52 protein-coding genes and 1 pseudogene (1 of these 53 cut by a window edge) are annotated in these 57,671 nt (G+C 38.3%); 38 read left to right on the plus strand and 15 right to left on the minus strand.

Annotated features, from left to right (window positions below; all coding sequences use genetic code 11):
• Positions 1-25: 25 nt before the first annotated feature.
• Entirely contained in the window at positions 26-694 is a 669-nt protein-coding gene (gene lipB / locus B4U84_RS25110; protein WP_131120903.1) for a lipoyl(octanoyl) transferase LipB, read from the minus strand.
• Between the two features lie 568 nt (positions 695-1,262).
• Here lipB and hpf point away from each other — a divergent pair.
• From hpf to B4U84_RS25125, 3 genes are all read left to right on the plus strand, one after another.
• Positions 1,263-1,922 carry a ribosome hibernation-promoting factor, HPF/YfiA family gene (gene hpf, locus B4U84_RS25115; protein WP_131120904.1) on the plus strand — a complete coding sequence of 220 codons (660 nt, stop codon included), beginning with the start codon at positions 1,263-1,265 and terminating at the stop codon, positions 1,920-1,922.
• Positions 1,923-2,115: 193 nt separating this feature from the next.
• A complete protein-coding gene (locus B4U84_RS25120; protein ID WP_131120905.1) occupies positions 2,116-2,409 on the plus strand; it encodes a hypothetical protein in 294 nt (97 codons plus the stop codon).
• A 5-nt stretch (positions 2,410-2,414) separates the two neighbouring features.
• The gene (locus B4U84_RS25125) at positions 2,415-2,813 is read left to right on the plus strand and encodes a type II toxin-antitoxin system VapC family toxin (protein ID WP_017312059.1); all 399 of its coding nucleotides are present in this window, start codon (positions 2,415-2,417) and stop codon (positions 2,811-2,813) included.
• Positions 2,814-2,971: 158 nt separating this feature from the next.
• Here the strand turns inward: B4U84_RS25125 and B4U84_RS25130 are convergent, their stop codons facing one another.
• The 3 genes from B4U84_RS25130 to B4U84_RS25140 all read right to left on the minus strand — a co-directional run bounded on the left by B4U84_RS25130 (position 2,972) and on the right by B4U84_RS25140 (position 6,269).
• Positions 2,972-4,624, minus strand: coding sequence for a DUF1565 domain-containing protein (locus tag B4U84_RS25130; protein WP_131120906.1), 1,653 nt, complete (start codon positions 4,622-4,624; stop codon positions 2,972-2,974).
• A gap of 111 nt (positions 4,625-4,735) precedes the next feature.
• The gene (locus B4U84_RS25135; protein ID WP_131120907.1) at positions 4,736-5,332 is read right to left on the minus strand and encodes an OmpA family protein; all 597 of its coding nucleotides are present in this window, start codon (positions 5,330-5,332) and stop codon (positions 4,736-4,738) included.
• Positions 5,333-5,471: 139 nt separating this feature from the next.
• Positions 5,472-6,269 carry an ion transporter gene (locus tag B4U84_RS25140; RefSeq protein ID WP_131120908.1) on the minus strand — a complete coding sequence of 266 codons (798 nt, stop codon included), beginning with the start codon at positions 6,267-6,269 and terminating at the stop codon, positions 5,472-5,474.
• A 146-nt stretch (positions 6,270-6,415) separates the two neighbouring features.
• Between B4U84_RS25140 and B4U84_RS25145 the strand changes: the two genes are divergently transcribed.
• Positions 6,416-6,841: a nucleoside deaminase gene (locus tag B4U84_RS25145; protein WP_131120909.1), complete on the plus strand. Its 426-nt coding sequence runs from the start codon at positions 6,416-6,418 to the stop codon at positions 6,839-6,841.
• 357 nt (positions 6,842-7,198) lie between these two features.
• Positions 7,199-8,071, plus strand: coding sequence for a HEAT repeat domain-containing protein (locus tag B4U84_RS25150; RefSeq protein WP_131121057.1), 873 nt, complete (start codon positions 7,199-7,201; stop codon positions 8,069-8,071).
• 13 nt (positions 8,072-8,084) lie between these two features.
• Here the strand turns inward: B4U84_RS25150 and B4U84_RS25155 are convergent, their stop codons facing one another.
• A complete protein-coding gene (locus tag B4U84_RS25155; RefSeq protein WP_017312053.1) occupies positions 8,085-8,738 on the minus strand; it encodes a response regulator in 654 nt (217 codons plus the stop codon).
• A complete protein-coding gene (locus tag B4U84_RS25160; RefSeq protein ID WP_131120910.1) occupies positions 8,738-9,955 on the minus strand; it encodes a sensor histidine kinase in 1,218 nt (405 codons plus the stop codon). Before B4U84_RS25160 ends, B4U84_RS25155 begins: the two co-directional genes overlap by 1 nt.
• Before the next feature lie 245 nt (positions 9,956-10,200).
• Here B4U84_RS25160 and B4U84_RS25165 point away from each other — a divergent pair, with 245 nt between their 5' ends.
• The gene (locus tag B4U84_RS25165) at positions 10,201-10,641 is read left to right on the plus strand and encodes a Spy/CpxP family protein refolding chaperone (protein ID WP_131120911.1); all 441 of its coding nucleotides are present in this window, start codon (positions 10,201-10,203) and stop codon (positions 10,639-10,641) included.
• Positions 10,642-10,876: 235 nt separating this feature from the next.
• On the opposite strand, the gene B4U84_RS25170 is transcribed toward B4U84_RS25165, so the two are convergent.
• On the minus strand, positions 10,877-11,884 hold the full coding sequence (locus tag B4U84_RS25170; protein ID WP_131120912.1) for a hypothetical protein: 1,008 nt from the start codon (positions 11,882-11,884) through the stop codon (positions 10,877-10,879).
• Between the two features lie 292 nt (positions 11,885-12,176).
• Here B4U84_RS25170 and B4U84_RS25175 point away from each other — a divergent pair, with 292 nt between their 5' ends.
• Positions 12,177-12,851 (plus strand): rhomboid family intramembrane serine protease, encoded by a 675-nt coding sequence (locus B4U84_RS25175; RefSeq protein ID WP_131121058.1) that lies wholly within the window; start codon positions 12,177-12,179, stop codon positions 12,849-12,851.
• A 270-nt stretch (positions 12,852-13,121) separates the two neighbouring features.
• Here the strand turns inward: B4U84_RS25175 and B4U84_RS25180 are convergent, their stop codons facing one another.
• Together B4U84_RS25180 and B4U84_RS25185 are read right to left on the minus strand one after the other, a co-directional pair.
• Positions 13,122-13,640: a low molecular weight protein-tyrosine-phosphatase gene (locus B4U84_RS25180; RefSeq protein WP_207390989.1), complete on the minus strand. Its 519-nt coding sequence runs from the start codon at positions 13,638-13,640 to the stop codon at positions 13,122-13,124.
• Between the two features lie 64 nt (positions 13,641-13,704).
• Entirely contained in the window at positions 13,705-14,052 is a 348-nt protein-coding gene (locus B4U84_RS25185) for a YbaB/EbfC family nucleoid-associated protein (protein WP_017312047.1), read from the minus strand.
• Between the two features lie 343 nt (positions 14,053-14,395).
• On the opposite strand from B4U84_RS25185, the gene B4U84_RS25190 reads away from it, so the two are divergent.
• The 4 genes from B4U84_RS25190 (at position 14,396) to B4U84_RS25205 (ending at position 17,105) form a co-directional block, all read left to right on the plus strand.
• Positions 14,396-15,523: a peptidylprolyl isomerase gene (locus tag B4U84_RS25190; RefSeq protein ID WP_026082030.1), complete on the plus strand. Its 1,128-nt coding sequence runs from the start codon at positions 14,396-14,398 to the stop codon at positions 15,521-15,523.
• An 86-nt stretch (positions 15,524-15,609) separates the two neighbouring features.
• Positions 15,610-15,951: a 2Fe-2S iron-sulfur cluster-binding protein gene (locus B4U84_RS25195; RefSeq protein ID WP_017312045.1), complete on the plus strand. Its 342-nt coding sequence runs from the start codon at positions 15,610-15,612 to the stop codon at positions 15,949-15,951.
• Positions 15,952-16,359: 408 nt separating this feature from the next.
• The gene (locus tag B4U84_RS25200; RefSeq protein ID WP_017312044.1) at positions 16,360-16,761 is read left to right on the plus strand and encodes a phage holin family protein; all 402 of its coding nucleotides are present in this window, start codon (positions 16,360-16,362) and stop codon (positions 16,759-16,761) included.
• A gap of 161 nt (positions 16,762-16,922) precedes the next feature.
• Entirely contained in the window at positions 16,923-17,105 is a 183-nt protein-coding gene (locus B4U84_RS25205) for a YqaE/Pmp3 family membrane protein (RefSeq protein ID WP_017312043.1), read from the plus strand.
• 192 nt (positions 17,106-17,297) lie between these two features.
• On the opposite strand, the pseudogene B4U84_RS25210 reads toward B4U84_RS25205, so the two are convergent.
• The 5 genes and pseudogenes from B4U84_RS25210 to B4U84_RS25220 all read right to left on the minus strand — a co-directional run.
• Positions 17,298-17,756 (minus strand): annotated as a pseudogene (locus B4U84_RS25210) (transposase); the annotation flags it as partial.
• A gap of 71 nt (positions 17,757-17,827) precedes the next feature.
• Positions 17,828-18,112, minus strand: a complete 285-nt coding sequence (locus B4U84_RS32165; RefSeq protein ID WP_510650811.1) for a transposase — start codon at positions 18,110-18,112, stop codon at positions 17,828-17,830.
• Positions 17,997-18,380: a hypothetical protein gene (locus B4U84_RS31265; RefSeq protein ID WP_196797805.1), complete on the minus strand. Its 384-nt coding sequence runs from the start codon at positions 18,378-18,380 to the stop codon at positions 17,997-17,999. The genes B4U84_RS32165 and B4U84_RS31265 overlap by 116 nt, the downstream gene beginning before the upstream one ends.
• An 11-nt stretch (positions 18,381-18,391) precedes the next feature.
• Positions 18,392-18,886, minus strand: a complete 495-nt coding sequence (locus tag B4U84_RS31270) for a helix-turn-helix domain-containing protein (RefSeq protein ID WP_207390990.1) — start codon at positions 18,884-18,886, stop codon at positions 18,392-18,394.
• Positions 18,887-19,097: 211 nt separating this feature from the next.
• On the minus strand, positions 19,098-19,886 hold the full coding sequence (locus B4U84_RS25220) for a hypothetical protein (RefSeq protein ID WP_017312042.1): 789 nt from the start codon (positions 19,884-19,886) through the stop codon (positions 19,098-19,100).
• 135 nt (positions 19,887-20,021) lie between these two features.
• Here B4U84_RS25220 and petJ point away from each other — a divergent pair, with 135 nt between their 5' ends.
• Both petJ and B4U84_RS25230 read left to right on the plus strand, forming a co-directional pair.
• Positions 20,022-20,363: a cytochrome c6 PetJ gene (gene petJ / locus B4U84_RS25225; protein ID WP_017312041.1), complete on the plus strand. Its 342-nt coding sequence runs from the start codon at positions 20,022-20,024 to the stop codon at positions 20,361-20,363.
• 84 nt (positions 20,364-20,447) lie between these two features.
• Positions 20,448-21,467 (plus strand): aldo/keto reductase, encoded by a 1,020-nt coding sequence (locus B4U84_RS25230; protein ID WP_131120913.1) that lies wholly within the window; start codon positions 20,448-20,450, stop codon positions 21,465-21,467.
• A gap of 208 nt (positions 21,468-21,675) precedes the next feature.
• On the opposite strand, the gene B4U84_RS25235 is transcribed toward B4U84_RS25230, so the two are convergent.
• Complete coding sequence (locus B4U84_RS25235) at positions 21,676-23,841, minus strand: GumC family protein (protein WP_017312038.1); 2,166 nt, start codon at positions 23,839-23,841, stop codon at positions 21,676-21,678.
• Between the two features lie 2,165 nt (positions 23,842-26,006).
• Between B4U84_RS25235 and B4U84_RS25240 the strand changes: the two genes are divergently transcribed.
• The 25 genes from B4U84_RS25240 to B4U84_RS25360 all read left to right on the plus strand — a co-directional run.
• Positions 26,007-27,329, plus strand: coding sequence for a glycosyltransferase family 4 protein (locus tag B4U84_RS25240; RefSeq protein WP_131120914.1), 1,323 nt, complete (start codon positions 26,007-26,009; stop codon positions 27,327-27,329).
• A 555-nt stretch (positions 27,330-27,884) separates the two neighbouring features.
• Positions 27,885-28,727 (plus strand): ABC transporter permease, encoded by an 843-nt coding sequence (locus B4U84_RS25245; RefSeq protein WP_017312035.1) that lies wholly within the window; start codon positions 27,885-27,887, stop codon positions 28,725-28,727.
• A gap of 15 nt (positions 28,728-28,742) precedes the next feature.
• Complete coding sequence (locus B4U84_RS25250; protein WP_131120915.1) at positions 28,743-30,029, plus strand: ABC transporter ATP-binding protein; 1,287 nt, start codon at positions 28,743-28,745, stop codon at positions 30,027-30,029.
• 24 nt (positions 30,030-30,053) lie between these two features.
• Positions 30,054-30,566 (plus strand): acyltransferase, encoded by a 513-nt coding sequence (locus B4U84_RS25255; protein ID WP_131120916.1) that lies wholly within the window; start codon positions 30,054-30,056, stop codon positions 30,564-30,566.
• Positions 30,567-30,698: 132 nt separating this feature from the next.
• Entirely contained in the window at positions 30,699-31,742 is a 1,044-nt protein-coding gene (locus tag B4U84_RS25260; RefSeq protein ID WP_017312032.1) for a Gfo/Idh/MocA family protein, read from the plus strand.
• Positions 31,739-32,848, plus strand: a complete 1,110-nt coding sequence (locus B4U84_RS25265) for a DegT/DnrJ/EryC1/StrS family aminotransferase (protein ID WP_131120917.1) — start codon at positions 31,739-31,741, stop codon at positions 32,846-32,848. Before B4U84_RS25260 ends, B4U84_RS25265 begins: the two co-directional genes overlap by 4 nt.
• Positions 32,848-33,858 (plus strand): hypothetical protein, encoded by a 1,011-nt coding sequence (locus B4U84_RS25270; RefSeq protein ID WP_131120918.1) that lies wholly within the window; start codon positions 32,848-32,850, stop codon positions 33,856-33,858. Before B4U84_RS25265 ends, B4U84_RS25270 begins: the two co-directional genes overlap by 1 nt.
• 511 nt (positions 33,859-34,369) lie before the next feature.
• On the plus strand, positions 34,370-35,353 hold the full coding sequence (locus B4U84_RS25275) for a methionyl-tRNA formyltransferase (RefSeq protein WP_131120919.1): 984 nt from the start codon (positions 34,370-34,372) through the stop codon (positions 35,351-35,353).
• A 193-nt stretch (positions 35,354-35,546) separates the two neighbouring features.
• Positions 35,547-38,582, plus strand: a complete 3,036-nt coding sequence (locus tag B4U84_RS25280) for a N,N-dimethylformamidase beta subunit family domain-containing protein (protein WP_131120920.1) — start codon at positions 35,547-35,549, stop codon at positions 38,580-38,582.
• A 121-nt stretch (positions 38,583-38,703) separates the two neighbouring features.
• On the plus strand, positions 38,704-39,666 hold the full coding sequence (locus tag B4U84_RS25285) for a hypothetical protein (RefSeq protein WP_131120921.1): 963 nt from the start codon (positions 38,704-38,706) through the stop codon (positions 39,664-39,666).
• 130 nt (positions 39,667-39,796) lie between these two features.
• Complete coding sequence (locus tag B4U84_RS25290; RefSeq protein ID WP_131120922.1) at positions 39,797-40,771, plus strand: NAD-dependent epimerase/dehydratase family protein; 975 nt, start codon at positions 39,797-39,799, stop codon at positions 40,769-40,771.
• Positions 40,764-41,975, plus strand: coding sequence for a DegT/DnrJ/EryC1/StrS family aminotransferase (locus B4U84_RS25295; RefSeq protein ID WP_131120923.1), 1,212 nt, complete (start codon positions 40,764-40,766; stop codon positions 41,973-41,975). The genes B4U84_RS25290 and B4U84_RS25295 overlap by 8 nt, the downstream gene beginning before the upstream one ends.
• 229 nt (positions 41,976-42,204) lie before the next feature.
• Positions 42,205-43,866 carry a glycosyltransferase gene (locus B4U84_RS25300; protein WP_131120924.1) on the plus strand — a complete coding sequence of 554 codons (1,662 nt, stop codon included), beginning with the start codon at positions 42,205-42,207 and terminating at the stop codon, positions 43,864-43,866.
• A 2-nt stretch (positions 43,867-43,868) separates the two neighbouring features.
• Positions 43,869-44,765, plus strand: coding sequence for a glycosyltransferase family 2 protein (locus B4U84_RS25305; RefSeq protein ID WP_131120925.1), 897 nt, complete (start codon positions 43,869-43,871; stop codon positions 44,763-44,765).
• A 202-nt stretch (positions 44,766-44,967) separates the two neighbouring features.
• Complete coding sequence (locus B4U84_RS25310) at positions 44,968-46,665, plus strand: glycosyltransferase (RefSeq protein WP_131120926.1); 1,698 nt, start codon at positions 44,968-44,970, stop codon at positions 46,663-46,665.
• A gap of 29 nt (positions 46,666-46,694) precedes the next feature.
• On the plus strand, positions 46,695-47,915 hold the full coding sequence (locus B4U84_RS25315; RefSeq protein ID WP_131120927.1) for a glycosyltransferase family 4 protein: 1,221 nt from the start codon (positions 46,695-46,697) through the stop codon (positions 47,913-47,915).
• A gap of 121 nt (positions 47,916-48,036) precedes the next feature.
• On the plus strand, positions 48,037-49,110 hold the full coding sequence (locus B4U84_RS25320; RefSeq protein WP_131120928.1) for an NAD-dependent epimerase/dehydratase family protein: 1,074 nt from the start codon (positions 48,037-48,039) through the stop codon (positions 49,108-49,110).
• 75 nt (positions 49,111-49,185) lie between these two features.
• The gene (locus tag B4U84_RS25325; protein WP_131120929.1) at positions 49,186-50,202 is read left to right on the plus strand and encodes a glycosyltransferase; all 1,017 of its coding nucleotides are present in this window, start codon (positions 49,186-49,188) and stop codon (positions 50,200-50,202) included.
• 73 nt (positions 50,203-50,275) lie between these two features.
• Positions 50,276-50,995, plus strand: a complete 720-nt coding sequence (locus B4U84_RS25330; RefSeq protein ID WP_017312017.1) for a hypothetical protein — start codon at positions 50,276-50,278, stop codon at positions 50,993-50,995.
• Between the two features lie 205 nt (positions 50,996-51,200).
• Complete coding sequence (locus B4U84_RS25335) at positions 51,201-52,391, plus strand: glycosyltransferase family 4 protein (RefSeq protein WP_131120930.1); 1,191 nt, start codon at positions 51,201-51,203, stop codon at positions 52,389-52,391.
• On the plus strand, positions 52,388-53,401 hold the full coding sequence (locus B4U84_RS25340; RefSeq protein WP_131120931.1) for a CgeB family protein: 1,014 nt from the start codon (positions 52,388-52,390) through the stop codon (positions 53,399-53,401). Before B4U84_RS25335 ends, B4U84_RS25340 begins: the two co-directional genes overlap by 4 nt.
• A 44-nt stretch (positions 53,402-53,445) precedes the next feature.
• Positions 53,446-54,594 carry a glycosyltransferase family 4 protein gene (locus B4U84_RS25345; RefSeq protein ID WP_131120932.1) on the plus strand — a complete coding sequence of 383 codons (1,149 nt, stop codon included), beginning with the start codon at positions 53,446-53,448 and terminating at the stop codon, positions 54,592-54,594.
• 50 nt (positions 54,595-54,644) lie between these two features.
• Positions 54,645-55,814, plus strand: a complete 1,170-nt coding sequence (locus B4U84_RS25350; RefSeq protein WP_131120933.1) for a glycosyltransferase — start codon at positions 54,645-54,647, stop codon at positions 55,812-55,814.
• 20 nt (positions 55,815-55,834) lie between these two features.
• Positions 55,835-56,695 carry an FkbM family methyltransferase gene (locus B4U84_RS25355; protein ID WP_131120934.1) on the plus strand — a complete coding sequence of 287 codons (861 nt, stop codon included), beginning with the start codon at positions 55,835-55,837 and terminating at the stop codon, positions 56,693-56,695.
• Between the two features lie 98 nt (positions 56,696-56,793).
• On the plus strand, positions 56,794-57,671 hold the 5' portion of the coding sequence (locus B4U84_RS25360; RefSeq protein WP_131120935.1) for a DUF8712 domain-containing protein. It continues 496 nt past the right edge of the window; 878 of the gene's 1,374 nt are visible here — the first part of the coding sequence; its start codon is at positions 56,794-56,796; the stop codon falls past the right edge of the window.

A 57,671-nucleotide genomic window follows, 5' to 3' on the forward strand; every position in this document is an offset into this window, starting at 1 on the left:
TCCCCAATCCCCGATCCCCTATCCCCTATCCCCAATAACTAAATTCGACATCAAATACTTCAGCAAAAGACTGTGCTATGGTGACGCGCACTTGCTGGCAAGTTATGTCAGGTATCCAATCGGCTAAACTAGCTACAGGCTTATCAGCTATCCCGCAAGGTACAATTTTCTCGAAGCCTGTCATGTCAGGACAAACATTTAATGCAAAGCCATGCATAGTAATCCAACGGCTGACTTTAATACCAATCGCGGCTACTTTGCGTCCTTGAACCCAAACACCAGTGAAACCAGAAATCCGCTCTCCTACTAAACCATATATAGCTAGTGCGCGAATTAATACTTCTTCTAATTGCCGCAAATACCAATGCAAGTCTTTTCGATAACGATGCAAATTTAAAATTGGATACCCTACCAGTTGACCGGGACAATGATAAGTAACCTCTCCACCTCGCTCAACTCTGTACACCTCATACGTATTATTGTCAAGGTCAAACTTGATGAATTCTGGGGTAGCTCCTTGTCCCAAAGTGTATACAGGCGGATGTTCTAGCAGGATTAACACGTCGTCTAGGTTGGGGTTTTTGATCCGCTCTTGCAAAAGCGATCGCTGCAACTCTAAAGCATCCAGGTATGGCAATAGCCCTTGGTCATATAGTAAACAACGGTATTTGTGTGAAGGGACACTACGGTTCATACCAAAAAATAACTAATTATCAAGTTTAAATGTATATAAAGTCACAATAGCAGGTGAGAAATCTCAAGCTATGCAAAGGATCATAAAGGAAAGTAAAGGGAAGCGGTTTTGTAAAATACAAAGTGCTAGTTTGAATATATAACCTATATTTAACCTCAATGCTGTTGGGAGGAATTCTCTACAAATTACCATCACGCCAAAAGTAAAGAAAAATAAATGCACTGGCTGGTGGATTTTAACTTAATTGTTTTCCGTTGAAAAAAGGGATAAAACTAACAATAAGACGCATATTGTCTATGAAAAGCGAATGCAGCCCATGTTGGAGAAGCAAAGCTAACGATGTCTGCGTGAATGTCCATGAGCCTTTTTTACATTTGGAGCTATTGCAGAGATTCCTAAATTGATCAAGACTAGACATGAGTAAGTACTCACCTAAATTTGGCTTAGGTTAGTCGCATCAGCAGTACTTTAGGAATTTCCCAATTTCGGCGGCAGTATTAGATTTTAACCGCAATATCTTATTCTCCAAAACAAATACAAATCAAAAGCTTTGAGCGGGAGAGTTTACATGAAGCTTGTCATCCACGGCAAAAATATTGAAATCACCGATGCAATCAGAGAATATGTACATCAAAAAATTGAAAAGGCGGTGAGTCATTTTCAAAACATCACAAATGAAGTGGATGTACACTTGAGCGTAGCTCGCAATCCCCGAATTAATCCGAAGCAAGCGGCAGAAGTTACAATTTATGCCAACGGAAACGTCATCCGTGCCGAGGAGAGTAGCGAGAACTTGTACGCCAGTATAGATTTAGTAGCAGACAAAATTGCTCGTCAATTACGTAAATATAAAGAACGGCGTCATGAGAAGAAAACTCATGCCCAAACGACTATTGAAGGAGTAGTACAACAGACAGTAGTCAAAGATTTAATTGGCGATCGCGCTCCCGAATTACCTGAAGAAGTAGTTCGGACAAAGTATTTTGCCATGCCACCAATGACAGTAGCAGAAGCTTTAGAACAGCTGCAAATGGTAGGACACGATTTTTACATGTTCCACAATAGGGAAACAGGTGAAATTAACGTGATTTATGAACGCAATCACGGTGGTTATGGTGTAATTCAACCCCGCAATAGTAATGGTCATGTAAATCATACCAATGGGAAAAACGGCAAAACTGCTCATGGCAACACTGGCGTCACGGAGGCTTCGCACGCACATAAATAAAGCGATTGGTTAGTAGTTCATGGTTAGTGGTTGGTTGTTAAGCAGTTCTCCCTTCCTCACTCCAACCACACTGCAAATAATTTTATTTAATTGTAGGGTTGGCGTTTTGCCTGCCCTATTTTATTTAGTGGAAGAGATGAAACACAAATACTTGCTAAAGTAGAAAAATGAAATAAAAATTGAAGGGGAAAATATGCAAGAAATTATTAATTACAATCAAGAGCTTATTAACCGCATCTCACCAATCGTAGAAAAACTATTTCAAAGTAATAGCCTATACCTAGTAAAATTAAATAAACAGGAAATGATCGAAATATTAGTAGACCTGTTTGGTAAGTTTTCGCCAGAAGAATTTATGGCGATTACTGATCATCAGTTAACAGACAGGATAGATAGTATTTTGGTATTAGAGGCTATTTCAGGTACTTTAAATGATTTGACACCAGAACAAATTAAGATATTTGATGAAGCAGTAGAAGGCAGATAGAAAGAGTGACTTATTTACTGGATACTAATATTGTCACTTATCTTTTAAAAAGAAATGCAACTGTAGATAAGAAATTAAGGGATGTACGCACATCAGGAAAACAAGTTTTTATTAGTTGTATAACTTTTTATGAAATCAAAAGAGGGCTGTTAGCTATCAATGCAACTAAACAACTATCTGAATTTAATCGTTTTTGCCAAAACTATAAAGTTTTGTTGTTAGATGATATGGAAATTCTTGAGAAAGCATGTGAAATTCATGCGGATTTAAAAAATAAGGGTACTCCTATTCAAGAAGCAGATATATTGATAGCGGCGACGGCAATTACACGTGGTTTGATACTTGTTTCTAATGATTCTGATATGTTGAGAGTCTCAGAAATTTCTTTGGAAAACTGGCTGTAGACTAGTTTTGACACTCCCCTCGCCTTTAGGCGAGGGAATTCTTGATATTCTTCGAGAAGGCTTCGCCTACAACGAGACCACTTAAGCTAGGTTCCTTGCGTTACCTAATTCAGAGGTGGGACTCTCCTCAAGGTTTTCAACCTATTTTCTGATCAAAACTAAGCCACCACGATATAAGGCGAGTCAATCACCGCTACACGATCAGCATCAACTAACGCTTGATACACCATCGCTACGACTTCTGCGCGTGTAGCTTCGCGGGTAGGGTTGAGTTGCTTTGTTTTCGGATAGTTGACAATAATTTGTTTTTCACTAGCAACGATGACCTCATCTTTAGCATAATCAGGGATTTTTGTTTGATCATCGTAGGGTTTAATAGCTTTATTTCCACTAGCAGTTAACCCTAGTCCATTTATCAGCGAAACGATCACTTGTACACGCTGGATATTATCGTTGGGACGGAAGGTGTTATCGGGATAACCAGAGAGAAATTGTCCTTGATAAGCTTGTTGAATGACTTTATTCGCCCAAAAATCCTGTGCGACATCTTTAAATTTTACCGCTTGGCGTTTGGCGCTTGGGTTGAAAGCTTTGACTATTAACGCAGCATACTGCGCCCTTGTCATTGTCGCATCGGGTTTAAATGTGCGATCAGGAAAACCCTTAATTATTTCTAGTTCGACTAATTCCCGAATAAACGCAATTGCCCAATGATTACTAATATCAGTTATGTTGTCAGAAATTGGTGTGGGTGTTGGAGTTGGATTTGGAGTTGGATTTGGAGTTGGGTTTGGTAGTGGAGTTGGTGTCGGATCAGGGAATGGTTCGGGTTCTGGTTCCGGTGTGGGAGTTGGATTTGGGGTTGGTGGGGGATTGGGTGTTGGACTTGGTGTGGGACTGGGAGTTGGATTTGGACTTGGTGTAGGATTGGGTGTGGGAACTTGAGTATCAAGAAACTCGATTAAACCTTTGACTTTTGTTCGGTCTATTTGATTTCCTATAGATGTTAATTTGTTAGAACTGGCATTTTGGAGATCGAATTGACCATTACTACGAAAGATATTACCTCCTGGATTATTGGTGCTACCAATATCTGGAAAAGCGTTTGCAATCACCGTTAAACCATCTTGGGTATTTCTTTCGCAGAGATTATTGCGTAATATTGGACGGGCGCTACCGGAGATGACAATACCAGAACGATTTTCCGAAATTTTGTTATCTACTAGTTTAGGAGAAGCTGTATCACTAATGGCAATGCCAAAACCCGTATTAATGCATGTATTACCTTGAATCTCACCTTTAGCATTTTTGGCGATCGCAATTCCATTAGCAGCATTTTCTATAAACTGATTGTTGCGGATGACTGGATTACCTTCGCCAGTGACAAACACACCTTCTCGCTTACATTTTGTAAAAGTGCAATTTGCAACCGTAGGACTAGTAGATTCTACCCACACAGCACTACCACGGGTAGCCAAGTTAGTCACAGTGACACCCTTGAGTTCTGCACCATTATCTAGTACAAATGTGACATTCTGCCCAGCAAAAGTACGGCTGAGGTATTGACCACTACCTTCAATCAATATACTACTGCCCTTGTTAGCTTCATTACCTACTACTGAGACTCCAGTTGGAATCGACAAAGGAAATACTTCGCCACTAGCAGCATTGTAACTACCATCTGCAAGTTGAATCTGCGTACCAGAAGTAGCCTTCTTGAGTGCTTGTGTAATAGTTTTTAAAGGTGCTTGTGGTAGACCACTAGCGGTATCATTACCAAGAGCAGAATTTACGTAAAGAGTTTGAGGCATATTTATACTGTTAAAAAAGCCATTGACATCCTACCGCTTACACTTCAACTTTGTAGCAGTGGATTCCTTAAAAGTTTCTGTTGTGTTGTAGCGATCGCTATCTATCGGTTCTTAAACGTGATTTGATGTTTTCTGAATCACAATCTCAATCCGATGGTTATTTTGGCTTACTGCTGAGTTCTCAGAAGTTGCGATCGGCTGAGTTTCACCGTAGCCTTGTTTCGTCATCAAAGAAATGTCAATACCACCTTTTTCACTCAACCAACGTTGTACTGCTAACGCTTGTTGCTCTGATAATTTGAGATTCTCACCTTCACTACCAACAGAATCGGTATGTCCTAAGATTTGTAACCAAGTGTTAGGGTAGCGATCGCTTATAGCTTGACTAACTTGACTGAGGACTTTCTCTGCTTGTGGACGAATTTGATCTTTGCCAGAGTAGAATAAAATATCCGCAGGCAAGGTAATTATAGCTAACTCTTTATTTTCCTGAACACGGATTTTTGAGCATTTAATCTCTGAAAGTTTCACCTCTGGAAACACCTCATCTGGAAAATTCACACTCGGAATCTGGACTTCATAAAATAATATTTTTGAGCCTTGCTTTTTCAAATATTGTTTGGCTAACATCTGATGATTTGAGGAATAATCTTTTAACTTGGTAGGAAGACGGAGTACAAAATTATCAACAGTACCAAGCAGAAACATAGTTAACAAGTAAGTAGAAAAACTCAGGAAATACATTTTATGATTTATTTTTATTTACAAATCCACTAACTATTTACGGAAATTACGCTAAATCGACTCAAAACACTTATTTCAAAAGTTAGAAGCAGTGAATAATTGCTCACTTTATTTGAAATCCTGATGATTCATATAATTTTGTACCACAATTTTTGCAAAATATCGCATCAGCATCATGAAAAGCTAAACCGCATCCAGGACAAACAGTTTCTATCTGGTTAGCAGTTTTAACTAAACGTTTAATTAAATCACCTACTTGCCAAGGAATCAGTGCAATCCCTGTTAGAATCATTAAGACTGTCAGCAAACGCCCGAATTCTGAAGTAGGAGTTACATCGCCAAAACCCACAGTCGTCATTGTCACAACCGAAAAATAAAAAGCATCCAAAAAAGTAGTAAATACTTTCGAGTTTACAGGATGCTCAACTTGATAAATTAAGCCAGAATACACAAATATAATTGCAAACAGAGTAAATAATATCCTGGCAAAAATCACACCATCTTCGCTGCTAATTCCAAATAAATATTTTTGATCGATAAACCTAATTAATCTTAAAATTCTGAACCAGCGTAATAAACGCAGAAAACTAATATCAATTGCACCCAAAAAAGACGGCAGAATAGCTATTAAATCAATAATTGCATAAAAACTTAAAACATACTTAAGTTTATCTTCCGCGCTCCATAAACGCAGAAAATATTCCAAAGCAAAAACAACTAAAATAACATTATCTAAAATATTTAAATATAGCCTAACAACATCAGGTATCTTATAGGTTTCTGCCACAAAAAAACATGATGACAATAAAACCAGCCCAGCAATAGACAAATTAATTACTTTACCTACTGGCGTTTCCAAATCTGCTAAATAAAAAGCAGTTTTTTCCTTCGTCAACAGCATAACAATTCTTCGATTCTCTCACCTAAAAATCTCTATACTCTTCGTGTCATTTGTGGTTCGTATCAAAAACCCTATTCCCAACTCTAATTATATTGATATATACTGAATATGCATCATTTAAAACCCATAAATTATATCTTAATTATATGACTCCAGAAGATTTTATGCGTTTAGCCATAGCAGAAGCAAAGAAAGCAGATGCACCTTATGGAGCAGTAATTGTCAAAGAAGGAGAAGTAGTTGCAGTCGGTCATAACACAGTGAAACGAGATCACGATCCATCTGCTCATGCAGAAATAAATGTCATTCGTAGTTTAACAGCAAAACTTCAAAATCATTCTTTAGAAGGTTATAGCATATACACAACAGGCGAACCATGTCCAATGTGTGCTACAGCTTGTGTTTGGGCTGGCGTATCAGAAATTATTTATGGAGCTTCAATTCAAGATTTAATATCAATTAATCAAGCACAAATTGAAATATCTTGCGAAGAGATTATTGCTAAAAGTTTTAGAGAAATTAAAGTAAAAAAAGGTGTTCTCAGAGAAGAATGTGTAGAGTTATTTAAATAGTAGTTGATCGAAAAAAATGTGGTGAAGTCATAGCACGTCAGCGGCTACATCTATGTTCGATAACATAACTGATATCTTGCACCAACCCCGTATCCCGCCTCAGAATTAATTCTGAGGCTAATAGCATAAGGCTAATAGCATAAGTCCGTTAAAACGGACTCAAACATCGTCCTAGTCAGATTTATCTGACTTTAGCTATTAGCCAATAAATTTATTTATTGGCGGGATGAAAAGCTGATGCAAGATATAACATAATTTTTGCATCAAACACAAAGAATCTTGCTTCTCTGGTTTAAAACTGGAACTAAGCTTTTCAAGATTTTGTCTATTTCATTTAATAAACAAATTGCCAAAATCATGCTTGTGACTAGATATACTCACAAACAGCGCTTAAATGTCATAGTTTCCCAAATTGCGATCGCTTGCATCTGTCTTTCATCACCTCTAGTTATCATCAACGCAACTTCCGCACAATCACCAACCGCGACACAAATTAACTACCATATTCAACGTTTAAAGCATCCTCAACATCGTTCCACCGCTATAGATTATTTAGCAAAAGTGGGTAAACCTGCTGTTCCCGCCTTAATTACAGCTTTGCAAGATAGTGATCCCCAAGTTCGTACCAGTGCATTAGTCATTATCGGTAAAATCGGTGCAAATGCTGCTCAAGCAATACCCGCCTTGATGCGTGCAATAGATGACAAAGATGCGACAGTTCGTTCTCATGCAGTCCAAGCGATCGCCAAAATTGACAGAAAAGCTTATGTTCCTTACATAGTAGTTGGTTTAGACAGCAAGAATCAACAAGAACGTTACGGTGCAGTCCACATTTTACGCGCTATGGGCAAAGATGCGGCATCTGCTGTACCCGCCCTCATGAAAAAATTAGATGATCAGGATAATTGGATGCGGGTAAATGTGATTTCTGCTTTAGGTAGTATTGGAAAAGCTGCAACACCAGCAGTACCGACTTTAGTTAAACGTTTACAAGACACAGATGAAACTGTTCGCCACAGTGCAGCTTATGCTTTAGGTGATATTACTTCGAGTTGGCAAGAAAACTTGAATCAATTATCGACAAAAGAACTAGATATAACTGTCTCTAATTTAGAAACAGCTCTAAAAGTTTTGCAGAACTCCTCATTTAAATTTCGCCCAGAAGCAATTACTGCTGTTAAAAAACCTCTGGTCATTTTGAATCAAGAGAAATTGAGGCGAGCAAAATAATTATCTCATCATCCTAGTTTAAATAAGATAAAAATGAGTTGGCGAAGATTGCTGCTTGAGTGCGATCGCGTAAATTTAAGCGATTTAAAATATTAGTGACGTGATTTTTAACTGTCCCTTCAGAAATATAAAGTTTTTGGCTAATTTCTTTATTAGTCGCACCAGTAGCAATTAAGCGCAAAACCTCTTTTTCTCTGGGAGTCAATTCAGTTAAACTTGGTGGCGGAGGTGACGAGTTATGAGGTACAACTGGCGGGAACTGAGTTAAAAGTTTTTTGACTATTCCTGGTCCTAATTGGGTATATCCTTTATAAACAGCACGAATCGCAACAGCTAATTCTTCAGAAGGAGTATCTTTGAGTAAGTAACCCATGGCGCCATTTTGTAATGCTGCTGTTACATATTCATCATTATCAAAAGTCGTTAATACTAAAATTTGTATGTTGGGAAAACGCTTGTGAATTTCTCGCGTTGCTGCAACTCCATCCATAATTGGCATTCTTATATCCATTAAAATCACATCTGGATATAATTGTTCAATCAAATGAATTGCACTCTTACCGTTTTCAGCTTCTCCAACAATTTCTAAATCTGGTTCTAGTTCTAATAAAGCTTTTAATCCTTGACGAATTAAATTTTGATCATCTACCAACAAGACTTTGATCATTAGCTGTACCTCGGTAAGGGGATTTCAACTCTAATTTGGCAACCAGAACCAGGAGTACTGTTAATATTAAATTTTCCACCTAATGCTAAAGTGCGATCGCGCATACTTTGTTGTCCAAATCCTGTAGTGTTTTGTTTTAAATCAAAACCTTTACCATTATCTTCAATTATTAAGTATAGATCTGTATCTGTTGTTTGTAATTCCAGTTTTACTTCTGTAGCTTCAGCATATTTACAAATATTGGTAAATGATTCTTGAATAATTCGATAAATCGGCGTAGTCATCTCCAAAGAAATGGGATGAGATAAATTTATTTTGAGAATTGGCGAGATTCCAGTTGTACGCTGCATACTTTCTGCAAGATTAGCGATCGCCTGTTCTAATGATTGTTCTTGTAAGGGATGAGAACGCATCGTAGAAACTGATTGTCGGACATCTTGTAATGCTTTTGAGCCTAATTCTTTTGCTCTTGCTAAAAATGTTTGAGCTTTTTCTGGATTAGATTGCCATAATTTTAAAGCAGTTTCTAATTGTAAATTCAACGCCGTCAAAGAATGTCCTAAAGAATCATGAATTTCTCTAGCAATACGATTGCGCTCTTCCAAAGTTGCTTGATTTTCAATTTGCAAAGCATATTGACGTAGTTTTTGATTTGCAATAGCTAGTTTTTCTCGGCTTTCTCTTTCAGATAAAATTGTATTCATCAACATTAATACAAAAACTAAAGCTAATCCAAATAATAGAGCAACAACAAAATTATAAAATAACAATCTCTCTTGGAGAGCCGGTGAGATTTGTATTGGCGGGCGAGGGGGTTTTCTTTGTGATAAAGAAAAGATAAATAATATCAATGATAAAGTCGTAATAAATAAACGACCTTGTATTTGAAAAATAAAACAGCTACGAGTTACTAAAACTAAGTATAAAAAAGGAAAAAATCTTCCAGATGGTTTAATATTGTAAAAAGAAATGAATATAATTAAAATTATTTCTATGACTGTGTAGATTATCTTAACAATTTTATTTTTAGTAGGCAATCTCAAGCCCATTAAGCCAAAAATCAGCAAGCTCAAAATTGTTAATTCTTTAGACTGATTAGTTGAACGTTGAAAATGAGAAGGTATGAGGACAGCAGAAGCAGAAATAACTAATAAAATCCACTCCAAATAAAGTAAAAACCGAAAAGGATGATTGCTAACTTTAATTGGTTGATTCACAGAAATATACCTGGATGGAAAATAGGGTTAATAAAAAAGACAAGAGAGATTTTTTATATATTATTGGTGTTTAGTATAACTACAACTAATTGTAAACAGATTTCTGTGAGTTTACATTATATTATTTGTCACGTCACAAACATGACTTAAGTCATGGGGTATATGTGACTTTTTACTCATGTGACTATTAAATATAACTTCTTAAGATAGAGACAAACAAACACAAAAAACGCCAGAGGTTGCAAATGAAACTCCAAAAATTATTACTGATCGTTGGTGCTGTTGCTCTCAGTTTAAATACTGTCCCCTTTGCAGTTCAAGCACAAACAACCTCATCTCCTTTTGTAGTTGCACAAGTTCCTCAAGGTAAAGGCCCATTCCAAAATTTAGGTCTAACGGAGACACAAAAAGCCCAAATCGCAGAAATTCGCCAGAATACAAAGGCTAAAATGGATGCAGTTCTTACTCCACAGCAACGGGAACAACTCGCAAATGCAAAGAAAGATCGTCAAGCAAATCGTCAAGACAGACGCAATTTAAAAGCCTCCCTCAATCTTACTGAAGATCAGAAAGCTCAAATGCGACAAATCATGGAGTCCCAAAAATCTCAAATTGACGCTGTTTTGACTCCTGAACAAAGACAAAGACTACAAGAAATGCGTGCAAATAAACCCTCACGTCGTTAATTCATATTTTGCATCAACTTTTCATCCCGCCAATAAATTTATTTATTGGCGTTCTTGGCGTCTTGGCGGTTTGATAAATTAAACTTTTCGGCAATTTTTGCATAAGTCCTAAACAAAATAAATTTATTCAGGCTGATCTATTGAAACTGAACTATCAAATCAATTATTTTCTCTGGGGTAGCAATGTCTACCCCAAATAATCTTTGTTTTGGATTTTAGCAAGGGTGCAAATAAGTTAAAAATCCATCAGTGTAAAAATAGTATCTACTTCGCTCACTGGTATATTTGTATCTATATTTTGTTGTGTAGAGTGAATCCACTCGTGTTGAATTTGTTCTGGTTTACCGAAAAAATCATCCCAAGCTGGTTGTACTTTTTGTAGTAGAATTTGCCATTCATTCTCCACATCTGCTGTACGAATTGTGCGATCAACAAACTCTTCTGCGATCGCAAAAGCAACTTGACTAGGCTCACTCAGCAACTGTTTTAAGGCTATTTCACATTTACGAAGACTTTGAGCATGAGCTATCTTGAGATTGAGAAATACTTGTTCAGCAGAAGGCGAATTCGTCAACTGAGGAGTTTCAACCTCTTTCGGAGTTAATCCATCTATATGAGGACGAATGCGATAAAGTATAAATTCTCGATAGCTCAGTTTACACTCAGCCAGAATTTGAAATGCAATTTTGAGCTGACTCGGTATATTTGGAATCAGTTGATCTGGTATTTCTGTTGCTAGTACTTGGATAAATTCAGAACTTTTGCTGGCGGTGAATTTTCCTAAATCTGTCTTGTTAATTAGTATCTCTGCTATTTGAGATTTCACTCGCTCAAGCGATCGCCCCAGTTCATGATCTAGAGATAATAAATTTTGCAAAAAATGAGCGCGCACTTCATTCAAGTACTGTTCATAGACAATTTCATAGCGATTCTCAATCTCAAAACGCCTTTGTATCTCTGATATAGAAGGAATTCCTGTATCAGTTCGACAAACTTGCAAAGTTATTTCTACTTGTTTTTTTAAATCAGCATCTATATTTTGCCGCTTTTTACTTAATTCCCAAACCAGTTTCTCAAAACTATCTGTAAGTTCCTGCCACAGTTGTATAAAGTTCTGCTCGAACAACGCTATGCTTTGAGAATCTAAATTTGTCTGTTTTAGATCTTTTTGGACAGTTTTTTCTACAAGGGGAAGATGCTGATCAATTATGTCAGTGATATTTTCAGTAGTATTTGTGTTCATTTGAGAGCTTATTCGACCAATGGTTTAACGTTTAGTGAGATTTGAAAGAAAAATAACATCTTATTTCTACATAATTATACTTAAAGTATGGTTATAGAATAAACGTATTATTTTAAACTACTAATATTTACTTAGTTCCACAAATAAAAATTGAAAAAAGAAAATATAGTTAAATACTCGGTCAATACAAGCATAACATGTAATTTTTATTACTCAAATTTTAATCATGATTATTAGTTGAGTAGTTACACAAGCTATATTGCAGTTATATAGATTATTAGGAACAACACCTGTGTTTCCTCTTTACGACGAAAATCCAACGCGAATTACCCCATACATCACCTATGGGTTGATTGGGATGAACGTTCTAATTTTTCTGCATGAACTTCAACTATCAGATGAACAACTAAATCAGTTTTTGCAGTTATATGCAGTGATCCCTGAACAATTAACTACCAATTTTGCTGGCGAATGGACAACATTATTTACGTCCCAATTCCTCCATGGTGGTTGGTGGCATTTAATTTCAAATATGCTATTCCTGTTTGTTTTTGGTAACAATATCGAAGATAAACTGGGGCATTTTAAGTATTTAACTTATTATCTAACTTGTGGTGCTTTTGCTGCCCTATGTCAGTGGTTTATCAGTATGAATTCTGGGATTCCTTCATTGGGAGCAAGTGGCGCAATTTTTGGAATTTTAGGAGGCTATATTATTGCCTTTCCTCACTCAAGAGTTGTCACATTAATATTTTTAGGTATTTTTGTCACAACTGTCAGAATTCCAGCCTTATTTCTGATTGGGCTTTACTTTGTTCAAAATTTGATTTCTGGTTTTGCAAGTCTACAAACGGCAGCCAATATGGGTGTAGAAACTGGGGGAATTGCTTACTGGGCGCATATTGGCGGTTTTGTTGCTGGAGTGGTACTTTCTCCCTTCTTAGGACTGCATAGACGAGAGTATTAGGGGATGGTTAAAAGTTAACTCTTAACTTGCATCAGCTTTTCATCCCGCCAACAAATAAATTTATTGGCTAATAGCTAAAGTCAGATAAACCTGACTAGGACGATGTTTGAGTCCGTTTTAACGGACTTATTTTATTAGGCTCAGAATTAATTCTGAGGCGGGATACGGGGTTGGTGCAAGATATCAGTTAAGGGTTTAAAGGGGTGTAGGGGTGTAGATTAAAAGTAACTTTACTTTTAACCTTTGACCTTCCTTTTTCCCCTAATTTCTCTATGGGCTTTCCCTTATGGCTTCTTCATCAAAAACGTATTGCAGCAGACCTCCACAAGCGTCAAGGAGTAGTTCAATTACCTGATTGAAGCCCTCTGAACCACCATAGTAGGGATCTGGAACTTCTTTAAGGGTATGCCGAGAACAAAAGTCACACATTAAATGTACTTTGTGGTGATATTGTCCAGTTGGATCAACAGATAGGATATCGTCATAATTTTCCCGATCCATAGCTAAGATCAAATCAAAGTCTTGAAAGTCTGACTTTTGAAACTGACGAGCATGACCACGGAGTTTGATTCCTAGTTTTTGAAGCGCCGCAGCACTCATGCGTCGATCCGGTGGGCTACCGATGTGATAGTTAGATGTGCCAGCAGAGTCACAGATAATGCGATCGCCTAGTGTCTGTGTTGCAGACTCGCTCAATTCATTCTGCTCGATCAAGTAATTCATGATATTTTCTGCCGCAGGCGATCGGCAGATATTTCCCAAGCAGACAAACAAAAGTTTGTAAGGCATATAAATTATATAGTCATTTGTCCTTTGTCATTAGAATAAGACAAATGACAAACAACTATTAACTTTAGAACCCAGGAAGTTCTAACCCACTTGTCAAATCTTCCATGCGTTCCCGCATTGTTGCTGTGGATTTGTTATAAGCATCTTTCATAGCAGCAGCTACTAGATCAGAAAGTACCTCTGCACCTTCATTTAGAGCATCTGGAGAAATTTCTACCCGCTTAGGTTCTTGGTTTCCACTGACTATCACCTTCACTAAACCATTGCCAGCTTCGCCTTCAATTTCCATTTGCTCCAGTTCTTCTTGAAGGCGCTTTGCTCCTTCTTGCACCTGTTGAGCTTTCTTAAAAGCTTCAGCTAGTTCTTTCATTTTGCCTAAGCCAAAGCCAAATCCTTGTCCTTTACCTGTCATATGAGATTATCCACCTGTATTTTGATTAACAAGTCAATTTCAACAAATTCAATTATAGATGGGCTATGTCATTTACCCATTGTTACCCCCAGATATCCTATTCTCCAAATTTTGTCAATATTAGCAAGGGTGAAGGGGAAAATGCTAAGTATTAATACTTTAATTTTAGTTGATTTCGGTTCATGATTGCAAATCTAGGTAATCTCACAAGTTAGCGATCGCCTGTATCCCTGCATATTACGTATCTCTTCTTTTAAGTGTTTCCTGTACTGTGGGAAGATTATTGATGGTTAAGTCTACTCAAGTAAGTTCCCATTTCCGAATAGTTTTAGTCAAGAAATTAATGCTGCGTTTGAACCATCCCATGTTCAAGTTATTAAAATCTCAGTTGAAGAATACTCTCATTACACTTTCGTTGGTAACACTCTTTTTAGGAGTAAGTACAGCTGGGTGGACTCCCTCCAGCAGTGCTGGACTACCAGCAGGAAACGCAATCACTGACGGGAAAGCGCTTTTGCGCTATGCATTACCAATAGATAATAAGCCTGTGCGAGAATTGCAAGGCAGTTTGGAGGATATATCAAACCAGCTAAGGGCCAATCGACGTTGGGGTGCTGTTTCCAAAGACCTCAGCAAAGCATCACGGGTTCTCAATAATCCCGGCAAAATTTTGGCTAGTGTACCACAAGCAAACAAAACCCAAGCTGAAGCTTTGATTTCTGAATTGAAATCAGGTGTGAGCAATCTTGAAGAACTAAGTAAAACTAAAAACAAGGAACAAGTATTAGCACAACGAGCCGACCTGTTAAACCTCGTTGGTGACCTAGAAGATTTAATGGTGCAGGGATTCCCCTTTGAAGTTCCCAAGGAATATAGCAATTTACCACAACTCAAAGGTCGTGCCACTATCGAAATGAAAACTACAAAGGGTAATATTACTTTTGTAGTGGACGGTTACAATGCTCCTGTAACTGCTGGAAATTTAGTTGATTTAGTACAACGGGGTTTCTATGATGGTTTACCATTTACCCGTGCAGAAGAATCTTACGTTGTTCAAACTGGTGATCCACCAGGAAAAGAAGTAGGCTTTATTGACCCCAAAACTAATAAATACCGTGCTATTCCTTTAGAAATTCTTTTTGAAGGTGACAAAGAACCAACCTACGGTATTACCTCAGAACAAGCAGGACGTTACACTGATTTACCTGTATTGCCATTTTCGGCCTATGGTGCAGTAGCTATGGCTCGTCCTGAAACTGACAACAATGGCGGTTCTTCGCAATTTTTCTTCTTTCTCTATGAACCAGAACTTACCCCAGCTGGACGTAATCTTTTAGATGGTCGTTACACCGTTTTTGGTTATGTCGTTGAAGGTAAAGATGTTTTACGTGAAATCAAAGCAGGTGACAAAATTGAATCAGCAAAAGTCGTCAAGGGTGCAGAAAATTTAGTAGAGCCAAAGGAAGCATAATTACAACACTTTTCTGTGCATGTCAGGGTTCTCTAGGGTGGGCATTGCCCACCTTAAATATTAAATATGTGATATTTGAAAAGCAAATGGCAGTTTACCAAGTTCGACTTATTAATTCTGCAACTGGCTTAGATCGTGCGATCGCAGTACCAGATGATCAATATATCCTCGATATGGCTCAAGAAGCTGGTATCCGTCTACCATCTGGATGCAAACAAGGCGAATGTTCAGCCTGCGTTGCTAAAATCATTGCTGGGGAAGTAGATCAAAGCGAGCAAAAGTTTTTGCGATCGCATGAGATAGCAGCTGGTTACACTATTACTTGTGTTGCTTATCCTTTGTCTGATTGCACTTTAGAGACTCATCAAGAACAAGTCTTGTATCAAAACTCTCTATATCTTAAATTAGATGTTCCTAAACCAGAGTAATATGTTTAGAATCTCGAAAACATTTACTCTACTAAACTCAGAAAAAATATTAAATAATTCTTAAGAATTGAATTGGTAATTTTGCTTTAGTCTGGTCTGTCAAAAATTCTTTCCTGATATCTTGCACCAACCCCATATCCCGCCAATAAATTAATTCTGAGGCTAATAGTATAAGTCCGTTAAAACGGACTCAAACACTGTCCTAGTCAGATTTATCTGACTTTAGCTATTAGCCAATAAATTTATTTATTGGCGGGATGAAAAACTGATGCAAGATATGATTTTCATCTAAAACTAGCCTAATGGTAGAAGCAGAATCTACCTTGTTAGAGAGGTTAAAGAATAATACATCGCAGAAGATGGTATCAGAACATAAAAACCTCTATTTCTGCTTTTTAGGTGAAAACGATGACCGGAAACTTATTAGCTGCCCTAGTTACAGCTTTAAGCTTATTAATTGTTGATTTAGTTGTTCCTGGTGTTAATATTGCTAACTTCCCAGCGGCTTTAATTGCAGCGCTAGCAATTGGTTTAGTTAATGGTTCTGTTAAACCAGTTCTATCTTTCTTATCGTTACCACTTAATTTTTTATCATTAGGAGCATTTTCACTCGTTGTTAACGGTATCTGTTTTGCTCTCGCAGCATTTTTAGTACCTGGTTTTTCTGTACATGGACTAATAGCTTTTATTCTCGGTCCTGTTGTTCTGTCTTTTGGTAGCACCTTGATCAACAGATACTTTGCTGAGAAAAATTTGGCTTTATCCAGCAGTGATGCAGCGAAATCCAAAGCTGAATTACCTTCTAGCTAAATCTTAGTATTAAGTAGAACAAAAAAGAGCGATCCCCGCATTTCTCAAAATCGCAAATCCGAATTGAATTAATTCCTGAGAAAGATTTGAAAAATTAAGTCAATTTCGGAAAATTGTAAACACAAACAAAAAAACTTACAACTAACAGCAGTAAAAACACCATGAAATTACTTCGTTATCTCCTCGGATTTTTCCTACCTCCTGTTGGTATTTTCCTGACATATGGAGTGAGTACAACTTTAGTGATCAACATTCTTCTCACTCTTCTTGGTTGGCTTCCTGGTGCTATTCACGGTGTCTGGGCTATTGCCAAATACGAAGAAAGATTAAACACCGTATCCTAATTATTGAGAAGATATTTAGTTACTAAGCCATACTAGAAACAAGATTCCCGATTTCTCAGAGAAGTCGGGAATCTGAGCTTAATTTTATAATTAATTCTATAAATTATATAAGTAGGGTCTGCTGAAAAACTCGAGAAAAAGCCTATTAAGGATTAGTAAGTTATTCAGGCAAGGGTCGTGGATAAGTTTGTATTATGTGGCGTCAGACCAAATATAATTTTCACTAATAACAGACTGTAAAAAAGGCGCAGTTTTTAAAAATGGACATAAAAAAGCATAAAAAAGCCGTGACAGATGAGTAGACAAATTCATTACTAAAAAAGTAATAGCAATTGCAGTTTCAGAAGTATAAGAAAGCTTTGTCATCACTCTACCCAGGCTAAATCTTCGTTTAGCTTGTCCAAACTTACCCTCAATAGAATTACGAATCCTTTCGGATTCCAAAGCTTGTTTCTTTTTTTCTTCACTAAGATCAATTGGAGGTCTACCTAAAGGGGGAGCACTGATTTTAATACCTCTTTCTTTACACCAAGCTCGGTTTTCTCTTGTGCGATAAATTTTATCAACATGAACGGATTCTGGATAATAACCGGTATAGTTTTTATATGCTTCTACTTGCGTTTTTAAATCTCCTGACTCATTTGCATTGTCCCCTTCAAAAATAGGGAGGCTTGATACCCCTTGATTAATCTGTGGGCCGACGAAATATTGATACCAATTCTTTATGAAGCTGCGCTAAATAAAGCTTCAAGAATAAAGTCGTATGAGGTGAGAGAAACAATCACTTCTGGTGTAATAGTTTCTAGTATCTCAGTTAATTTCTGACGTAGTTGGGCAAGGGTTTTACAATTCTCCCATTGGAGTCTGCTCTTAAGGAACTCCCAAAACCTCTCAATAGGGTTCAATTCTGGAGAGTGGGGTGGTTGGAAAATTGGTATAATATTTTCTGGACTTTTCCCGGGTTTTAACTGTGTGAAAAGAGCCTTGGTCAAACTGGACAACTGCAACGTCTTCGCCCAGTTCTGCCGACAGCAACTCTAAAAATTTCTGAAAACAATCCCCGTCAAGATGGGAAAACTCGTAGAAAAAACTATATCCGCTTAAAGGTTCAATTACACCATACAAGTAAAAATTATCACGTTGCCACTGACTCAAACCTATCGGCTTTACACCAGCAGCGGTAATTAAACGTCCGGCAATAGTCTTTAATCCCAGGCGGGTTTCGTCCTGGCACATGTATCTCAGTCGCTGACCTTCTCCAAATTCTTCTTGCAAGAATTTGAGTGCTAAAGGGAGTTTTTTTTAAAGTGAGACTGACTTTGTGGATGTTGTTTGCGGCTTTTGGGACGAGGAACTTTTAGTTTGGCACCCAAACAATAGCGAACAAGCTGATAAACCGTTTTGTAGGCTAGCTTTAATCCCAGATCGCTCTCAAGCCATTGTTGAATCTGACTATAGCTGTGAAATCCTTGTGGCTCCTCCAATCGCTGTTTCAAACGTGACAAATTTTCTCCACTCACTATAGGCTCTTTACCAGGCGCATGTTTCACACATAGCAATCCACTTCGTCCCCCGTCTTTATACTTTCTTAACCAACGTGTTATGGTTGCAACATCGCGTCCTAAACGTTTTGCGATCGCACTGCGACTTGTGAGTTGACCACTTTTTAGCCAGTAGAGCATTTGTAATCGCTCTTTGCTGCTTGCCTCCCTCGCACCTTTTACTGCTTTTTCCAATTCTTCTTGGCTTTCTTTAATCTCGACTTCCAATCTCAGACCCATAAGGTTTAAACCAAACCCACACTTGTTTTTAATTTAGCGCAGCTTCATACAGAAATGGTATTAGGAATGCGATATCTATTAGACCTCTTGCAAAAGTGCAAAAGTCGAATTATCCCCCCTCAATCCCCCCGTGAACGAGGGGAAGATTTAGTTCCCTAAGCGTTTACGCTTAGGGTTAGGGTGGGGTAAAAATATTTTTGCAAGAGGTCTATTATTTACCAACCTTATCAACCGGTTCTTTTTCTTTTAACCAATCAGCACCAGAGAGCAATAAATCTCTAAGTATTTGTCTAATTTGACGCTCTTTTTTAGCTATTGAACTACCTGCTTCCCCAATCTTTTCTTCCAACTGAGCATGTTTTTGTTGCACTTGAGCAACTGCTTCTTCTGCCTGTGGACGAGCTTGCTGGAACCAGTTTTTTGCATCATCAAGATAACTTTTTACTTCTTCCGAACGTCCACCATAGCGTGCAGCTAAATTAGCTTTGACAATCGCTAACTGTGCTTGGAGTTGAGCATATCTTCTTCTCAATAAAGCTAATTCATCACTATTCTTGATCGCATCTATAGCAGAATCAATCGCTGTCTTGCTTTCCGGCGAATCGACATTATTAGTATCTTTGATCTCTGCTAAAATCCCATCAACTTCTTGCTGGATTTTATTTTCTTCCTCATCTAATTGAGCTTCTAGCTGTTTAACCTGTGCTTGAGTTCTAGCAATAGACTCATGTCTTTTCGTATTTACAGCCTCTAGCGCTCCTTCAATTGAAGCTGTCACATTTTCTTTGTACTCACTGCTTTTAGTTTGTAAATTTTCAACAACAGTCGAAACAGCATCTTTTACAATGGAACGAATTTCGGTAGAGCCTTCTTGGAATTCAGAAACTACTTGTGAAACCGCCGCTTTCACAATTTCCCGAATTCGCTCTGCTCTCAACTGTCCGGTTTCTTTTGCTTGTTGAAGATCAGTTCTAATTTGTTCTTTGATATTGTTAGGCATTTTTTAGATACTTTAAGAATTAACTAATTTGGATAGATTTTCATAGGATCACTATGTCACACTACGATTGTGGCGTAAGATATTTTAAAGCAGTACTTCCTTAAGATAGAAAATTACTAACTAAAGTTGTATTATATGTGTGTTAAAACTACTCTAAAATTTATACTGTTGCTCTTCACAGTGTTGATAATTAGCTTCAGCCAACCAGCATTAGCCGCAGATACAACCAATGGCGCAAAAATCTTTGATGTTCATTGCGCTGGTTGCCATATCAACGGTAGTAATATCATCAGGCGAGGTAAAAACTTAAAGCTTAAAGCACTAAAAAAATATGGTATGGATTCAATAGAAGCTATTTCTTCCCTTGTTGCTAACGGTAAAAATAATATGTCAGCCTATAAAGACCGTCTTAGTGAGCAAGAAATACAAGATGTCGCCGTCTATGTTTTACAACAAGCCGAAAAAGGCTGGCGTTAAAAAAAGTTAGGAATAACAATAATTCCTCGCAAGATTCTATAAGTCCAAGCAATCCAAAATCTAAAATCCAAAATCCAAAATCGCATGACTCTACCCGCATCAAGTCGTCTGCAATTTACTCCTGACTTAAATATCTGTCGGATATTAAACGGAATGTGGCAGGTATCTGGCGCACATGGACGTATTAACCCGACTGCTGCAATCCAAAGTATGTTTAAGTATATGGATGCAGGCTTCACCACTTGGGATCTTGCTGATCATTACGGGCCAGCAGAAGATTTTATTGGCGAATTTCGACGTCAGCTAATTGCAACTCGCACTCAAGAAGCTTTGTCTAATATCCAAGCTTTTACTAAATGGGTTCCTCGTCCTGGGAAAATGACCAGAAAAATTGTCGAGGAAAACATTAATATCTCTCTCAGAAGAATGGATGTTAGTTCCTTAGATTTGATGCAATTTCATTGGTGGGAATATCGAGATCCCAATTACCTAGACGCCCTCAAGTATATGGCTGAATTACAAGCTGAGGGCAAAATCAAACATTTGGCTTTAACTAATTTTGATACGGAACACTTACAAATTATTATTGATGCAGGGATCAAAATTGTTTCTAATCAAGTGCAATTTTCTTTAGTTGACCGCCGACCAGAAATTCACATGATGCGCTTTTGTCAAGAACATGATATAAAACTTTTTACTTACGGTACTGTGTGCGGTGGTTTACTATCAGAAAAATATTTGGGACAAGCAGAACCAGGACTTTTTCAACTTTCCACTGCCAGTCTGAGAAAATACAAAAACATGATAGATACTTGGGGCGGTTGGAAGTTATTTCAAGAATTACTTTTAACTCTCAAGCAAATTGCTGATAAGCATCAAGTGAGTATTTCCAATGTTGCAGTACGTTATATATTAGATCAGCCGACTGTGGGCGGTGTAATTGTCGGTGCCAAACTTGGGGTATCGGAACATATTGAAGATAACGTCAAGGTATTTAGGTTTTGCCTTGATGCTGAAGATATACATAGTATAGATGTTATATCTGGCAAGTCACGAGATTTGTATCAACTCATCGGTGACTGCGGTGATGAATATCGAAAATAGAAAATTCAGAAATTAGAACCTAAAAAAGACTAGAGTTGGCGTTGCTGACTTCATGTATGAAAATGATTTTAGGTAATTCCAAAACCCTTGTACCAGACGCGATATATCGCGTCTCTACACTAGATTCATACCACGATTCAGCAACGCCCTGGAGTTTAATTGTAAATCCAGTCTTTCGGATGCTCTCACCTATTTCCGCAAGGATAGTTTAATAGGCTGAATTTTGTTTATGATCGTTGCTAACGACACCTAAAACATTCATCCGAGACGTTTTCAAACTCTCTAAAGCCCGCTTCAATACGGAAGAGTCTGTTTTTTCCATCCTTACTATTAGTAAAATGCCATCTGTATGGGGTGCTATTAAACTAGCATCAGCTAGCCCAAGCAAGGGAGGAGCATCATAAATTACTAAATCGTACGTATTTTGAAAGTCTTCCATCAATCGCTTCATCTTTTCTGATGAGAGCAACTTTGTTGGATCAGGTGGTATGGGGCCAGAAGTCAGTATAGAAAGTTGCTTCATAAAAGGTGCTGGACGGATTGCTTCTGTGATCGGCAAGTTTGTAGTAATTAAATTACTTAAACCCCAAAAGTTGCTGAGATTTGCTAGCTCATGAATTACAGGTTGGCGCAAATTAGCGTCTACAAGTAAAACTCGTTGTTCCATTGCACAGGCTATCTCAGCTAAGTGGAATGCAACTGTAGATTTGCCATCTCCTGACATAGCTGAACTAATAACTATAGATCTGATTGGGCGATCGCTACTGAGTAGTTGAATATTTGTATTCAGTACACGCAAAGCCTCTAAGAAACCTGTACTGTAGCTAGTAGAATCTCGCACAGCGATCGCGCCAGGTTCTGAAATGTCCTTTGGTAGGGAATTTGGTGTTGTCCTTGCCAAAATTTTTGGTAGAGAAGTATGCTGTTGGCTACCTTGTAAACGCCTCTCAAAAGGTATTGATCCCAATAAAGGCTCTTTAATTTTTTGCTTGAGAACATGAGCACTATGATAAGTGCTATCTAGTTTCTCCAGTAACAAAGCCAAAGCTATTCCCAAAGCTAAACCACCCAAAAATCCTGATATTAAACTACGTTTGATATCTACTAATGCAGGATTTTCTGGCAAAGTTGGTGCTTGAATTAATTCCCAAGGTAATTCTGTTTGTGCTACCTGAATTTCTAAGGTTTCGCGAGTATTGAGAAAACGATTTAAACTGTCAGTTGCAACTTGTAATTTCCGTTGTAATTCAGTATATTGTCTTGTTAAGACGGGCAACTGCTTACGCTTTTCTTCAAGTTGCTGCTCTGCTTTGGCAAGTTCTTGGCTCTGCACCTCTAAAGCTTGAACTTGTGTTATCGCTTCAGCAAGCCTTGTATTCATAAACCGTTGTGCTTCTTGACTTAGCAACGGTAACAGGCTTTCCCGTTTTTCTTGCAAATTTTGGATTGTAGGGTTTTCTTCCTGGAAACGAGTTGTCTGGGCAGCTATTTGAACCTCTAATGCACGCAACTGAACAAGTAATTGTTGGTACAATTGTGCATTATTTAGTGTAGCCAGTTCTCCTTCTTCCCCCTGTAAGCTCACTAAACTGTTACGAGCTATTGCTAACTGCTGATTGATAGTTTGCCTTTGTTGAGCTAAGTTATTAGCTTGAGTAGCTATTTGTTGTGCTTGTGTTTGTGGATCAACAAAATCGTACTTTTGTCGGAAGATCTGCTGTTCTTTTTGTAGCTGATCTACTCGTCTCTGCATGACTACCAGTTGCTCTTTTACGAACTTGAGACCTTGTCGCAGACTAGTTTGGCGCTGTTCTAAGCTATATTTTAAGTACGCTTTTGCAATTTCATCCAGTACAGCTTTGACTTTAACAGGATCATCACCCTGATAACTAACTTCTATAATCCTTGTTTCATCAAGGCGAGTAATAACCAAAGATTTTACTAAATAATCATAATTAAAGTCTGGATAATCTTTTTGCAATTTCATCACAATATTTTTCATTAGTCCTGGGCTTTTGAGAACCTGTATTTGACTTTCATAATCCAGACTAGGGTTTGATGAACTAGAATTTTGCTGAGAATCTAGTTCTGCCAACTTGTTCTCATTATTAAGAGGCTCGACTAATAGCCTAAAACTGTTTTCATACACAGGCTTTTGATTTAGGGATGAGTACACTGTAGCTGTCATCACAACAGCTACTACTCCGGCTATTACTAGTACTCGTCGCCTTACAACACTTAAAAAATCTCGTAAATTCCAATCATCTCCTTGGGTTTCGGATAAAGCAAAAGGTGGAAATTGGTTACTCAGTTGTTGCGGTAAAAAGTTCTGATTTCTGTCAGAACTTGATGGTTGATATGACCGATTATCCATAATTTATAAAGATTTGGTAAATATGTAGGTGCTATTTACTACATAAAGTTTGAATTAAGTGCAATTCCACAGAAAATAGCTATAGTAATATTTTTGTATAATTTTTAATTATTACAGTATATATACTTGTCTTTAATCAAATAGCGATCATTACATAATTGTGACTAAAGTATATCATCGGTTTATAAATTCATGTGCTGCCTTACTCAAGCTTTATGCATCGTGCTTAATGATGTACTATGTGCAGCTTGATAATACAGCTTGGTAAGAAAAGAATAAACAAAGATTTGTTTTACTAATACTATGCCGTCTGTATACCAAATTTTTCAGGCTAATTTTTAGCCAGACAATCCTGTTTTATGAGTTTGGTAAATACTCAATCTGCATTTGGAATCGCTGTGATTTTGAGTAGCATTTTATGGTGTTGCCCAAGAATGGAATGATTCAGGCTGACTCTCAGACACGGAGACACGGTAATTCTTGTTGATGAAAATTCCAAAATAATTGCGTAATTATGCAACGCCCACTTTATTTTCAAACCGATAGAAATAGAAAACTCAACGACAGATTATATTTCATGCCCAGAAAGCATGATGACAGTAAGTTTTATACAACTAAAGTGATAAAAGAGGACTAAATTATATTTTTTTCCTTGTCAAGCAAATAACTATTTAATAGAGTGCTAATTTTAAAGAAATATTAACGTCTTACCTGATATAAAAGTAAATTTAATCACGTTTACTTTAATTATTTGATGGAAAATAGTCATTATTTATACAACAATATTTCGTTGATTTTTTTGCATTAAATTTAAGTTCTTTTGACAGAGCAATTTAGAGACTGCTTTGCAAACAGGATACTTGACATAAAAACAAACACTGTATTTTTTATTACATGTATTCTTTTTAATATAAGACTAACATATTGTCTTCAAAGTCTCAACACAAGAATAAATTTGAAACATGCTAATATACTCATGCAGATTGATGTTATGACAAAAAACCACCAAAATAATGATTTTTAATTATGTAAAATATAAAGCAGTGTGTGTGTTCTCCAAAATTTACAGTTAAGATCCCTCGCCCATCAGAAGACCAGGAATTTGGTCATAGGTAATAGGTAATAGATAATTGGTTTTCCATTACCGATTGCCGCAACGGAGCGAATTTCCTCTACACCCCTCATGGGTTTGGCATCCCAGTAGCTTTGGGTAAAATAAGTAAAAGATGCAGCTTCCTTAAAAAGCTATATTGCCATGGCTTATAAGTAATGTTGTATAAATGCATCAACTAAACAAATAACAACATCATATTAAAAAGTTGATACTTGAGTAGTTTTGTTTTTACATGTTGTGTTTTTCTATACGATTAATACTGTGCAGGCCAATTCATGTAATCAAATTACCTTTGTTTTGGGATGCAGTATAAAATTAAACAATTGATAATCTATAGTTTCAAAAAACCTCCACTGATAAATAACTTTCAACTAGCTTAGTATCAAAACATACAACTAGTTGTCCAAAATACCCTATTACTGACTGAAAGAAGTTCAGCGCCATTTTTTAGATACATCCTTTGATACTGCATAAAACCGATGACGCTAATTTGTATTTTGTTAGAGTTACAGTTTGTGTATTAAACATGTATTTAAACACGGAGAGATATTTCTATGTTTAAAAATTTAGATAATGCTGAGTGAGTGAGGGTTTATCAGTGATCTTATGATTTGACGTTGTAGATTTTGTGTCTGTTTAACAAACACCTACCATTGAAATATTTTTGTATGGCGATGTTCGTTGACACACAATATTATTCGTCTCAGTTTTGTTCGTCTATTCACCGAAAATTATGCAATTAATTTACTTTTTAAAGATTCCTTGAAACTTATATGAAAATACTTGTATTTTATGCGAAATATATTACTTTGACGTCGAAACAACTATATAATCAAATCCACGGAGAAATGCTTGTATATTTTCTCAGAAATAAATTACTGCGTTTAACTTAGAACTAAGTGTTTTTCAGACATCTAACAAAAAGTGTTTACTTTAATTTGTGTTGTATTCAATACTGAGATATTCAAGATGTTTTTTAAGTAATGTGTATTTTACTGACTTTTTTTATTAAAAACAGCGTCTAGAAAAGTATTTGTACAGGATATAGCCGATGACACTCAGTAAATGGATTAATCAGAAATTGTCTCTATCTAGCTCTACTGATTCAGATAATTCAGAAGCTAAAAGAGAGCAGTTGCTAAAAACTGGAAAAAAGATCCAATTGTCGGTCATGACTCAGTTTTTTCCGCCAGATTACGCTGCTACAGGGCAATTGTTAGAAGAACTCACCAGACAATTGGGATATCTTGGGGTAGACATAGAAGTTTTTACAAGTCAACCAGGATATGCTTTTAAATCTTCTCATGCACCATCAGTCCAGCACCTAGGTAAAGTGCTAGTACAGCGATCGCGCACTGCTCAACTATGGCCAGGACGAATTCGAGGTAAAGCAGTCAATGGAGTTCTATTTACTCTGCGTGCTGCACTCCATTTACTAAAAAACGGTCGTCGTTTCAACTTATTATTATTGACCACAGCACCACCATTTTTGCCAATTCTAGGATATCTTGCTCATACCTGGTTTAAACTTCCCTATGTGTGCATACTCTATGACCTTTATCCAGATATCGCGATCGCTCTGAATGTCATCTCAAAAGATCATTGGGTAGCAAAGCTGTGGCGAAAACTAAATAAGTTAGTTTGGCAACAAGCCAAAGCAATCATAGTTCTCAGCCCTGCAATGAAAATGCGAGTGACTGCTATTTGTCCACAGGTAGAAGATAAGGTTTTTGTAATTCACAGTTGGGGAGATCCTGATTTAATTGTACCCATAGCCAAACAAGAAAACTGGTTTGCATGGAAGCATAACTTAGTAAATAAGTTTACTGTCCTCTACTCCGGTAACATGGGTCGTTGTCACGATATGGATACTATCTTGGAGGCTGCAAAACTACTGCAAGATGAACCGATTCAGTTTGTGTTTATTGGTAGTGGAGCAAAACAAGAAGAAGTTATTAAAGAAGTGAATCGCTTAGGACTGCAAAAAAATTTTGTATTTTTACCTTATCAAGACAAAGAAATATTGCCCTACTCTCTCACAGCTGGTGACTTATCTCTTGTCAGCGTTAATGGGGGTATGGAAAGTTTGGTCGCTCCTAGTAAACTTTATCCAGCCTTGGCGACTGGCCGACCAGTTGCAGTTATTTGTTCCGAGTATTCATACCTGAGACAAATGATTACACAAGCCAATTGTGGTGACACCTTTGAAAATGGAGATAGTCGTGGTTTGGCTGAGTTTATTCGCCTGCTGAGTCAAGATCGGGAATTAGCAAAGCGTATGGGTAAGGCTGGTCGTCAGTATATGCGATCGCACTACACGCCAGAGATTATATCTCGACAATATTTAGATGTATTGCTGCGGAGTATTAGTTAGGAGCAATGAAACTAGAAATCAAGCGTTAATTAGTAGCAGTTTTTTAATAAGTACATACTTTGTTCAAATGCAAATTAGACAACCAAAAAAATTTATGGATATATTTAATATCTTGTATTTGAACTTTGTATTTTTCTCATAATATTGAATGAAAAAAATCATATATTAACCTTGATAATGTATGATTTTTAAAAGATTTATTTTACGGTAATTGACTATGTTTGATGACAAAGAATAAAAAATAATACGTATAAAAACACAGCTTCCTATTTTGTAGTTAAATACCTTTTTTGTCTCATCATTAGGAAAACTAAATTTATTTAAAAATACATAGGTTGCTATTTATTTAGGAGTTGGGCTTCGATGGTCTTTTGATCTCAGTCCCTCCAACGTAACCTTCTAACTACTATTTGGAGGCCGAATTGTAGAGAAGGTGCGATCGTTCATAATCGAAAACATTCAAAACTAAAGACCTATATACTGTCCAAAATATAGCTGCTTTATCAAGAGCGTCAGTCAAAAGTATCAGTTGTATTAACAACACAAAAAGTAATTATGAGTAGTCAAGAAATCGCCTCTAATCAAGAATTAGTGATTGAGGCTGGACGCACAGAACGTCAATATTGGAAAGACATTTGGCGCTACCGGGAGCTATTATATTTTCTTGCTTGGCGAGATATTTTGGTGCGTTACAAACAAACTGCGATCGGCATAGCCTGGGCATTGATCCGACCATTTTTAACGATGGTTGTTTTTACCGTAGTATTCGGAAATTTAGCTAAATTGCCTTCAGAGGGAGCGCCCTATCCAATTTTAGTATTTTCTGCGATGCTCCCCTGGCAATTTTTTGCCAATGCCTTGAGTGAGAGTAGTAATAGTTTAATTAACAATGCCAACTTAGTTTCTAAAGTATATTTTCCCCGTTTGATAGTACCAATTAGTGCAGTAGTTGTCAGCTTTGTAGATTTCATGATCTCCGGCATGATACTGTTAGGATTAATGGCATGGTATAACTTTGTTCCAAATTGGCGAATATTAACTCTACCAGTATTTATCTTGATTGCCTTTGCAGCATCAATTGGAGTGGGTTTGTGGTTAGCAGCATTGAATGTTGAATATCGCGATTTTCGCTACATAGTACCGTTTATTGTGCAGTTTGGCTTGTATATCTCGCCTGTGGGCTTTAGCAGTAGTGTTGTACCGTCGCAGTGGCGATTACTTTACTCATTAAATCCAATGGTGGGTGTAATAGATGGCTTTCGCTGGGCAATTTTAGGCGGAAATTCACAAATTTACTTACCTGGATTTACACTGTCTGTCGGATTAGTTGCCTTGTTACTAGTAACTGGCATTTGGTACTTCCGCAAAATGGAACGGACGTTTGCTGACGTAATTTAAGAAGGAGTAGAGCAGATGTCTGATACTATGATTCGCGTAGAAAATCTGGGTAAAAAATTTATTATTGCACACCAGCAAGACAACTCTAATCGTTACCGTTACAAGGCTCTACGAGATGTAATTGCTGATGGAGCTAAATCTCTGACAAAGAGCTTGATTAAGCCAAATCCCAAAAAAATATCTAACCCTACCCGTGAAGAATTTTGGGCATTAAAAGACGTTTCTTTTGAAATTAAGCAGGGTGAAGCTATTGGTGTGATTGGACGCAACGGAGCCGGAAAATCAACACTCTTAAAAGTTCTCAGCCGTATTACCGAACCAACAGAGGGACGTATTACTATCAAAGGTAGGGTAGCAAGCCTCCTAGAAGTAGGAACGGGATTTCATCCTGAACTTACAGGACGAGAGAACATCTTCCTCAACGGTTCTGTTTTGGGGATGAGTAGAGTTGAGATTAAGAAAAAGTTTGATGAAATAGTTGCTTTTGCGGAAGTAGAAAAGTTTTTAGATACACCAGTCAAGCGCTATTCTTCTGGAATGTATGTGCGCCTTGCTTTTTCCGTTGCTGCTCACTTAGAGCCAGAAATTTTAATTGTAGATGAAGTTTTAGCAGTCGGCGATTCTGCATTTCAAAAGAAATGCTTAGGGAAAATGGGAGATGTCGCCACCAAAGAAGGTCGTACAGTTTTGTTTGTGAGCCACAGTATGCAAGCTATTGCCCAACTCACTAAACGTTGCATATTGCTTTCTAAAGGCAACATCCAGTTTGATGGTAATACTAGCAAAGCGGTGCAGTTATATCTTACAGGGCAAAAAGAAGATTCCGAACAACCTGGCTATTACCAAGCTCCTACAAACAAAACAGGCAATTATGTAGCTTGGGCGCGGGTACATGCTTCCGAAGGAGAAGGAATTCATGCTTGGGGAGAAGCGATTACGTTTGAGTTTGCTCTAAACATCACCAAACCCCATGAAAGTCTGTGGTTCTCTTTTCAGATACTAAGCGCCTTACAACAACCTATTTGTATTTTCTGGTTTTGTGATCCCGAAGCTCCCTTTCGTCGAGAAACTGGGACTTTTATTCTACGATGTGAAATACCAAAATTGAGACTCTACATGGGTTCGTACACCTTAACAACATGGTTTTCCGAACGCCGTAGCGAGACTCTGCTAGAAAATTTGAGGGAAATTTGCCCCTTTGAAATCACCATGCATAAGTACGAACGTCCAGAATATCAATGGCAAGCTGATGAATGTACTTACTTAGAAGATGCGGTTTGGAAAACTGGAGAAAAATATTAATCAATTAATTAGAGGGGATAAATAATGCCAATAAATAATGATGTCAAGTTGGGTAATAATGTGAAAATTTTTCATCCCCAACTTGTCAACTTGTACAACTGCATCATTGGGGATGACACTAAAATAGGCACCTTTGTCGAAATCCAGAAAAATGTCACCGTAGGCAATCGGTGTAAAATTTCGTCCCATAGTTTTCTTTGTGAAGGTGTCATCCTGGAAGATGAGGTATTTATTGGTCATGGTGTGATGTTTACTAATGACCTTTATCCCCGTGCCACAAATGAAGATGGTAGTTTACAAATAGATGATGACTGGGATGTTGTAGAGACAAGAGTCAAACGCTGTGCATCTATTGGTAGCAATGCCACCATTCTCGCAGGTGTAACCGTCGGAGAAAAAGCCATCGTTGGTGCGGGAGCAGTAGTGACTCGTGATGTCCCTAATTATGCAATTGTTGCAGGAGTACCTGCTCGTGTCATAGGTGATGTACGCGATCGCAACCAAAATACACAAATCACAGCCACTATTTCTAGCTAATCAATCAGCAGTAATACCAAAATTAGAAAACCCATGAAATATCAACGCACCTGTACCCCCTAATTCAAAAATTAGAGGTATTGCATTTATATATAGTCCAAAAGTTCATTAACAAAAACCTATAAGACAAAAATGGGTAACAACATTAATATCGGTGTAATCGGTTACGGATACTGGGGTCCGAATCTGGTCAGAAACTTTGCGGAAATTCCAGGAACACAAGTAAAAACAGTCAGCGATTTTAAACCAGAACTGCTGGCAAGGGTACAAGCAAGATACCCCAAAATTGACATTACAACAGACTGCCGCGATATATTTAACGACCCCAAAATAGATGCTGTCGCGATCGCCACGCCTGTCTCTACCCACTTCGACTTAGCTTTGGCTGCATTACAGGCTGGCAAGCACGTATTGGTAGAGAAACCAATGACTGTCTCTTCAGAACAAGCCCTGCGGTTAATTGAAGAAGCAGAAAAACGTAACCTAGTCTTAATGGTGGATCACACCTTTGTTTATACAGGTGCGGTACGTAAAATGCGGGATCTGGTAGTTACTAATAGTATTGGTGACATTTATTACTATGATTCTGTGCGCGTCAACTTGGGACTCTTCCAACATGATGTCAATGTTATTTGGGATTTGGCAGTTCACGACCTTTCAATTATGAACTATGTATTGCCATCTCAACCTTATGCCGTTTCGGCCACGGGCATGAGTCATGTTCCTGGAGAACCGGAAAATATTGCCTATTTGACCTTGTTCTTTGAAAGTAACTTAATAGCTCACATTCATGTCAACTGGTTAGCACCAGTGAAAGTACGCCGCACACTGATTGGTGGTAGCCAACGCATGATTGTTTATGATGACTTAGAACCGAGCGAAAAAGTCAAAATCTACGACAAAGGAATAACAGTCAATGGCAATAACTCTGCGGAAAATGTCTATCAAATGTTGATTGGTTATCGCACAGGAGATATGTGGTCTCCTCATTTAGATATGACAGAAGCACTACGGACAGAAGGATTGCACTTTATTAATTGTATTGAAAAAGGCGATCGCCCCATTACCGATGGTCAAGCCGGACTGCAAGTAGTAAGTATTTTGGAAGCTGCTACCCAGTCTATGAAGCAGCATGGTCAATTAGTCGAACTGAATTCAGCACAGGTAGCAGTATGATTCCATTTGTAGATTTAAAAGCCCAGTACCTAAGTATTAAAGAAGAGATTAATACTGCTGTCCTTAAGGTATTGGAAAGTACCCAATTTATTTTGGGTAGTGAAGTCACAGCTTTTGAGCAAGAATTTGCTGACTATTGTAATGCCGATTACGGTATAGCCTTAAATACAGGAACCAGCGCCTTGCACTTAGCATTACTGGCAGCTGGCGTTGGTCCTGGTGACGAAGTCATTACTACACCTTTCACTTTTGTGGCGACGGTTGCGGCAATTGTGTACACAGGAGCAACACCAGTATTTGTAGACATTGACCCCGTTTCCTACACCATCGATGTCACCAAAATTGAACAAGCCATCACACCCAAGACTAAAGCCATTCTGCCAGTTCATTTGTATGGACAACCAGCAGACATGAACCCAATTATGGAAATTGCTCGGCGTCATGGTTTGACTGTGATTGAAGATGCTGCCCAAGCTCACCGCGCTGAATACAAAGGACAACGAGTAGGTAGTATTGGGGATATAGGTTGTTTTAGCTTTTACCCTGGAAAAAATTTAGGTGCATATGGTGAAGGTGGCGCAGTCGTCACTAATAATCCCGAATATGCAAAAACAATGCGTATGTTGCGTGATTGGGGACAGGAAAGCAAATATCATCATGTTCTCAAGGGTTATAACTACCGCATGGATGGGGTACAAGGTGCGATTTTACGGGTCAAATTACGCTACTTAGATCAGTGGACAGAAGCACGCAGGACACACGCAGCAGCGTATGATCATCTGCTGACAGATTCTGGTATTACTACTCCTACTGTGATGCCCTACAGTTACCATGTATACCACGTTTATGCAGTACGTAGCTCTCAACGAGAAAAACTGCAACAACAACTCAACGCCCAGGGTATTCAAACAGGCATTCATTACCCTATTCCTGTACACCTACAAGCAGCTTACGCAGATTTAGGCTATAAACCTGGAGATTTTCCTCATTCAGAACTAGCAGCTAGGGAAGAACTTTCACTACCCATGTATGCTGAACTGACCACAGCCCAGGTTCATACCATTGTTGCAACTCTCCAGAGTATTCTTCAGGGAGTTACAGTTTAATGAACGACATCCGTCCTGGTTTGAACTCCCAACGCCTCGTCACCCTGATGGAACAGTCAATAAAGCGTTGCAACCTGCAACTTGAGAACCTTAAGGTACTGACAGAAGCTGCGACTGGAGCCTACGTAGTTACACCTGTATTGGCAGCTATGGCAGGGGCAGAAAAAGTGTTTGCAATTACCCGTAGTAGTCGTTATGGCAGTGTAGATGCTGTCATAAAAAATACAAACTATCTAGCGGAAATTGCAGGGGTGAGCGATCGCATCGAATTTTTCAGCGAGAAAACAAAAGATGTTGTCGCCCAAGCAGACATTATTACCAACAGCGGACATGTGCGCCCTATCGATGCCCAAATGATTGGGTGGATAAAACCCACCGCAGTCATTGGCTTAATGTACGAGGCGTGGGAATTTCGACCAGAGGATGTGGATCTTAATATCTGTCGTCAACGCGGTATCCAGGTTGTAGGTGTCAATGAACGACATCCAGCAGTAGATGTTTTCTCCTTTCTAGGTATTATGGCAGTTAAACTGTTACTAGATGCTGGTATTGCTGTTTACGCAACTAACATCTTATTGTTGTGTGACAACCCTTTCAGTTCGTTTATAGAAAGTGGGTTGATAAACGCTGGTGCGACTGTAGACACAGTTGATAGTCTCACAGCAGCCCCTAGAGACAAAATCTACGATGCTGTCTTGGTGGCTCTGCAACCACAACAAGAGCCAGTACTATCTGGAAAAGATGCAGCTATGATTGCCAAGTATTGGCCAGGGGTGGTGGTAGCTCAATACTGGGGAGATATTGAGCGTCCTGCTTTTTCATCCTATAACGTACCTGTATGGCCAGAAATTGAGCCAAAACCAGGACACATGGCTATCTTGCCATCAGGAGTGGGAGCAGAACCAATCATTCGCCTGCAAACTGGAGGATTAAAAGCTGCTGAAGTTATTTGGCGACAACAATTTTCAGAGTTAAATCAGGAACCTCTTGAATTTGTACAACTTGTGTAAATTTTAATTACTGATCTTGCATCAGTACTTAAATTTAGTGAATAATAAGCAATTATCAGGTTTTCACAACCATATAAGTACTCAAGCATAATTAATTACACATTCTCTTCCTGTTCCCTATTGTCCGTTCCCTATTCCCTAACCGAGACAATGCGTGGATTTTAGATTTTGGATTTTGGATTAAATCTAAATCTAGAATCAAAAAAAAACGGTTACCTACACGCCCGCCGCTCCGCGTCTACAAGCCTCTCCGTTTAAGGAGAAGAGAACAAAAAAATTCAAGCCTCTAAGCTTCTGCTTTACAAGCAGAGGTAAATCCAAAATCTAAAATCGGGTGACCTCTACCAATAAATTTAATTTTGCCTAACTACTTATAAAGCTGCATAGTTTAAGTTCGTTACGGACTAAATTACTACTAAACAGTCGGTTTTAACCGAGTTTTGCCATTAGCCTCAGAATTGATTCTGAGGCGGGCAGGATGAGAATAAAATAGCCCTGGACAAATAGGTAAATGACTAATGTATTCTTAATCGGTTTGGGACCGACAACTTTCACGGCTTTGGAATCTTTAATTCCCAGTTGCAAGGTGCAAGGGATAGTCAGAAATATAGATCCTAAATCTGAAACAGATGACCCAGTTGTTAACTTAGGGCAACAGTTCAATATTCCTATATTTATAGATACTTCACTGTCAGACATTAAATCTTTAATTTTAAAATTGCAGCCAGATTGTGTAGTAGTTTCTTCATATAACAAAATTCTACCACCAGAATTAATTAAATTGTCTACTTTTATCAATGTTCATTATTCGCCTTTGCCTCAATATCGGGGTCGTGCCAATGTTAATTGGGCAATTATCAATGATGAACCTTGTGCAGCAATCACTATTCATAAAATTTCGCCGGAATTAGATGAGGGGAATATTTTATTTCAACAAACAATTCCGATTCACTTAGATAATACCGTAGCTGATATATATAACAGCCTCAATGAAATTCAACGCCAGTATCTAGGAGAAACAGTTGTCAAAGCCTTACATGGCTATGAAGGTGTACCACAAAACAACTCTGAAGCTACTTATTGTTGTACTCGTTTGCCAGAAGACGGTGAAATTAATTGGTCAAAATCTACTAGACAAATAGACTGTTTTATTCGAGCATTAGTCTCTCCTTTTCCTGGTGCTTATACTTACTTTCAAGGGAAAAAATTATTAATTTGGCAAGCCGCTCCAGTAGATAATCCCTCTACATATGTCGGACGTATTCCTGGTCGAATTATTGGTAAATCAAAATCAGAAGGTTATGTCGATGTTCTGACTGGTGATGGTGTTCTCAGAATTTTGGAAGTGCAATGGGAAGGCGAAGAAAGAACATCAGCTGCAAATGTTATTAAGTCTGTCAAAAGCACTTTAGGTTTAAGTAAGTCTGAATTACTAAATCGTATTCAAATTTTGGAACAAGAAATTACAAAATTAAAAGGAGCCTATGTAAAATAATTGCGTATTCAAGCTAGATCGAAAATCAGTGTTCAATATTCTTAACTAGTGGTTCATCACATTAATGTTGATGAATCGCGGGTGTTTAGATGCCTGATTTTTATTTAAGAAGTCGGGGATCTATAACCCTCATATATTAATAGGACAAACCACTAGGTAAGTTACTTCTAATCCTAGAAATTTCATAATAGCTATGACTACCCTCTTTACCAATCAATCCCCAAGCGTTGCTAATTTCACCGATAATGTTCCCTACGAACTAGGCATGAAATTTCGCAGCGCCGCAGGGGGACAAATTACCACCCTTCGGTTTTGGAAAGCTGCTAGCGAGACAGGAACTCATACTGGTAGGCTGTGGACAGCGACGGGAACTCTCCTAGCAAGCGTGACTTTTTCTAATGAGACTGCTTCTGGCTGGCAGGAACAAGCTCTCAGTACGCCAGTTAACATTCAAGCTAACACAACCTATGTAGTCAGTGTCAACGTCAACACTCATTATGTCTTCACCAATGATCAACTGGCTAACTCCATAACCAATGGGGATTTAAGTTCAGTGGCAGATGGTAACAATGGGGTGTTTAATGGAACTTCAGGAGCCTTCCCAAGCAATTCTTACCGGAATACGAATTATTTTCGTGACATCAACTTTGTAGTTGTCTCCCTACCGACGATTACAAAGACCGGTGGTGACAATCAGAGTGGTGCGACAGGTGCAACTTTGCCTAACCCCTTAGTTGTTCAGGTCAAAGACAGTGCTGGTAATCCTCAATCTGGAGTGACGGTGAATTTTGCCGTTACCGCTGGCGGGGGGTCAGTTTCGCCAGCAAGTGCAGTAACTAATGCTAGCGGTCAGGCTAGTACCACTTTAACGCTGGGAACTGCTACTGGGGCAAGCAGTCCTGTAACTAATACTGTCAGTGCTACAGCAACCGGCGTTGGTAGCGTAACCTTTACTGCTACTGCCAACCCTTCAGTGAGCAGCCAAAAGATTTTCACGACTCAAACCCCAAGTAATGCGAATTTGACTGATAACGTCCCCTACGAGTTGGGCATGAAGTTCCGCAGTGCCAGAGGGGGACAAATCTATGGCGTTCGCTTCTGGAAAGCCTCTAGCGAAACGGGAAGTCATGTTGGCAAAATCTGGACGGCGACGGGAACTCTCCTGGCAAGCGTAACTTTTGTTAATGAGACTGCTTCTGGCTGGCAAGAGCAGTTGCTAGAAACGCCAGTGAGCATTCAAGCTAACACGACCTACGTAGTTTCCGTGAACGCTAACGCTTATTATGCCATAACTTATAATGGATTGGGAAGTTCCATTGTCAATGGTGATCTTAGCTCAGTCGCTGACGGCAACAATGGAGTGTACAACGTCAACCCGAATTCTTTCCCAACTAATTCTTACCAAAATAGTAACTATTATCGCGATATCACCTTTGTCGTCGGTAGTAATTTAATTAAAGTCAGTGGAGACAATCAAAGTGGTGCGACAGGAGCGACTTTACCCAATCCCCTAGTTGTACGAGTCGTAAATGCTCAAAACAATCCCCAATCAGGCGTCACGGTGAACTTTGCCGTTACCAGTGGCGGGGGGTCAGTCTCGCCCACCAGTGCAGTCACAAATGCTAGCGGTCAAGCAAGTACGACTTTGACATTAGGGCCAGTACCCACCGCCCCTGGAGGGGTAGTAGTAACCGCGACGGCAGTGGGCATCGGCAGTACCACCTTCTCCGCTTCAGCAACTCCGGCGAACCCCAATCCCATCTATTTGGAAAATCTGAATACTGGCACAACTAACTGGAAGCTTGTCAACCGAGCCAGTGGTGAAATCGCAGGTTATGCCTCAGCAACCAGTGTCAACAAAGGTGGGTCGCTGGACATTAAAGTTTCTCTTGGACAAGCTGGACAGTTTACCATCGACGTCTACCGTCTGGGCTACTATGGTGGCACAGGAGGAAGGTTGATGGCCAGCAGCGGTTCGCTCAATGGCACAGTCCAACCAGAATGTACCCTAGACTCTAATACCCGTTTGGTTGAGTGTAACTGGACAACTTCCTACGTCTTGCAAGTAGGCAATAACTGGACTAGCGGTATTTATGTTGCCAAGCTGACCGACCAAGCAAGTAGCAAAGTGGCGCATGTGTGGTTTGTCGTCCGAGATGATAGCAGCACTGCCGATGTCTTGTTCCAGAGTGCCGTTTCTTGTGTCCTAGCGTATAGCACGACTGGAGGCTATAGCTTGTACAACTTTAACAGTATTGGCGGTCAGCGGGCTTTCAAAGTTTCCTATGACCGACCCTTTTCCCAGGCAAGCAAGCAAGAGTCCTACGAGTTCGATACACCCCTGCGATGGGAATACAATATGGTGCGCTGGCTAGAATCTCAAGCTTATAATGTCACCTACACCGACAACATGCAGATTCACGCCAATGGTCAAACATTGCTTAATCCCAACAAACACAAAGTATTCCTGTCTGTAGGCCACGATGAGTACTGGTCTAAAGAAATGCGTGATGCCGTCGAGGCTGGCCGCACTGCTGGGGTTAACTTGGGATTTTTCTCTGCCAATACTTGCTACTGGCGAGTGAGGTTTGAAAATTCTACTTCTGCTGCTGGACAAGTGCAACCAAACCGGGTGATGGCGTGCTACAAACAAGATTGGGCATCAGATCCAGTTGTCCAGCAGCAAGGAGCATCAGCAGCCACTAATAAATTCCGCAGTGTCCAGAACCAACGACCGGAAAACGCCTTGCTAGGAATCATGTACGGTAGCGACACCTCAAACCTCTATGGAGGTTATAACTACATCGTCACCAACAGCAACGATCCTTACTATGCAAACACGGGACTCCAGAATGGAGATCAGCTAGAGCTTTTAGTGGGCTATGAATGGGATTTTAAGGTTAGCAACGGGTCTGCTCCTGCGGGTCTAGTCACCTTGTCTCAGTCAACAGTTGTACCTGCTGCCTTATTGCCAACCTTCGACGAACCACCAAACGAACAAACTCTTCCTGCTAACCAGGACTTTACCAAGGCTCACTCAGTTCGCTACACAGCCAGTAGTGGAGCTAAAGTTTTTGCTTCTGGCACTAATCAGTGGGCATGGGGGCTAGACAGTGATGATGTTAGTCCAGCTAGGGAAGATATTCGAGTCAAGCAAATAACTGTCAATATTTTGGCAGACATGGGAGCTAGACCTCAAACGCCAAATGCAAACCTCATTGTTCCTTAAAAGCGCCCGACGGGCAGTCCACTAACCGCAATGAATGGAAGAAACACGAGCTATTTTGCTGAATATTTTATAAGCTTTATAGCTCGTATTTCTTAAAAGTATCCCACAAGGAGTATGTATCGTGACACCATTAAAACGCCGACAATTTACCCAACTGGCCGCTGCCGGTTTGACTTCCACTATTGTTGCCGATATCTCTAGTAAGGCGGTTGCTCAAAATAATGGAAAGAGTGAAGAGGTTCTTTATGGAGTAAACCTTCCTAATACAGCCAAGGCTCTCAACCGGGAAGACCAAACTCCGCCAGTGGAATTAGGTACTAGCGAAATGGAGACGGGAAGGGTTGTTTCTAGAAGCAATGTACCAGTTCAGTCTGTGGACAATCCATCGTCTGTACGAAAAAAATCTCGTGCCTTCTTTACTGGTGACTCTGATCGTGTTACCAAATTAACAGCACCTGGAGATGGAAATTTAGTAATTTCTACAGTTTCTAGTACTAGGAATGGTTATTTTAACCATCTTATTTATACTGTTGGAGGTGCTAGAAATCCTCAATTCAGAGCGAAAAAAGTTCTGGATTTAGAGGCAGCCAATCAGACTATTGAAAGCTTGTTAAGTCTTCCCAAAGATCAACTTTTGTGCCTAGTTGGAACTGAGGGTATCCCACCTTTTACTTTTAGAACAATAGATTCCAGAAGTGGTAAAATTCTTTCTGGTGATGATCTGGCTCTACCCCCATTGCCGCCTAACTATCGATTTGCTAACCTATGCCAAGATCCGAAGGGAAATATTTTCGCAACCGAGACTGGTCCAGATGGTATCCCCGTTTTAATCTTGATGAACTTGCAGGAAAAAGCCACAGTTACTGGCAAGGTTAAAATTCAGAGACTGACTCCACTGAACTTTGAAGGAAGCCCTATAATCAACGATCTTAAAGACTTGAATTTCTCTTCCTCTGGTCAATTGTATGCGCTGACTACTGATAAGGGTGGAAAAAATAATGCCCTATTTACGGTAGACACCAGAAGCGGCAAGATGGGACTAGTAAGAGAGTTTCCATTCGAGAAATTTGCGTTCTCTGTCTAGTACAAATTGATCAAAATTTAGTCTAAAAATAGATTGTTTGAGTACGGTTGTAAGTCTCTTTTTCCTAGCATTTATACATACGTTCGCATAATTCAAATTCTGGAACGAGAAATAATTAAACTAAAAGAAAATGCAAAATAGTCGCGTATTAATTACAGGTGGTGCAGGCTTAGTTGGCTCCCATATTGCTGATTTGCTAGTTAACGAGGGAGTTGCGGAAATTGTTGTTTTGGATAATTTTACGCGCGGACGACTGGCGAACCTAGCTTGGACAAAAGAACATGGACCTCTGGTGATTGTTGAAGGCGATATTCGAGATCAAAAACTTTTAGCAGAAGTCATGCAGGGTGTTGATTATGTCTTTCACCAAGCAGCAATCCGTATTACCCAATGTGCAGAAGAACCCCGTTTGGCGTTGGAAGTCCTAGCTGATGGCACATTTAATGTTTTGGAAGCCGCAGTCAACGCTAAAGTCAAAAAAGTAGTCGCCGCTTCTTCTGCTTCGATTTACGGGATGGCAGAAGATTTCCCCACTACTGAATCTCACCATCCCTATAATAACCGTACGCTTTACGGTGCTGCTAAGGTCTTTAATGAGGGATTATTACGTAGTTTCTACGATATGTACGGTTTAGACTATGTAGCATTACGTTATTTTAACGTCTACGGACCGCGTATGGATATTTATGGTGTTTACACCGAAGTACTGATCCGGTGGATGGATAGAATAGCCGCAGGTCAACCACCACTAATTTTTGGCGATGGTAAGCAGACTATGGACTTTGTGTATATTGAAGATATCGCCAGAGCAAATATTTTAGCTGCTAAAGCCGATGTGACAGACGAGGTATTTAATATTGCTAGTGGTGTTGAAAGCAGTTTGAATGACCTCGCTTATAGCTTGGCTAAGGTAATGGAATCGGACTTGCAGCCAGAATATGGTCCAGAACGCAAAGTTAACCCCGTACAACGCCGACTTGCAGATGTCAGCAAAGCTGAGAAATTATTGGCTTTTAAAGCAGAGGTCTCTTTAGAAGAGGGGTTACGTCGGTTGGTGAATTGGTGGCGTTCTGAAAAGCAGACGAAGGAAACAAGTAATGTCTGAAAAAATACAAACTATACCGATTGCCAAACCCTGGCTGGGTGAAGCCGAAGCAGAAGCATCTAGGCGTGCAATTATGTCTGGGTGGGTGACACAGGGGCCGGAAGTCTCCGCCTTTGAGCAGGAGTTTGCTGCTTATGTAGGGGGAAAATATGCTTGCGCTGTTTCCAATTGTACAACAGCTTTACACCTAGCACTGTTAGCTGTGGGAGTGCAGCCTGGGGATGAAGTGATTACTGTCAGTCATTCCTATATTGCCACCGCCAACAGTATCCGTTATTGTGGGGCAATCCCTGTGTTTGTGGATATTGAACCACAGACATATAACATTAACCCGATGTTGATTGGAGATGCGATTAGCGATCGCACTCGCGCTATTCTCATTGTCCACCAAATGGGGATGCCTTGCGACCTCAAACCCATCTTGGACATTGCCCGTAATCACAGTTTACCAGTCATTGAAGATGCAGCCTGTGCGATCGCCAGTGAAATTCTCTGGGACGGGAAGTGGGAGAAAATCGGTAAACCACACGGTGATATTGCCTGCTTTTCCTTTCATCCCCGCAAAGTGATCACCACTGGTGACGGGGGAATGCTAACCACCAATAACCCAGAATGGGACAAGCAGTTTCGCCTCTGGCGTCAACACGGAATGAGCGTTCCTGATACCGTGCGTCACGGAGCAAAACAGGTGATATTTGAGTCTTACCCCATGCTGGGTTATAACTATCGGATGACTGATATCCAAGCAGCAGTTGGACGGGAACAACTCAAACGCCTCCCAGCAATTGTCGAGCGTCGGCGTTATTTGGCACAACGGTATCAGGACATGTTGGCGGATGTACCCGGTTTGAAATTACCGACAGAACCAGCTTGGGCAAAAACTAACTGGCAGAGTTTCTGTGTGAGGTTGCCAGAAAAATGTGACCAAGTGCAAGTGATGCAGGTAATGCTAGATGCTGGAGTATCGACACGTCGGGGAATTATGTGCGCCCATCGGGAACCAGCTTATAGTATAGAAGCTTGGTCTTGTGGAATTGATGGTGATGCTTGTGATTGCAAACAAGGAAACTGTCAGCGCCTCACTGAAAGTGAACAAGCTCAGGATCATACAATTATTTTGCCACTGTTTCACCAGATGACCGAGCAGGAACAAAATCGGGTGGTTGAGGTTATGAAAACAGCTTGTGAACCGATTTTGGATTAACCCAACAGATAAATCTGCTGGCTCCATACATCCAAGGAATTATTGCGTGAACAACAGCGGTGACGAGCGATCGCAACCCCCGTCGCTGAATAATAGAAGACTAAAAATATGATATGGTGCTGAGAAATCAGAGGACAAATGTCTAATTTTGTATTTGTAATTGACACGATCGCTTTTCTTTAGAGAGAGTGATCGTTTTTTGTTCTAAAAAGAAGATGAAAAAAACTGTATGAAGCAATTAGCAAACGATACACTCAGCCTTTGGCGTGAAGAAGGTAAACAGCAGATTCAACAAAATTATCAGGAATTTCGCAATTTAGTTGTTCAAGCCAAAGATCATCTCGCTCGTGGTAACTATAATGTTGCAGCAGTATATGCACAAATGGCAGCTCTATATGGCTTTTGGCGACATAGTGGTTTATTTGTCAGTCCAGAACTAGAGCAAATTCTGATTACCATTGGATTAAAAACCATACCAAATTTTCCCAAGCAAAATATATTACTACCTGGTAAACAAAGGAGAGTCTTACATGTAGCCAGTGCAGTACAAAGCATTGGTGGACTTGGTAGAATGATTTGGCGCTGGATAGAACAAGATACAGAAAGTACTCATTCCCTTGTTTTAACTCAACAAGCTTCTGCCTATGTACCCAAGATTATTAAAGATGCTGTTTCCAAAAGCGGCGGCAAAATATACTCTTTAAATGAAACTACGATTGGCGGTATGTTGTCTTGGGCAAGAAAATTACGCAAAATAGCTGCATTTGCAGATGTAGTAATTTTGCATATCTGGCCAGATGATGCAATTCCCCTCATCGCCTTTGCTAATAAAGAACAATCTCCACCCGTTCTTTTTTTAGATCACGCTGATCACGGCTTTTGGCTAGGAGCTAGTATCAGTGATGTTGTAATTAATCTGCGTACTTCTGGAATGCTTCTAGCACAAGAACGTAGAGGTATTGCAGCTGAACGGGTTGCCCTTTTACCAATCATTTTACCTGCTATCCACAGAACTATTTCCCGCACCGAAGCCAAACAAAAATTGGGCTTAGACTCAAACAGTATTCTTTTGCTATCCATCGCCAGAGCGCCAAAATACAAGACAATTAATGGTACAAACTTTGCTGATGCCCATGTTCCACTTTTAGAAAAATACGACAATGCAGTTTTAGTAGTAATTGGCCCAGGTGACAGCGAAGATTGGTCAGCAGCAGTTGAGCGGACAGGAGGAAGAATTAAAATATTTGCAGAGCGGGAAGATACGGCAGTATTTTACCAAGCTGCTGATATCTACGTAGACTCATTTCCGATTATTTCCATCACATCATTACTAGAAGCTGGCAGCTATGGTGTACCTTTAGTAACTCGTTATCCCTACTCCGATGCTTGCGGTATTATTGGTTCTGATGCCCCAGGTTTAGACGAAAATCTCCTACGTGCAGGTAATCTTGAGGAATATACAGAAATTCTATCTCGCTTGGTTGAAGATGAACAATTTAGATTATCCCTCTCAGAAGCAACCAAGAAATCTATTAGTGATCAACACATGGGAAGTAACTGGCAAGATTCCCTAGAGAAAATTTATGCTCAGGCTAATAACTTACCTCGCGTAGACTTCAATTGTAATTTACAAGATGAAGTGTATTTTGGTGAACCAGATATATTATTGCCGCAAATATTTTTCCACGCTTGCGGACAAGAAAAAATCGATCCAGAAAGCCTGAAGAAATGGCAGATGATGCCGTTTAATCAAAGATTCTTGTTCTGGATGAATCAACTCAAAACAAAAGGTTTTGGTCGCAATGGGAAGATAGACTTGCTTCTACCTCAATGGCTTTATTTGAATTTAAGAAAATATGTCATCGATGTTGTTAAAAAAAGCATAGCTTGAATATGAACTTAATTGAAAAACTAGAATATAAAATATTTAAACTTATCAACCCCCTTTGGTTTTCATCGTTTTTTATTAAGTACATTGATTCCCAGCCAAATTTCCAAACATCGAGAAAAATCTCTGTGGCTATTCCTCATTATCAAAGAGGTAAAAAAATACATGTTACTTTAAAAAATATTTTGAAAGACGATAGAATTGATGAGATAGTTATTTTAGATGATGGGTCTAGTCAAGAAGAATTTAATTTTCTGCTCAAAAATTTATCTAGATTTTCTGAAAAAATTAAGTTATTTCACAGAAAAGAAAATTTAGGCATCTTACGGAATAAAATTCAGGTTGTTAATCTTTGTAGTAATGATTGGGTAATTTTATTAGATAGTGATAATAGTCTTTTTAAAAAATACCTAGATGCTATTTTTAATTTAAATAAATGGGAAGAAGACACCATTTATTGTCCTGATTTTGCTTATCCTAACTTTGATTTTCGCGTTCTGAGTGGAGAAATAATCGATTTTCATAAATGTTCGGACTTCGATTTTAGCAAGTTGGGAGCTTTTATGAATGATGGTAATTATTTTTTAAATAAGCGAAACTTTGTTAGTACACTGTTTGCATATAAAGATTTTCATGCTTTATCAGATGTAATCTTTGCAAATTATATTTGGCTTTCGGCTGGTAATAAATTAGAAGTCTTACGTAATGCTCCTTATTTTCATAGGGTTCATTCTGGAAGTATATGGGTGAATACTATGAATAAAAATGTTCAACATGCTGAGATAATTTCAGATTTATTAAGCAAGAGAATTAAAGCTGAACCAGATTATTTGAGTAAATATTTTGAAGTTTTGTCTGATAATTGGTTAGAGCCAACACCTGTTTTTTTGTCAGATATATAAGAGGATGTTTGAAAAGTTTTGTTGTTGGTAGCAAAGTTGTAGATCCCCCTAAATACTCCTTAATACCAACTTCGGATAATTAGATCTCTTGCACAAATATTTTTTACCCCACCCTAACCCTAAGCGTAAACGCTTAGGGAACTAAATCTTCCCCTCGTTAATACCAGAAAATATAAAATATTGTAGTTAGTATGATCAAATAATGGAAACAATTAATAATCAACTTCAGATATGGCAAGAAGAAGCAAGCCAAAACATTGAAAAACATTTCAACATTTTTCAAGAATTAGTAACTCAAGCACGGGAATTTGCTGAAGGTGGTAAGTATGATGCAGCAACAGTATATGCAGATGTGGCAGCTTCCTATGCATTCAGGCGTCATTGCGGTCTTTTTGTCAGCCAAGAACTTGAGCAAATTCTCAGAGAAATTGGTCAAAAAGGTATAAAAGCAAATTCCTTTTCTTCTAGTCAAAAACTCAACCAAAAATCTCATCAACCCAGAAGAGTTTTACATGTTGCTACTGGGGTTAAGGGTATTGGCGGACTTACTAGAATGATTTGGCGATGGATTGGACAAGATAGTGAGAGTTGTCACTCTCTTGTATTAACACGCCAACCACTGAACCATGTACCAACCATTCTCAAAGATGCAGTCCTCAATAGTCATGGTGATTTGTATACGTTGAGTGAAATCTTCGGATTTGTCTCAGCAGCAAAACGACTACGCCAAATTGCTGAATCAGCAGATATGGTAGTGTTACATATATCCCCAGATGATACGATTCCCATTATTGCTTTTGCCAATAAAGAACAATCTCCGCCTATTCTATTTTTAGATCACGCCGATCACGCTTTTTGGTTGGGAGCGAGCATCAGTGATGTTGTGATTAATCTCCGCTCTGCTGGAATGCGCCTGTCGCAAGAACGTAGAGGTATTGAGGCTGAACGCATCGCCCTACTACCGATTATTTTACCTCCCACTCAAAGAAATCTTTCTCGTACACAAGCAAAGCGAAAGCTTGGTTTTGAGGACAATAACCTACTACTACTCTCTATTGCTAGAGCGCCTAAGTATAGGACTATTGATGGAGTTAACTTTGCAGATGCACACGTTCCATTATTGGAAAAATACGAAAATGCTGTTTTAGTAGTCATTGGTCCAGGTAATAGTGAGGATTGGTCAACAGCAGTTGAGAGAACACAGGGAAGGATCAAAATTTTTCCAGAGCGTGAAGATACTGCTGTTTTTTACCAAGCTGCTGATATTTATGTTGACTCGTTTCCTTACGTTTCTATTACTTCGTTATTGGAAGCTGGAAGTTATGGTGTACCTTTGGTAAGTCGCTATCCCTACTCTGATTTATCTGCTGTCTATGGTGCGGATGCACCTGGTCTTGATGATAATTTAATTCGCCCACGTAATCTTGAGGAGTACACAGCGATTTTATCCCGCTTGGTCGAAGATGAAGAATTTCGATTCAGCCTCGGTGAAGCAACTCAAAAGCGCATCAAACAAGTGCATACGGAAAGTTATTGGCAACGTGCAGTAGAAGATATATACGTCCGTGCTGCTCGTATGTCTCAAGTCACTAACAAATTGACTACGATAGATCGAACATCTATTAGTGAACTGGATGTTTTATTGATGCATCTGTTTTTCCTAACCTTTAGCCAACAAGAGGTTCAGGTTGAGGAAATGATTAAAGACCGTGCTACTACTATACCTTATGCTCAAAAATTGTATATTTGGATGAAGTTGCTGAAAAAGCATAACTTGCATTGGGTTGATCAGATCAATTTTTTGCTGCCGATTTCGCTGTCTAAAGCCTTACGAAAAAGCATTTTATTGTGCCTGAAACTAACAAAAACTCTTGAAATTAAGAAAATGATCAAATCATAGATTGGTAGCAATATTATTAGATTTTTATTATGTATGTACTACACTTTAATCAATCAGATATTGTCGGTGGAGCTGCAATTGCAGGCTACCGCTTACACCAAGGTTTATTAGCTGAGGGTATTGATTCGCAATTACTAGTAGGAACAGCAACAATTAACAGCGATCGCGTAGCTGCTACACCTAATACACACCGTGTTGCAAAACAATTTAATCGCTTTAGTTGGCGTCTTGGTTTAAACTACGTTAACATCCTTAGCACCTTTGATATTCCTAAACATAAATTTTACAAAGAAGCAGATATTCTCAACTTTCACAATATTCATAATGGTTACTTTAACTATCTGGCAATTCCATTATTAACTGAAGAAAAACCTGCTGTTTTTACGCTCCACGATATGTGGAGTTTCACAGGACACTGTATCTACAGTTATGAATGCGATCGCTGGAAAATTGGTTGTGGGAAATGTCCATATCCAGATACTTATCCAGCCATTAGTATAGATAATACCCATCTAGAATGGAAACTGAAAAACTGGGTTTATAGCCGCTCAAATCTGACCATTGTTACTCCTAGTAAATGGTTGACTGAGCAAGTGAAGCAGAGTATGTTGAATCGCTTTCCGATTTACCATATTCCTCATGGGATTGATACCACAACTTATGTACCTCTAGATCCTGAACAATGTAAATCTCTTTTAGGAATACCTAGTGTTAAAAAGGTTCTAATTTTCGGGGCTGAATATATTAATGATTATCGCAAAGGAGGTGATTTACTACTTAAAGCTTTGCAAAGCTTACCGGAATCTCTCAAAGCCGAAATTGTACTACTGACTTTTGGTAAACATAGTGAAACCTTAACAAAAGCTGTAGGACTACCAAGTATAAATCTAGGTTACGTCAGTAGCGATCGCCTCAAATCAATAGCTTATTCTGCTGCTGATTTGTTTCTTTTCCCGACTCGTGCTGATATATTTGGCTTAGTAGCTCAGGAAGCAGCAGCTTGTGGTACACCGACAGTTTCTTTCAAAGTTGGTGCGGTATCGGAACTAGTACGCCCTGGATTAACAGGTTATTTGGCTCAAGAAGAAGATGCTCAAGATTTTTGTAATGGCATTGTACAGCTATTAGAAGACGAAAATTTACGTCAGAGCATGAGTAAAAACTGTCGTGCTATTGCTCTGGAGGAATATCCACTAGAGTTACAAGCGCAGCGATATATAGAGCTATATCATCAGGTGTTGCAAAACTAGAAAATTAAAATCTTAGTCACTCGGTTAAAAAGCGACTTTAGCATTCAGCCCAAATTTTAATTTCGAGCCAGGTGCAAGATATAAATTTACAAACTATTCAGAAAAGATTAGATAAAAAACAATGAATAAATTACTTGTAACAGGTTCTTCTGGTCTCATTGGTTCAGAAGTTGTAGAATACTTCTGTAAACAAGGATGGGAAGTTTACGGCATAGACAACAATCAGCGAGCCGATTTTTTTGGTACTTCTGGGGATACTAGGTGGAACCAAAAACGCCTTTTAGAAATACATAAAAACTTTCAACATATTGAATTAGATATTCGCGATCGCCAAGGGGTTCTCAAATGTATTGAGTCTCTCAAGCCTGATATGCTAGTACATACTGCTGCTCAACCGAGTCATGACTTAGCAGCATCTCGACCTTTTGATGATTTTGATGTTAATGCTGTTGGTACACTCAATTTATTAGAATCAGTTCGTCGCTATACTCCAGAAACAGTATTTGTTCACATGAGTACTAATAAAGTTTATGGCGATCGACCCAATACTATTGCGTTAAAAGAGTTAGAATCTCGATGGGATTATGATGATCCGACATATTACAATGGCATCGCAGAAGACTTTTCTATTGACCAAAGTAAACATAGTCTTTTTGGAGCTTCTAAGGTAGCAGCAGACATTGCAGTTCAAGAATATGGACGTTATTTTGGTATTAGAAGCTGTTGTTTACGTGGTGGTTGTCTAACAGGACCAAATCATAGCGGTGTAGAATTACATGGATTTTTAAGCTATTTGATTAAATGTAATTTAGAAGGTAAACTCTACCGCATTTATGGTTATAAAGGTAAGCAAGTTAGAGATAATATTCATTCTTTAGACGTTGCTAGATTTATCCATGCTTTTTGGAATAATCCCCGTTGTGCAGAAGTGTACAACTTAGGAGGTGGTAGGCAAAATAGTTGTTCCATCCTAGAGGCTTTTGATCGAATTGCTTCTTTTAGTGGTAAAAAAATGCAGTATGAATATGTGGATAAAAATCGTGAGGGAGACCACATTTGTTATATCAGTGATTTGAGCAAAATGCAGGATCATTATCCTGAATGGAATCTGAGTAAAAGTCTAGATAATATATTTGAAGAAATCTATCATAGTTGGTCTCAAAGACTGGATTTAAAACAGCTTCATCTTGCCTAGATACCTCGTTTCAAGCTCGAAAATAGATGTAGAGGCGTGAATATCGTCTCTATAATTTTTTGCATTAAAGTTCAGATGAAACAATTAAAACATATCGTATTGACAGACCCAACTCTAAGCGGTTTTGCCTATGGAATGCTTAGAGATTTTGAAGAAGAAATAGTTCGTATTACCAATGGACAAAAAGTTATAGCGCCAGGACGAGAATTACCAAGTTTTATTAAAAATCGTCTTACTCATGGTACTAGATACGCTAGTTTACGACAATTTATTCCCAAATTACAGTATGACTTAGAAGCTGATGTGCTTTGGGTTATGCTAATGGGACCAGAAGATTTCACTCTCGATATCTTCAAGAATTGGGATAAAAAAGTAGGAATAAAAATTCTTTATTTTTTTGATACATTTGAACAACAAATTAATCCGATACGTCGGGTATTAGCATCTACAAATTGGGATTTAACTATTACATCTTTTCATGGAGCAGTACCTTTTTTAGAAGAACAAACTCAAAGAAAATGGTACGCTGTAGCGCAAGGAGTCAACCTGAATAGATTTAAGCCGGTTAGCAAAGAAGAAAAACTAATAAGTTTTTCGGCTTACGGTCGTCGCTTAAACAATGTTCATAAAAGTATTCAAGAATTTTGTTTAAAAACAGATAATTATTATGAATATACTACTACGACTGGACTTCAACCCCAGCTAGATCCTAGAGAAAATTATCGACAATATGCTTGGCATCTTGCACATAGTATTTTTAACTTTTGCTGGCCTGTAGAATTAACAAATCCTAACAGAGTTAAGACATTTAGTCCGATTACTTGTAGATGGTTTGAAGTTGCAGCTAGTGGTACAGTTATTATTGGTCAGCCTCCTAAAGACCCTGAATTTGATCAGATATTTGGTTCTGATTTGGTAATTCCTATTGACTATACGAAGACTCCAGAAAATTTGCAATTTATTTGGGAAGAACTGTGGGAGAATCGGTACTTTTACCTCCAATCAGCTTTAACAAGAAGAGAAAAATTTGCTGAACAATGGAGTTGGGAAAGTAGAGTCAAGGAAATTTTACAGTTGTTAAATATATGTTGATACTTAGAGATTAAATTTAAAGTTGTTTGTAAAAAAATACAATAATATTAGCTTTTCAGGAATACAAAAATAAATGATTTTAATTATTTTAACTTTTCATGGCTACGAAAAATACTGCAATGCCTTTCTTGAATATCTCAAATATACCTGGCCGAATCATCCAGAAATTTGGTTTTTAACAGATGGTAAAACTATCAATTATCCTAATGTGATTTCTATTGATTCAGACCAATGGTTGATTGTTTTGCATGAGGGTTTGAAACAAATAAAAAATATCTATCCTCAACTAGATTATGCATATCTAGTTTTAGAAGATTTGATACCTCTAGTCAAAGTGTCTGATTCTCATCTTGCCAAAGTTGAAAGTATTGTCACAAAACATCAACTTGATTGTGTAAGCTTTGTTGTTTACGATCACAAGTATTTAGGCAATGATTTAGTGGAAATTGATGGAATTAATTTTTATCGACTTCCCTCTGATTTCCCATTTTATAGTCAACTACAACCAGCTATTTGGAATGTTGAATATTTACAAAAAATTTGTCAACATGCCTATGATCAGAAAACTTTAGATCCTTGGTCTTTTGAAAAAATAGTCCTTGGGAAACAGCACTACGTTTCTGAATATCCATGGCCTAGTGTCATGCATGGATTCTTACATGCTAAACATCCTGTCTGGGAAGCTATTTGGAAAATTCAAACCCCTGAAGGGACAAAATTTAGAAATAATTTAATTAGAGAATATATATCCTGGGGTCTGAATCGGACATTGGAAAAAATTTCGGGAAAGTAAAATATGCAAATCTTTGACAAAAGAATATCTTGGTAAGTCAATTGTATGTAGGACTTACGCAAAAAACCTCTCAAACTCTCATTCCTCTGTGTACTCTGCGTCTCTGTGGTTTGTTTTTCTGTGACCCGTGCGTAAGTCCTGGTATGTTTGATAATTCAAATTATTGATATTTGATTACATAAAAACTACTTAAAATTTAGAAAAAATGACACGTGTCGCTTATTTTGTCTCTCACCCTATTCAATATCAAGCTCCTTTATTACGATTAATTGCTGCCACTCAAGATATTGAATTAAAAGTTTTTTTTTACAGTGATTTTTCCCTCAAAGAATATGAAGACAAAGGATTTAGGCGCTTAATTAAATGGGATATACCTTTAACAGATGGCTATGATTACCATTTTTTAGATTGCTGGGGTAGTAAAGAACAAAAAAATTTATTCCAACAACCGATCGCACAAAATATTTATAGACATTTAAAAACAGGGAATTTTGATGCAGTTTGGGTACATGGCTGGTCTTGGTTTTGCAGTTTGCAAGCAATTGTTGCAGCTAATAAATTAGGTATTCCAGTATTGCTGCGGGGAGAGTCTAACGGGATTAGTGAACCTCAAAATTTTTGGAAAAAAACAGCAAAAACAATATTTTTAAATTGGCTATTTGCAAAGATTACTGGATTTCTTTACATTGGCACTTTGAATCATCAGTTTTATAGGAAACATGGAGTTGAAGAAAAGCGTCTGTTTTGCGTACCATATGCCGTTGATAATGATTACTTCCAAAAGCAAGCAATGCTAGCTCATCCACATCGCGAGGAATTGCGGCGATCGCTAAATTTAGATCCAGGTAGACCGATAATTCTTTATGCTGCCAAACTTATTGATGTGAAGCGTCCTTTTGATTTGATCGCAGCCTACAAATTACTCTCACCTGATGGTGTGCAAGAACCAGAACCTTACTTATTATTTGTAGGAGATGGAGTATTGCGTTCGACTTTGGAAGCTCAAGCTCAGGAAACAGGCTGGGGATCGATTCGCTTTTTGGGTTTTCGGAACCAATCAGAAATACCTGCTATGTATGATTTGTGTGATGTGTTTGTCTTACCCTCTGGTTTTGAGCCTTGGGGATTAGCAATTAATGAAGTCATGAATGTTGCTAAAGCAGTAGTTGTCAGCGAACAGGTCGGATGTGCGGCTGATTTGGTGAAAAATGGCCAAAATGGACAAATTTATCATGTAGGAGATATCAAGGCTTTAGCAGAAGGAATTCGTTGGGCGATCGCCAACAATGCTTCAGCAGGAGAGATTAGCCTTAAACAGATTCAAAAGTGGAGCTATCACGAAGATTTGCAGGGACTTAAACAAGCCTTGAATTACTTAAAGGTTAAGGTAACATGAAAAAAGTTTTGATTGTTGGACAAACCCTAGAACTAGGGCGTACCGAAGAAGTTTACAGCCGAGGTTTTTCTGCTTTTGGCTGTGAAGTACAACATTTCAGTTGGCAAGAAACTGCACCCAGTTTACTCTCTCGTTCATTGCAGGATAGAATTGCTTGGCGACTGGCGTGGAAACTACTAGCAAAGTCAGCAAACCAGAAATTAGTGGAGATAGCAAATCAGTTTCAGCCTGATTTGACTTTAGTGATTTCACCTCTGTTGTTTCATCCTGATAGTATTTTGGCTTTGAAACAACACGGTTTAGTCTTTGTTTTTTTTACTGATAATCCATTAGATGGCCATCATACTCATACTAATTCCTGGGTACAAGGTGGATTTCCCTTATGGGATGCAGCTTTTATTTGGAGTCAAGAACTTGTTGAGCGTCTCAAGGAAAATAGTGTTAAAAAAGCTTTTTTTCATCCCTTTTGTAGCGACGTTGAATATCATTTTCCCAAACGACAAACTCATCCAATATATGATGTAGCGTTTATTGGTAACTGGGACGCTAGCCGCAAGCGAGAACAATATTTAAAGGCGATCGCAGATTATCGTCTAGGACTGTGGGGATCTAATTACTGGAATACTCATTGTAAAGAGCCTGCATTAAAAGATTTGTGTCAAGGAATGTGCAGTTATCAAGAAATTCCTCAAATTTTAGGCTCGGCTAAAATGGGATTAAATATTTTGCGTCCGCAGAATGAAGAAGGTCATAATATTAGAACTTATGAAATTCCTGCCACAAGAACCCTAATGCTTAGTGAGCGGAGTAAAGAATTACTAAATCTCTTTATTGAAGATAAAGAAGCTGTCTATTTTTCAAGTCCTGATGAGTTGAGAAAAAAAGTAGAGTATCTTTTACAAAATCCCGCTTTAATTGAATCCATTGCGGAAGCAGGTTATCAAAAAAGTTTAGAAAACACAATTAATCATAGAATCAAAGAGATTTTAACAATTGAGGAAAAGATCTAAATAGCTGTCATGAGCTTCTGCTTTTATAAGTCTAATAATTAATAATGAAAGTAACAATTTCGGTATGTGGTCGATTTCATGCCTTTAACTTAGCTCAACAATTACAAAAAAGAAAGCATTTACATAAGTTAATTTCTACTTATCCAAGTTTTGCAATTACTAAGTATGGTATTGAAAGTAATTTAATTCATTCTATATGGTATTTGGAAGTATTATCTCGTAGTTGGTATCGACTACCAACTTGGCTTAGGGGCGATCGCAACTTACAACTATGGTTTTTAGAGCAATTTGATCGTTCTGTCACAAATTATCTATTACCTGGTTTTGATCTGTTTGTGGGTTGGTCAGGCTCTAATTTTTCATCTCTCTATCGGGCTAAAGAACTGGGAGCTAAAACAGTAATTGAGCGCGGTAGTAGCCATATGCATTACCAAACCAAAATTCTTAAAGAAGAGTATGAAACATGGGGATTAAAGTTTACTGAAACACATTCTGGAGTATACGAAAGAGAAATAAATTCTTATGTTGATGCTGATCGAATTGCTATTCCGAGCTTGTTTGTTAAACGAACTTTTTTAGAACAGGGAATACCAGAAAGTAAGCTGATTCATGTTCCCTATGGGACTTCATTAACAGAATTTTATCCAGTTCCTAAAGAAGATAATATCTTTCGAGTTATTCACTGCGGAGCGCTTTCATTACGTAAAGGTGTGCAATATTTATTGCAAGCATTTTATGAGTTAAATCTACCTGAAGCTGAACTGTGGCTTGTAGGTTCAATCAGTCCAGAAATCGAGCCTTTTTTAAAAAAATACCAGAGCGATCGCATAATTATTAAAGGTACATATCCGCAAAATAAACTGCGTTTTTTATATTCTCAAAGTTCTGTATTTTCCCTTGTTTCAATCGAAGATGGTTTTGGTATGGTGATTCCCCAAGCAATGGCGTGCGGTCTACCTGTTATTCACACAACTAACACAGGTGGTGAGGATATTGTGCGAGATGGAATTGATGGTTTTTGTGTTCCCATCCGAGATGTAGAAGCTTTGAAAGAAAAAATTCTTTTCTGTTACAAAAATCCAGAAAAGCGAGATGAAATGGGGCTAAATGCTTTAGCGCAAGCACGTCACTCCCTCACATGGGATGACTATGGTGAAAAAATAGTCAATGCTTATTTACAGATGTTTATTTGAGTACAGATTTTAGAATTTTAAGATAATTATTTATTGAAAATATATTAATTATGGGTAAAAAAAAGATTGGAATAGTCATTTACGCCAATCCCGACCACTATCCTCCTACAATCAATGCCGTTCATTTATTATCAGAATATTTTGATGTGATTTTGATTGGTCGTAATCAAGATGAGCCTCATTGGAAATATCCTGCCAATGTTAAAGTACATCGTTTAGGAAAATACACATCAGTCAAAGAAAGAGAACAAGCATCAGCTACTACTAAATTTTGGGAATATCTTAACTTTATAGCCCAAGCAAGTTGCCTTCTTAAAAATGTATCTCTAATTTATGCTTATGATGCTTTTGGCTATACGGCTTCCTATCTTTGTCGGCTGTTGCAAGGTAAAACTACTCCACTGATATACCATAACCATGACCTCAACAGTCAATTATTTCCCCTATCTTCTTTGTCAGGATGGGTTCAAACAGGAGAAAGGAAGTGGGTAAATCAAGCTAATATTGTTGTTTTTCCTTCTCAAGAACGCGCTTTGTTGTTCAAAAAGCTTACAAATTTCAATGGGCAATTAATAATAGTACCTAATTTCCCTAGAAAATCATATTTTCAAGAAAATCCAGACTTCAAAAATATCATCTCAAAACGTTTTCAAAAACCTCAAATATTGCTGCAAGGTACTATCGCTATCAAAAATTCATTGCTGGAATTACTTGATGCACTAAGTTTTTTGGATGATTCTATAGAACTGAAGCTACTAGGACCTATTCAGGAAGAAGAAAAACATTTAATGGATGATTTTGCTGCTCGCAAGAAAGTTACTGACCGTGTTAAGTATTTTATGCCAGTACCCTATAATGATCTTCCTTCACATACTTGGGTTGCTGCTGTAGGTGTGTGTTTATATAAAAAAACTGATATCAATCATCAAACAATGGGAACAGCATCAAATAAAATTTATGAATATGCAGCTTGCGGTTTACCTGTAATTGTTAGTGATCAGCCAAATTATCGAGAACATCTTGCAAATGAAATATGGGTTCGTTTTGCTGATCCTGATAACCCTCAATCCATTACCTCTGCTGTTAATGATATTCTTAAAGACTTTGACAAATACGAACAAATGTGTGTAGCGGCTCGACAAGCTTTTGAAGAAAAATATAATTACGAGTCTGCTTTTTATCCTTTGCTGTGTCAAATTAAAGACTTAGTTAATAGTTAAATAATAAAAAGTAATTATCAATGAATATTTCGCAATTTAAATTACAACTGATTACGCAAATTCTCCGCCTTATACCGATGGAGTTACCAGGCAAATCTCGTCTGGCACGGTTCCTAATAAATTCTTCTTTAGATACTAAAGATATTTATTTAAATGGCCGGGACAACTCCAGATATCTCGTTCCTTCGCTTCGAGAACCAGTGGCATTTTATTTACTAATTGATGGTATTTATGAGCCAAAAAGTATTGGCTTAATAGCGAATAATTTATCCCCAAAAACAGTTTTCTTAGATATAGGAGCTAATATTGGTTTATTCTCAATAACAATTGCAAAACTTCTGAGTCAGGAAAGCCAAGTAATAGCACTTGAAGCATCTCCTAAAATTTTTAGATATTTGCAAGAAAACATAAAGAAGAATAATTTACAAAATGTAAAAATATTTGAACTTGCTATTACAGATACAGATAATTCTACAACTACTTTTTATGAACCACCCGCTGAACATTTTGGTATGGGTTCTATAGCTCCTCAATTTCATAATCATCCAATTTTAGTTCAAACAAAAACTATAGATACTCTTCTGGAAGAATTACAAATTGAGTCTGTAAATATCATAAAAGTTGATGTTGAAGGTTATGAATCTATGGTTTTTAAAGGTGGACAACGATTATTGAACTCTGCTAATCCTCCTTTAATATTGTTTGAATTTTGTGATTGGGCAGAATCAAGGGTTCCAGGAGCCAATGTAGGTGATGCTCAAAGAGTTTTATATGATTACGGTTATAAAATTTGGCGGCTTGAAGACTTTATTTCCAAAAAACAGCCTTTAAACTCTGTTGTTACCCAAGGTTTTGACATGCTAGTGGCAGTAAAAAAATAACTTAATAACTTAATAAAGTTAGGCAGATGTAAGTGTAACTTTGTTATAATTCATGCCAGCCGACTCAAGTCAAAATTTGAGTAAATATGCTGGAGCTAATGGAAGATCAGCAAAGACAGTGGTTAATTTTTTCATTATTCATTTGGGTAGTAGTCATCATTTTAGTCACTCGCAGTCAGTGGAATAAAAAATTTCCCTCTGTGGGCTTACCATTGATGTATTTGTTTAGCCTATCTATGATCCACTGGTTTGGAGCATTAATCTATGCCTTCCCATGGTACGACCCCAAAAAGAATGCATATCTAATTAGCCAAGGTTCTTCACTAACTTCTACAGCTTTAGGTTTTCAGGAAAGTACTTATGGTGTTATAGGATTTGGACTAGGTTGTCTGATTCTAGCTCCCTATTTGCTTAAAATATTTCATCCTCCGTGGCTATACGAGTTTTATAGCCAGCCCAATTTAAAACTTATCAAAACTTATATGATTATAGGCCAAGTATTTAGCTTGGTATTAAACCCTATTTTGTCTAGAATTCCTAGCGTAGGAGCGTTAACAGTTTCAGGCTCATCATTCTTTATTGTCGCTATATGTTTAGTTTGCTGGAGATCGTGGCAATCAGGCAACAAAAAAGCGTTTTTCATCTGGATCACCATTTCCTGTCTTCTACCTTTATATACGCTGTTGACAACGGGATTTATGAGTTTTGGAACTGCTGCTGCTACCGTTGTATTGTTGTTCGTATTTAATTTTTACCGTCCAAAATGGAAATTGATATTAATCGCATTACTAGCTATCTATTTTGGGCTATCTGTTTTTGTTACTTATTTTCGTGACCGAACAGCCATCAGATCAACACCAGGTGGTGGTGACTCCCGAATTGAACAAATGCAAAAAACAGCAACTACATTTGAGTTTTTTAATATTTTCAAACAGGAACATTTAGAACATATTGATACCAGATTGAACCAGAATAT

It is taken from the genome of Westiellopsis prolifica IICB1 (genome assembly GCF_004323185.1).
Lineage (GTDB): Bacteria > Cyanobacteriota > Cyanobacteriia > Cyanobacteriales > Nostocaceae > Pelatocladus > Pelatocladus prolificus_A.

Coding starts and splice junctions, on each gene's coding strand:
- lipB (WP_131120903.1), bottom strand. CDS start 694: ATGAACCGTAGTGTCCCTTCACACAAATACCGTTGTTTACTATATGAC.
- hpf (WP_131120904.1), top strand. CDS start 1,263: ATGAAGCTTGTCATCCACGGCAAAAATATTGAAATCACCGATGCAATC.
- B4U84_RS25120 (WP_131120905.1), top strand. CDS start 2,116: ATGCAAGAAATTATTAATTACAATCAAGAGCTTATTAACCGCATCTCA.
- B4U84_RS25130 (WP_131120906.1), bottom strand. CDS start 4,624: ATGCCTCAAACTCTTTACGTAAATTCTGCTCTTGGTAATGATACCGCT.
- B4U84_RS25135 (WP_131120907.1), bottom strand. CDS start 5,332: ATGTTTCTGCTTGGTACTGTTGATAATTTTGTACTCCGTCTTCCTACC.
- B4U84_RS25140 (WP_131120908.1), bottom strand. CDS start 6,269: ATGCTGTTGACGAAGGAAAAAACTGCTTTTTATTTAGCAGATTTGGAA.
- B4U84_RS25145 (WP_131120909.1), top strand. CDS start 6,416: ATGACTCCAGAAGATTTTATGCGTTTAGCCATAGCAGAAGCAAAGAAA.
- B4U84_RS25150 (WP_131121057.1), top strand. CDS start 7,199: ATGCTTGTGACTAGATATACTCACAAACAGCGCTTAAATGTCATAGTT.
- B4U84_RS25155 (WP_017312053.1), bottom strand. CDS start 8,738: ATGATCAAAGTCTTGTTGGTAGATGATCAAAATTTAATTCGTCAAGGA.
- B4U84_RS25165 (WP_131120911.1), top strand. CDS start 10,201: ATGAAACTCCAAAAATTATTACTGATCGTTGGTGCTGTTGCTCTCAGT.
- B4U84_RS25170 (WP_131120912.1), bottom strand. CDS start 11,884: ATGAACACAAATACTACTGAAAATATCACTGACATAATTGATCAGCAT.
- B4U84_RS25180 (WP_207390989.1), bottom strand. CDS start 13,640: ATGCCTTACAAACTTTTGTTTGTCTGCTTGGGAAATATCTGCCGATCG.
- B4U84_RS25185 (WP_017312047.1), bottom strand. CDS start 14,052: ATGACAGGTAAAGGACAAGGATTTGGCTTTGGCTTAGGCAAAATGAAA.
- B4U84_RS25190 (WP_026082030.1), top strand. CDS start 14,396: ATGCTGCGTTTGAACCATCCCATGTTCAAGTTATTAAAATCTCAGTTG.
- B4U84_RS25195 (WP_017312045.1), top strand. CDS start 15,610: ATGGCAGTTTACCAAGTTCGACTTATTAATTCTGCAACTGGCTTAGAT.
- B4U84_RS25200 (WP_017312044.1), top strand. CDS start 16,360: ATGACCGGAAACTTATTAGCTGCCCTAGTTACAGCTTTAAGCTTATTA.
- B4U84_RS25205 (WP_017312043.1), top strand. CDS start 16,923: ATGAAATTACTTCGTTATCTCCTCGGATTTTTCCTACCTCCTGTTGGT.
- B4U84_RS31270 (WP_207390990.1), bottom strand. CDS start 18,886: ATGGGTCTGAGATTGGAAGTCGAGATTAAAGAAAGCCAAGAAGAATTG.
- B4U84_RS25220 (WP_017312042.1), bottom strand. CDS start 19,886: ATGCCTAACAATATCAAAGAACAAATTAGAACTGATCTTCAACAAGCA.
- petJ (WP_017312041.1), top strand. CDS start 20,022: ATGTGTGTTAAAACTACTCTAAAATTTATACTGTTGCTCTTCACAGTG.
- B4U84_RS25230 (WP_131120913.1), top strand. CDS start 20,448: ATGACTCTACCCGCATCAAGTCGTCTGCAATTTACTCCTGACTTAAAT.
- B4U84_RS25235 (WP_017312038.1), bottom strand. CDS start 23,841: ATGGATAATCGGTCATATCAACCATCAAGTTCTGACAGAAATCAGAAC.
- B4U84_RS25240 (WP_131120914.1), top strand. CDS start 26,007: ATGACACTCAGTAAATGGATTAATCAGAAATTGTCTCTATCTAGCTCT.
- B4U84_RS25245 (WP_017312035.1), top strand. CDS start 27,885: ATGAGTAGTCAAGAAATCGCCTCTAATCAAGAATTAGTGATTGAGGCT.
- B4U84_RS25250 (WP_131120915.1), top strand. CDS start 28,743: ATGTCTGATACTATGATTCGCGTAGAAAATCTGGGTAAAAAATTTATT.
- B4U84_RS25255 (WP_131120916.1), top strand. CDS start 30,054: ATGCCAATAAATAATGATGTCAAGTTGGGTAATAATGTGAAAATTTTT.
- B4U84_RS25260 (WP_017312032.1), top strand. CDS start 30,699: ATGGGTAACAACATTAATATCGGTGTAATCGGTTACGGATACTGGGGT.
- B4U84_RS25265 (WP_131120917.1), top strand. CDS start 31,739: ATGATTCCATTTGTAGATTTAAAAGCCCAGTACCTAAGTATTAAAGAA.
- B4U84_RS25270 (WP_131120918.1), top strand. CDS start 32,848: ATGAACGACATCCGTCCTGGTTTGAACTCCCAACGCCTCGTCACCCTG.
- B4U84_RS25275 (WP_131120919.1), top strand. CDS start 34,370: ATGACTAATGTATTCTTAATCGGTTTGGGACCGACAACTTTCACGGCT.
- B4U84_RS25280 (WP_131120920.1), top strand. CDS start 35,547: ATGACTACCCTCTTTACCAATCAATCCCCAAGCGTTGCTAATTTCACC.
- B4U84_RS25290 (WP_131120922.1), top strand. CDS start 39,797: ATGCAAAATAGTCGCGTATTAATTACAGGTGGTGCAGGCTTAGTTGGC.
- B4U84_RS25295 (WP_131120923.1), top strand. CDS start 40,764: ATGTCTGAAAAAATACAAACTATACCGATTGCCAAACCCTGGCTGGGT.
- B4U84_RS25300 (WP_131120924.1), top strand. CDS start 42,205: ATGAAGCAATTAGCAAACGATACACTCAGCCTTTGGCGTGAAGAAGGT.
- B4U84_RS25305 (WP_131120925.1), top strand. CDS start 43,869: ATGAACTTAATTGAAAAACTAGAATATAAAATATTTAAACTTATCAAC.
- B4U84_RS25310 (WP_131120926.1), top strand. CDS start 44,968: ATGGAAACAATTAATAATCAACTTCAGATATGGCAAGAAGAAGCAAGC.
- B4U84_RS25315 (WP_131120927.1), top strand. CDS start 46,695: ATGTATGTACTACACTTTAATCAATCAGATATTGTCGGTGGAGCTGCA.
- B4U84_RS25320 (WP_131120928.1), top strand. CDS start 48,037: ATGAATAAATTACTTGTAACAGGTTCTTCTGGTCTCATTGGTTCAGAA.
- B4U84_RS25325 (WP_131120929.1), top strand. CDS start 49,186: ATGAAACAATTAAAACATATCGTATTGACAGACCCAACTCTAAGCGGT.
- B4U84_RS25330 (WP_017312017.1), top strand. CDS start 50,276: ATGATTTTAATTATTTTAACTTTTCATGGCTACGAAAAATACTGCAAT.
- B4U84_RS25335 (WP_131120930.1), top strand. CDS start 51,201: ATGACACGTGTCGCTTATTTTGTCTCTCACCCTATTCAATATCAAGCT.
- B4U84_RS25340 (WP_131120931.1), top strand. CDS start 52,388: ATGAAAAAAGTTTTGATTGTTGGACAAACCCTAGAACTAGGGCGTACC.
- B4U84_RS25345 (WP_131120932.1), top strand. CDS start 53,446: ATGAAAGTAACAATTTCGGTATGTGGTCGATTTCATGCCTTTAACTTA.
- B4U84_RS25350 (WP_131120933.1), top strand. CDS start 54,645: ATGGGTAAAAAAAAGATTGGAATAGTCATTTACGCCAATCCCGACCAC.
- B4U84_RS25355 (WP_131120934.1), top strand. CDS start 55,835: ATGAATATTTCGCAATTTAAATTACAACTGATTACGCAAATTCTCCGC.